Raw genomic sequence first — 55,962 nt, 5'->3', positions numbered from 1 at the left:
TGACAGCAATTCGGAGATCACCATGGGACTGGATGTCTTCTGGCATTCCGAACGGCCCGATCCGACCCGATGGGAATCGTTGGAGAAGACCCTTCTCGGATCCCTTCATGACGGGGACGACGTCCTGATGGACATCGTCACGGAGCTCCCCCGCGTGGAGTTCCCCGTCCTCGCCGGCATCGATCCCTACGGGGACACCGTGCTGGACTCCCGGCAGTGCACCACCGCGCGCGCGGAGGTTCAGGAGATCCCGGCTTGGCGGGAAAACGCACAACTGGTGAGCTTGGAAGCACTGCTGGGCGGATGCAGTGAGGCACCAGGCACCTACGTGTACGTCGCCGGCGACTGAGTCGGCCGAAGTGCGCGGCGGCGGGGCGTCCTCGGACGCCCCGCCGTTCGTCTTCCTGGTTCGTCCTCCGGCCGGACCAGGATCAGCGGCGGAACAGGCCGCGCCGCTTCACCGGCGGTGGGGGTGGCGGGTCGAGGAGGGCCGCGACGGCGTGGGGGAAGGGGCGGGCCTCCGCGGTCATGCCGGTCCGGTGCAGGCGGTGGCGGCCTGCCCCCTCCCACTCGCCCATCGCGCCCCCGGTCACGCCCTGGCGGCCGGTACCGTCCCCGTCCGATACGACTCCACCGGCAGCGGCCGCAGCGCCCGCCCGGCAGGTGTGAGCCGGTACGAGGTCCGCACCGGGAACCCCACCAGCCGTTCCCGCCACAACGACCGGCGGAGGCGGGCGGCTTCGGCCTCAGGCCGGCGCCCCGGCCTTCCGGCCTTCCGGCCGCTGGGCGCCACGATCGTCGCCCGGTCAGGCCGTCGCCGGGAGCGTGATCGTGAAGACGGTACGTCCCGGGCTGCTGGTCAGCTCGACCGAGCCGCGGTGCGCGGTGACGACCGCGTGGACGATCGCCAGGCCGAGGCCGGTGCTGCCGGTGGCGCGGGAGCGGGCCCGGTCGCCGCGGACGAAGCGTTCGAAGACCCGCTGGGCCAGCTCCGGGTCGATGCCCGGCCCGGTGTCGGTGACGGCGAGGCGCACCGCCTGTCCCCCGGCCGGCTCCAGGTGCACGGTCACCTCGGTGCCTTCGGGCGTGTGGGTGGCGGCGTTGGTGAGGAGGTTGGCCACCACCTGGCGCAGCCGGTCGGCGTCGCCCGGCACCAGGACGGGCTGCGCGGGCAGGTCCAGCCGCCAGCGGTGGTCGGGGGCGACGGCTCGGGCGTCGGCCGTGCCGTCCAGGGCCAGGCGGGTCAGGTCGACCTCGTCGGCGGCGAGCGGCCGACCGGCGTCCAGGCGGGCGAGCAGCAGCAGGTCCTCGACGATCGCTCCCATCCGGCGCGACTCGGCCTCGATCCGGCCGAGCGAGTGCCGGACCTCGTCCGGGACCGGTCCTGGGTGGCGCAGCGCCAGCTCGGCGTGGCCGCGGACGGTGGCGACCGGGGTGCGCAGTTCGTGACTGGCGTCGGCAGCGAAGGCGCGCAGGCGCTTCTCGACCAGGTGGCGCCTGGCCAACGACTGCTCGACGTGGCCGAGCATCCGGTTGAGCGCGGAGCCGACCCTGCCGACCTCGGTGCGCGGGTCCTCGTCGGGCACGCGTTCCGACAGGGTCACGACGCCGCGGCCCAACGGCAGCGCGCTGACCCGCTCGGCCGTGGCGGCGACGCGCTCCAGGGGGCGCAGCGACAGCCGCACCCAGAGCGCGCCGGCGACCCCGGTGGCGGTCAGGGCCACGCCGAGCACCAGCAGCTCCAGCATGATCAGCTTGTTCGTGGTCGCCTCGACCGGGCTCATCGGCAGCCCGGTGACGAGCACGTCGCCGTCCCTCCCGGCCACAGCCCGGACGCGGTAGTCGCCGAGTCTGCCGAGTCCGACCTCGCGTGCCGAACCGTCGGGCGGCAGGGCGGCCAGGTGCCGCTGGTCGGCGGCGGAGAGGTCGACGCGGTCGTCGAGGTCGGCAGGCCGGTCGCCGGCCGCCACGTCGGCGTCGTCGGCGTCACCGTCCACCACGCCCGCGCCGGTCACCCGACCGTTGAGCAGGCGGGCGCCGAACGTGCCCGGGGCCTGCGCGCGGGTGTCGGTGACGGCGTTCGGTCCGCCGGCGTGTTCGAGACTGGCGGCGTAGCGAGCGCCCGCGGCGGCGATCTGCTGGTCGAGCCGGCCGACCAGAAAGTGCCGCAGCAACTCGGTGGTCGCGAGGCTCACCCCGCCGCACGTCAGCAGCAACAGGGCGAGCACTCCGGCGATCAGCCGGGCGCGCAGCGTCCGCGGGCCGCCGGGCAGGCCCCTCACCGCGCGGGCTTGATCAGGTAGCCGGCACCCCGGACGGTGTGAATCATCGGAGACCGCCCCGCGTCGAGCTTCTTGCGCAGGTAGCTGATGTAGAGCTCCACCACGTGCGCCTGACCGCCGAAGTCGTACGACCACACCGCGTCCAGGATCTGGGCCTTGCTGAGCACCTGTCGGGGGTGCTCCATCAGGTAGCGCAGCAGCGCGTACTCGGTCGGACTGAGCTCGACCGGCTCGCCGCCCCTCGTGACCTCGCGGGCGCGCTCGTCCAGGACCAGGTCGCCGAGCGTCAGGGCCCCGTCCGGCGGCCCGGCGGGCCCGGCCACGGGGGTGCGGCGCAGCAGGCTGCGTAGCCGGACGACGACCTCCGCCAGGCTGAACGGCTTCGTGACGTAGTCGTCCCCGCCCGCGGCCAGGCCCGTGATCCGGTCCTCGACGGTGTCCCTCGCGGTCAGGAAGAGCACCCGGACCTCGGGGCGGGTGGCGTGGATGCGGCTCAGCACCTCCATGCCGTCGAGGTCCGGCAGCATCATGTCGAGCACCACGGCGTGCGGCTGCCACTCGGTGGCGGCGGCGACCGCCGCGACGCCGTCCGCGGCACCGCGCGCGTCCCAGCCCTCGTACCGGAGGGTGGCGCAGAGCACGTCGACCAGGTCCGGTTCGTCGTCCACGACCAGGATCCGCCAGGAGGGCGGATCGGCGCTGCGGTCCATGCGGCTCCTGGGTCTCGGGCGGGTCGGCCGGTCGCGGTCAGGTCGGCCTCCATTCTGGCGGACGGCCATGAGAAAGCCGTGAGACGCGGTCTGCCCGGTCGGCCCCGACGAGCGGCTCTGAGCTGCGAAAACGCCTCGGGCCTCGGTCGGCGGCGGCTGGACTCAGAGGGAACTGAGAGCTTGCGCTGCCAAGGTGGTCGGGCAGTGATCGAAAAATCGATCGAGAGGGAAGGGGGCCGGTCTTGGCCGCAGTCGCCCAGAGCCGCCGCGCACCGCGCGCGAGGAGCGGGCTCACGGTGCGGTTCCTACCGCCAGCCGTGCTCGCACTGATCGCGGTGGGTGCGCTCGGAGTGCTCGCGCCGTGGTGGCGGGACACCGCCGGGGTCAACGGCGCAGCCGGGTGGCTGACCGGCGCGGGCCGGATCACCGGTCTGCTCGCCGGATACGCGGCGCCGGTGCTGCTGCTCCTGATGGCACGGATCCCGTTGTTGGAGCGCGGGGTGGGCGCCGACCGGCTCGCCCGCTGGCACGCGTTCGGCGGCCGGTACCTGGTCGGCCTGGTGGCGGCGCACGTGACGACCGTCATCTGGGGCTACGCCCTGACCGACGGCCGCGGGGTGGTCGGCGAGGGCGTGCAGATGGTCCTCCACTTCCCCGACATGCTGAAGGCGACCGCCGCGACGCTGCTGGTGTTCGGCACCGGCATCGTCTCGGCCCGTGCCGCTCGCCGCCGGCTGAGCTACGAGGCCTGGTACTACCTGCACCTGGCCACCTACCTCGCCGTCGCCCTCGGCTTCGCCCACCAGCTCAGCGACGGCGCCGACCTCGGCGACGGCCCCGGCCGCGCACTCTGGTACCTGCTGTACGGCGGAACGGCCCTGCTGGTCGGCTGGTGCCGCCTGGCCGTGCCGTACCTGCGCGACCGCAGGCACCGGCTGCGGGTCGCGGAGGTCCGCCGGGAGGCTCCGGGCGTGGTCTCGTTGCTCCTCACGGGCGAGCGGCTGGACGAACTCGGGGCGGAGTCGGGCCAGTTCTTCCGCCTCCAGTTCCAGGCACCGGGCCTGCGCTGGGCCGCCAACCCCTACTCGCTGTCCGCGCCGCCGCACCCGGAGTACCTGCGTTTCACCGTGAAGGACCTGGGCGGGCACAGCGCGGCCGTCGCCCGGCTCCGACCCGGCACCCGGGTGCGGGCCGAGGGCCCCTACGGGGCGTTCACCGGGCGGCTGCAACGCAGGCGGAAGGTGCTGTTGTTCGCGGCCGGTGTCGGGATCACGCCGCTGCGTGCGCTCTTCGAGACGCTGCCGGGCGAGGTGACCTTGGTCCAACGCGTCCGGCGGCCACAGGACTTGCTGTTCCAGGACGAGCTGAGGGCGGTCGCCGCGGCCCGGGGCGCCCGGGTGCACCACCTGGTGGGCTCCCGGGCGCAGGTGGGCGATCTCGGGGTGGCGCTGTCCCGGCTGGTGACCGACCTGGCCCGGCACGAGGTCTACCTGTGCGGACCGGAGGAACTGGCACGGGACGCCGTTCGGGCGCTCCGGGCGGCCGGGGTGCCGCGGTCCCGGATCCACCACGAGTCGTTCGCGTTCTGAGTTCCGCGTTCCGAGTTCTGAGTTCCGAGTGCAGAGGAGATTTCGAGATGCGCAGGGCCGTCGTCACCGCCTCGGCGACCGCAGCCGGGATCGTGCTGCTGCTGTCGCTGGAACCCCACGCAGGGGTGACAACCGCGGGCGTCAAACCGATCAGCTCCGACCCGACCGGGCTCGCGGGCAACGGGCCGACGTCCGCCGCAGGCCCGGCGGCCACTGCGAGTGCCGGCGCCGGCGCGACCCGCAGCATCACCGGCGACGCGGTCGACACCCGCTACGGGCCGGTGCAGGTCCGGGTCACCCTCAGCGGCAGCAAGATCACCCGGATCGACGTGGTGCAGTACCCCTCCGAGAGCGGCCGCGACCGTTCGATCAACTCGTACGCCCTGCCGGTGCTCAACAAGGAGGCCATCGCGGCGCAGAGCGCCGACATCGACGTGGTCTCCGGTGCCAGCTACACCAGCGACGGCTACACCCAGTCCCTGCAGAGCGCGCTGGACAAGGCCCGGAACTGACCGGGCGGGCCGCGGCTGCGGCACCGCCCGGCACGCGGTGCGGAGGCCGGAGGAGCGATCACCCGGTGCCGATCCGGCGGCCGGTCACCTCGCCCGGCCGCACGCGCACCCACAGCGGGCGGGAGCCACCGGCCCACGGGACGGCGCCGGGCAGTGCGGCGAGGCGCCGTTCCTCGTCCGGATCGTCGACCCGGTGCGCCTCGCCGTGGATGAGGACGCTCCAGCCGTGACTGTGGCGGTCGTCGATGTGATCCACCTGGAACGAGACCGGGGTGCCCTCGGGCGGGGCGGCGGCGCCCCTGGGGGACGTGCGGTAGACGATCGTCCGGGCGTCCACCGCGTAGTTGACCGGGAGCACGTCCGGCGACGGTCCGCCGGACAGGCCGATCCGGCCGACGCCGTGGGTGCCGAGGAGCTCCCAGCACTCCGGCCCGGTGAGGCGGCGCAGCAGGGGATGCCCCTGCGGCCCCGCTTGTCCGGGCGGGGCGTCGGGGCGGTCGCCCGCGGCCAGCTCCGGCCAGGTCGTCCCGAGCGCCGTGGCGATCCGGACGAACGCGTCCGGATCGAACTCCGGTCCGGCCCGCATGAGCAGCCGCAGGTAGGACGGCGCCATGGCGGCGCGGCGACACAACACGCCTTCGCTCAGGCCGAGTTGGCGGCAGCGATCGGTGATGCGGCGGGCGATGTCCTCGGCGTCGGGATGGGCGGACATGACTGGTGCTCCTCGGTGGTGCGGATGAGGTCACGCCCGGAAGAGCGCGACCTTGAGGGCACCGGTGTCGGCCGCGTCGGCGAAGACGTCGTACGCGTCCTGCATCTCGTGGAGGCCGAAGCGGTGGGTGACGAGACCGCCGACGTCCAGTCGGCCGGCGGCCAGCAGGTCGAGCAGCATCGGGGTGCTGTGCGTGTCGACGAGACCGGTGGTGATGGTGACGTCACGGATCCAGAGGTCCTCCAGGTGGAGCGTCGCCGCCTTGCCGTGCACGCCGACGTTGGCCACCCGGCCGCCCGGGCGCACCAGGCTCGTGCACAGTTCGAAGGTCCCGGGCACGCCGACCGCCTCGATCGCGACGTCGACGCCGAGACCGTCGCGGCTCAGCGCCCGCACGGCCTCCGGGGTGGCCTCCGCCGCGGTCAGCGCCGTGTCGGCGCCGAAGCGCTCCGCAGCGTCCAGGCGGGTCCGGGCGAGGTCGATCGCGATGACGCGGGCCGGGCTGTAGAGCCGGGCGGTGAGGATCGCGGCGAGTCCGATCGGGCCCGCGCCGACGATCGCGACGGTGTCGCCCGGGGTGACCTGCCCGTTGCGGACCCCGACCTCGTAGGCGGTGGGCAGGATGTCCGCGAGCAGCAGGGCGTCCTCGTCGGTGACGCCGTCGGGGAGTCCGTACAGCGAGGTGTCCGCGAAGGGGGTGCGGACGTACTCGGCCTGGCAGCCGTCGATCAGGTGGCCGAGGATCCAGCCGCCTCCGCCCGTGCACTGGCCGTAGCTCGCGGCGCGGCAGTAGGTGCAGCGGCCGCAGGCGGAGATGCAGGAGATCAGCACGCGGTCGCCGGCCGCGACGGTGCGCACGCCCGGACCTGTCTCGACGACGGTGCCGACGGCCTCGTGGCCGAGGACGCGGCCCTCGGTGACCTCGGGGACGTCGCCTTTGAGGATGTGCAGGTCGGTGCCGCAGATGGTCACCGCGTCCACCCGGACGACGGCGTCCTCCGGGTCGCGGACCACCGGGTCGGGCGCATCGCCCCAGGTACGGCGGCCGGGTCCGTGGTAGGTGAGCGCTTTCATGCCGTGTCCGCTCCTCTCGGGTGACGGAGCCGATGGTTCCGCTCTTCCAGCGTTCTGCCGATCCGTGCGGGGCGCCATGGGTCCGGCGGGGTCCGCGCCCAGGGCCGTTGGGCCCTTCTCGACCCCGCAGCACGGGCCGTGCGCGCCTACGCTGGGCAGTGGCGTGGGGCGAGCCACGGAGGTTTCGTTGGACAGTGCACCGGAGACCGGCGCGACGGAGACGGGCGTCCCCGTGCCGAGGCTGCGGCTGGACGAGCTGCTGGACGAGCTCCAGGCCCGGCTGGACACGGCCCGGGGCACGCGCGACCGCGTGCACAGTCTGCTTGAGGCGGTGCTGTCGGTCGGGCGCGACCTGGAGCTGGCCCAGGCGCTGAAGCACATCGTGGAGGCCGCGGTCACACTGGTGGACGCCGAGTACGGCGCCCTGGGCGTGATCGGCGAGGACCAGCGGCTGTCCCAGTTCATCCCGGTCGGCGTCTCGGACGAGCAGGTCAAGCTGATCGGAGCCCTGCCGTCGGGCCACGGCATCCTCGGCGAGCTGATCCGCCACCCCGAGCCGCTGCGGCTCGCCCGGATCGCCGATCACCCGGCCTCCTACGGTTTCCCGTCCAACCACCCGCCGATGAGCAGCTTCCTGGGCGTGCCCATCCGCATCCGGGGAAAGGTGTTCGGCAACCTCTACCTGACCGAGAAGCGCGGCGGCGGCGACTTCGACGCCGAGGACGAGTCGGTGCTCGCCACCCTCGCCGTCGCCGCCGGCGTGGCGATCGACAACGCCCGGCTCTACGCCCGGGCCCGGCAGCGGGAGCACTGGCTGGAGGCGAGCGCCGAGGTCACCAGCAGCCTGCTGTCGGGAAGTGCCGAACAGGAGGTACTCGACCTGCTGCTCGCCCGGGCCACCGAGATCGTCGGCGCCGACCTCGCCGTGGTCGCCGTGCCGTTGCCGAGGGCCAGGGAGCTGGAGGTCCGGATCGCCGTGGGCCTCGGCGAGGAGCAGCACCGGGGCCTGGTGCTCCCGGTGGACGGTTCGTTCATGGGGGTGGCGGCACGCACCGGCGGGCTCGTGGTGAGCCCGGACGTCCAGAAGGACCCGAGGATCACCGCCGGGCCGCCGCGCTGGGAGGGTCTGGGTCCGGCCGTCGCGGTCCCCATCGGCACCGCCGAACGCGGTAGCGGTATCCGCGGCGTCCTGATGCTGGCCCGGACCGCCGGGGCACCACTGTTCGACGAGGGCCAGTCAGGGCCGCTGCTGGGCTTCGCCAACCAGGCCGCGGTGGCGATGGAGCTCGCCGAGCGCCGCCGCGACTCCGAGCAGGTCGCACTGCTCCAGGACCGCGACCGGATCGCCCGCGACCTGCACGACCTCGCCATCCAGCGCCTCTTCGCCACCGGGATGACCCTCCAGGGCGCCACCCGCTTCATCGAGCACCCCGAGGCGACCGACCGGGTCCTGCGGGCGATCGACGACCTGGACGAGACCGCCAAGACCATCCGGGCCACGATCTTCGGCCTGCGCCTTCGCGAGTCCGGCCCGGCCGCGGTCGGCCTGCGCGCCCGGCTCGTCGAGGTCGTCGAACGCGCCGCCCGCGCCTTCGGCTTCACCCCGGGCCTGCGGATGACGGGCCTGCTGGACGTCGCCGTCCCCGCCGGGATCGCGGACGCGACCGTCGCCGTTCTGGAGGAGGCCCTGTCCAACGCGGCCCGCCACGCGGAGGCGAACGCCGTGGACGCGTCGATCGACGTGGGCACCTCGCTGACGCTCACCGTGACCGACGACGGTGTCGGTCTTCCCGAGGGTGGCCGCCGCAGCGGCCTCGCCAACCTCGCCGACCGGGCCTCCGCCCTGGGCGGGACCTTCACCGCCCGCACGCGTCCCGAGGGCGGCACCGAGCTGGTCTGGCGGGTCCCGCTGCCCACCGGGGAGCGGTGACACCGCATCCGACCGGGTCGTCCGCCTCCACGGGCGCCCCGCGAGGCGCACCCGGACGGACGGCTGCGACAATCCCCCGGTGACCGACGTCGACGAGACCTCCCGCCAGACCCTGCTCCGTCGGGGTTTCGCCCTCGAGTACACGACCCTGGGCTGGAACCTGATCGGGATCGTGGTCCTCGCGATCGCGGCGATCGGTGCCCGCTCCGTCGCCCTGGCCGGTTTCGGCCTGGACTCCCTGATCGAGATCGGTGCCTCCACCGTCGTCGTCTGGGAGCTGTCCGGTAGCGGCGCGGAACGGCAGAAGCCGGCGCTGAAGCTGATCGGTGCCGGCTTCGCGCTGCTCGGCCTCTACCTCCTCGTGCAGTCGACCGCCGTCCTGGTCAGCGGCTTCCGTCCGCACCACTCGCCGCTCGGGATCGCCTGGACCGCCGTCACCGCCGCCGTGATGTTCGCGCTCGCCTACGGCAAGGCCCGCACCGGCGCCGCCCTGGACAACCCCGTGCTGAGGACCGAGGGCCGCGTCACCCTCATCGACGGCCTGCTCGCCGCGGCCGTCCTTCTCGGCCTGGTCCTCAACACCACCCTCGGCTGGTGGTGGGCCGACCCCGCAGCCGGCTACGTGCTGGTCTACTACGCCGCCCGCGAGGTCCGGGAGATCTTCTTCGGCGGGCACTGACCCGGCCGGGCCACCGCCACCGACGCATCCGGATCCTCCCGGCCCCGAACGCACCGACCGCCCCGCCGCTACGGCTCGACGACGTCACGGGCCGCGAGGCGGGGAGTCGGCGCGCCTTCGGGGCCGTAGCCGAGGCGGATCAGCATCTGCACGAAGCCGGGGCGGTCGCGCGGGTCGCGGGCCTCCCAGCGGAGGTTGGGCCACTCCATCACCTGGTGCAGGAGGGAGGCCCGCACGCCGTGGACGGTGGCGGTCAGGAGCACGTGCTCCAGGGCGAGCCCGGCGCGCAGCCAGTCCGCGGGCGTGTCGCGGTCGGTGCCGAGGACGGCGATGCGCGGCTCGTGCTCGAAGAGGGCGGGAACCTGGTGCTCGGCGGCGTGGATGGCGGAGAAGTCGCGCATGGGCAGACGGCCTGCCAGGTCCTGCGGGCCGAGCGCACCGACCGGGATCCCGTACGACGGCACCTCGCCGGACCGGATCCAGCTGCGGCTCTCCGTCCGCTGGGCCTCGTCGGTGGTGTTGCGCCGCTCGGCCTCGGCGGTGAGGCGCAACAGCCGCGCGGTCTCCGTGTGGTCGGGCAGGTGGAGCCCGCCGCCTTCGGCGTGGGCGGCCGTGACGAGCTCGTCCAGGACGCCCGTCGGGACGGCTTCGCCGGTGAACGGTGCGCGGCTGGAGTGCCTGCGCCAGATCGCCTCGTACAGCCGCTCGTTCCCCGGGGCGGGCGCGGCTGCCGCGGCGTCGAGCCCGACGGCCGCGAAGAGGTCCGGCTCGGCCGGGTCGGGCAGCAGGCGCACCTCGGGCGCCCAGCCGAGGTGGCGGGCGGCGACGCGCAGGTTGAGGACGGCCGCGCCGACGGAGATGTGCAGCGCCCGCCCCTGCGGATCGGCGGCCGGGACGGCACGGGTTCGGTCCGCCCGGACCTCCACGGTCGAGGTGGCCGGCTCCAGCCGGAAGCGCCAGGGCTGGCTGTTGTGGATCGACGGTGCGGCGACGGCGGCGGAGACGAGCTTCTCCAGCGCGGCGGCGTCGAGGGTGAGGGTGGTCACGACCGCCTCCAGGAGTCGGCCCGGCGCGGCGGATCACCGCCGCGCAGCGTGTCAAGGCGGGCCCGGTACTCGTCCGGGTCGATCTCGCCTCGGGCGAGCCGTTCGGCGAGCAGTTGTTCCGGAGTCGACCGTTGCGGCGGCGCGGGTGACGGGGGAGCCGCCGGACCGTGCCGGCCGGGCCGGCTCGTCCGCCGGAGCACGGCGACCACGCCGAGCGCCACCAGCGTCCAGAAGATCAGCATGCTCACGGTCATGAAGCCGATGCCCCAGCCGCCCATGCCGTTCCAGTACATCATCGCCGTCCCCTAGGCCGTTCCGGTGGTGGATCACCTCCACCGTGCGGCCGGGCTCCGGCACACCGCTTGGGCCGTTCGGCCCGGACCCCGGGACCATCCGGGCCACGGTGCCTCAGTGCGGGCGCTGGTGCTGCTGCTCGGGATCGGCGTGGGCCGCCAGCACGGCGGCCTGGAGCCGACGCTCGACCCCGAGCTTGGCGAGCAGGCGGGACACGTGGTTCTTCACGGTCTTCTCGGCGAGGTAGAGCTCCTGGCCGATCTGGCGGTTGGTCTTGCCCTCCCCCACCAGCACGAGGATCTCCCGTTCTCGGGGGGTGAGCCCGGCGAGGGCCGCGTCGGTCTCGCTCTCCTCGTGGTGGCGCAGGCTCTCCATGAGCTTGCGGGTGGTGGCCGGGTCGAGCATGGACTGGCCGGAGGCCACCGTGCGGACGGCGCTGACCAGGTCGGCTCCCTTGACCTGCTTCAGGACGTAGCCGGCCGCCCCGGCCATGATCGCGTCGAGCAGTGCGTCGTCGTCGTCGAAGGAGGTCAGCATCAGGCAGACCAGTCCGGGCATCCGGTCGCGGAGCTCCCGGCAGACGGTCACGCCGTCGCCGTCCGGGAGCCGCACGTCGAGCACCGCCACGTCCGGGCGCAGGGCCGGCACCCGGGCGAGGGCCTGGGCGCAGGTTCCCGCTTCGCCGACGACCTCGATGTCCGGCTCGGCCTCCAGGAGGTCGCGGACGCCCCGGCGGACCACCTCGTGGTCGTCCAGCAGGAACACCCGCACGGGCTGGGGCGTGTCCATGGCCTGCTCCCTGCGGTGCGCGGTCGGTGACACCCCCGATTCTGCGCGTCCGGACCGCCGGGCGCACCAGCTCAGCCGTGCGGCACGACGGCGATCGGGCACCAGGTGCGGTGGACGACCGCCCTCGTGACCGCTCCGAGGCGGTGCCCGGTGCGACCGAGCACGAGCAGGCCGGCGGAACGGGAGGCGTCGGCCAGCGCGTCGGCGGCGTCCGCGCGCCGGACGTCCGGGACGACGTCCGCCTCCGTCCCGCGCGCCAGCAGGTCGGTCAGGGCGTCTTCCTCCGCCTCGGTGCGACGGGCCCGCTCCCCCGTCGAGAGGGACCACCACTTCGCGGGTGGCGTCCACGCGTGGACCGCTCGCAGCGGGACGCCGAAGGCCCGTGCGGCCTTCCGGGCGAAGGCCAGGAGGGGCTCGGCCGGGTCGGACACGTCGAGCCCGACGACCACCTCCTCGGGCGGCCCGGCCGACCCCGGTGCCGCCCGGACCAGGACGACGGGGCAGGGAGCGTGGGCCGCGACGGCCAGGCTCACCGAGCCGAACGGGCTGCGGGGTTCGTGCGACCCGAGCACCACCAGCTCGGCGGACGCCGCCGCGGCGGTGATGCCCGCGGGGGCGGGTTCGGCGCCCAGGGTGGTGCCGACGTCCAGGCCGGGATGGTTCGCCCGCACCCAGTCCGCCGTGTCCGCGAGCATCCCGAGCGCGCGTCCGCGCGCCTCCGCGACGCCCGGGAGCCCGGGAGCCGCGTGCAGCGGCCGGGGCCAGGCGTACAGGAGCCGCAGTCCGGCTCCGCGCCGGACCGCCTCGTCGGCGGCCCAGCGGGCGGCGGCCAGGCTCTCGGGAGAGCCGTCGACGGCGGCCAGCACGGACGGAGGCACGTGGGCCACCGCGCTCAGGCCGGCGCGGCGAGCCGGAGCTCGACGCCGACCACACCCGGCACGGACCGCACCAGCCGCTCCAGCACGGGTGCGGTCACGGTGTCCGGCAGCCCGCCGGTCAGGGTGATCCGGCCGTTCTCGGAGCGCACGTCGGTGTCCACCGCGGCGACCGGCCCGAGGGTGGCGGTGAGCTCGAACCGGACCCGGTCGGCCAGCTCGCGGTCGTCCTCCAGGTAGACCTTGAGCAGGTCGCCCCGGCTGACGATCCCCACGAGGTAGTCCTCCTCGTCCACCACCGGGAGCCGCTTGAAGTGCCCGCGCGCCATCGCCCGGGCGGCCTCGTTGAGCGGGCTGGCAGGGTGCACGGTGACCGCGGGGACGGACATCATCCGCCCGGCCGTCAGCGCGTCGGCGCGCTCGCCGTCCCGGTCCCGGGCGGAGAGCAGGTCGGCCTCGGAGACGACGCCGATCACCCGGCCGTCGCCGGTCAGCACGGGGAGCGCGCTGACCCGCCAGCGCTGCAGGGTCTCGGCCACCTCGCGGAAGTCCGCGTCGCGGCCGACTGCGACGACCGCGTGGGTCATGACGTCGGCGACGGTGTTCAGGGTCCGCTTCACGATGACCTCCTACGACTACGGGGGACGACTACGAGGCCGCGCGGTAGGCGCGGGGGTGCTCCCGGTCCGGGGAGGTGTCGTCCTCGGTCCAGTCGAGCGTGTGGTGGACCGCGACGACGCCGTCCACGGCGCGGCACAGCTGCTCCGTGACCGGGATCAGGCTGCGCCGCGGGAGCCTGCCCTTCAGCGTGACGACGCCGTCGTGCACCGCCACCTGGACGTCGCCCGGGGCGAGCCAGAGCGTCTGGCCGAGGACGTCGTGGGTGATCTCGTCGCGGATGGCCGCGTCGTGCCGCAGGAAGACCTGGAGCAGGTCCGCGCGGCTGACGATGCCGACCAGGCGACCGATCTCGTCGACCACGGGCAGCCGCTTGACCTTGCCCCTGTCCATGGCCCGGGCGGCCTCGGCCACCGACCAGCCGGGACGGGCGGTGACGGCGGGGCTGGTCATCAGCCCGCCGGCGGTCTCGGCCTCGGCGCGGGCGCGATCCCCCGCGCTCAGCCAGCGGCCCGGGAAGCGGCCCTCCGGGTCGGGCAGGACGGCCGCCTTGCGGATCAGGTCGGCCTCCGACACCACGCCCAGCGGCCGCTGCTGATCGTCGACGACCGGGATCGCGGTGATGTCGTTGCGCTGGAACAGCTCCGCGATCTCCTTGAACGGCGTGTCGGGCCGGGCGGTGACGACCTCACGGGTCATCACGTCAATGACGCTGCGGTGCTGCATCGTCCTCACTCCTCCTCGGGTGGTCCCGCCTTCACTGTCCGCCCGCCGGGAACCCGGCGCACAGGGCCGGACGGTCCCTGTCGCCAGGGCCTGTCCGGCCCAGGACAGGACGCCCGCACGGCGCGACGATGGGGGGACCCCAGACCCGTCCCGGAGGCGACCATGACCACGGAGACCCCGACGCCCCGCCCGGGCCTGCTGACGTTCCTCGGCGGCGTGGGCACGGTCACCGGCAGCAAGTTCCTGGTCGAGACCGACCACGCCCGCCTGATGGTCGACTGCGGTCTGTTCCAGGGTCTGGCCGAGCTTCGCCGGCGCAATCGGCGCCCGCTGCCGCTCGACCCCGCCGACGTGCAGGCCGTCGTGCTCACCCACGCCCACCTGGACCACTGCGGCTACCTCCCCAGGCTCGTCCGCGACGGCTTCCGCGGCCCGGTGCTCACCACCCCCGACACCGCCAGGATCGCCGAGCTGATCCTTCGCGACAGCGCCCACCTGCTCCAGGAGGAGGCGGACCACGCCAACGAGCACGGCTGGTCCAAACACCGGCCGGCCCAGCCGCTCTACGACGACAAGGACGTCGAGAACGCGCTGCGGATGTTCGACCCGGTCCCCCTGGACACCGACGTCGAGGTGACCGCCGGCACCGTGCTCCGGCTGCACCGCGCCGGCCACATCCTCGGCTCCGCCTGGGCCCACCTGACCCTGGAGGACGGCCACACCATCGCCGCCAGCGGCGACCTCGGCCGGCCGGTCCACCCGCTGCTCCGCCCGCCTGAACCGTTCACCGGCGCCGACGTCCTGCTCATGGAGTCCACGTACGGGCACCGGCACCACGAGGAGACGGCCGCCCGCGCGTGGTTCGCCCGGGCGCTGGAGCGGACCCTGGCGCGCGGCGGCACCGTCGTCATCCCGTCCTTCGCCGTCGACCGCACCGAGGTCGTCCTGCACCAGCTGACCGAACTGCGCAAGGCGGGCCGGCTGCCGGCCCACGTGCCCGTGTACGTGGACAGTCCGATGGCGCTGGCCACCCTCCAGATCTACCGCGAGGCCTTCGCGGCGGCCTCCGACCAGCTGCGCCCCGACGTCCTCGCCGAGGGCCCGGCCGCCCTGGACCCGGAGCCGTTCACCGTCGTCCACTCGCTCCAGGAGTCACTCGCCCTGGACCGCGCCCACGGCCCGGCCGTCATCGTCTCCGCCTCCGGGATGGCCACCGGCGGCCGCGTCGTCCACCACCTGCGCCGCCTCCTGCCGGACGCCCGCAACACCGTGGTCGTGGTCGGCTACGCCGCCGAGGGCACCCGTGCCCGGGACCTGGTCGACGGCGCCCGCACGCTGAAGATGTACGGCACCTACGTCCCGGTGCGCGCGGAGGTCGTCAACGTCCCCGCGTTCTCCGCGCACGCCGACGCCGCCGAGATCATCGAGTGGCTGCGCCCGGCAGCACCGCCGAGCGCCGTCTACCTCGTCCACGGCGAGCCGGAGGGCGCGGAGGCACTGCGCGAGCGCATCGACCGCGAACTCGGGTGGACCGCCGTGGTCCCCCGCTCGGGCGAGCGGGTCCTGATCCGCTGAGCGGACCGCGGCGCCGCGGTCACGCGTCCTCCTCCCGCGACTGCTCCTCAGCTCAGGATCTTGGCCTTGGCCCGCTGGTACTCCTCGTCCGTCAGCTTGCCGGCGTTGTGCAGTTCCGCGATCTTCGCCAGCTCGTCGGTCGTGGACGAGGAGCCGGCCGCGTCGCGCACGTACGAGCGGAACTCCGCCTCCCGCTCCTTCGCCTCACTCATCTCGCGCTGGCCCATGGACCTGCCCCGGGCGATGAGGTAGATGAAGACCCCGAGGAAGGGCAGCACGAGCACGAAGACCGTCCACCCGGCCTTGCTCCAGCCGCTCAGCGAGTCGTCCCGGAAGAGATCGCCGAAGACCCGGAAGAGCAGCATGAACCACAGGATCCAGAGGAAGAGCAGGCAGGTGGTCCAGAAGATGCTGAGCACCGGGTAGTCGGCCGCGAGGTGTGCGGGTGTGTGCATGGGTTCGTCCTGTCGGTGAGTGGGTTTCGGTTGGCGCGGGCGGAGCCGCCGGGCGTCCTTCTCGCCCGGGGCCCGGTCCCGTGGTGATCCGCGCTCAGCGGCCGGCTGCCGCGGCGGGCGTGGCTGGTCGGTGTGGCCGTGCCAGGTGGGCGGGCCGACCAGGCGTGGACGTTCGGTGACCAGGGCGCAGGTGTCGGTGCCGATGGCGAGCCGGTCCCGGGCGGGGGAGCGTGAACCCCTGGGGACGCGGGATCGCGGCCGGCTCCTCGTCGGCGACGATCAGCAGGTTGTTCGGACGACGGGTCATGGGCACCTGCTCTTCGGACACAGAACGTGCACCTTGTGAAAACCTAGGTCCGGTCGGCGGACGGGACGAGCGGGGAGGCCGTCCGCTGGACCGTCCGGGTGGGACGAGCCTTCGGACGGCGGCCCTCACTCCCCCGGCGGACCGGTCGGGTCGAACCTGCGGCGCCGGCGCACGGCCGGCGTCCAGGTGCTCTCCCGCAGCTCCGGGTCACGGGCGGCGGCCCGCTCGTACCAGCGGCCGTAGCCGTCCGAGAGCACCACCGCGGACGCCCCGTGCAGGACGACGCTCAGGCCGACGGTGACCGCGACCACCCGGCCGATCAGTTCCACCCCCGGAACGTGCTGCTCCACGACCAGCAGACCGAGCACGATCGAGGCGAGGCCGCGCGGCCCGAACCATCCGATGTAGGCCACCGTGGGCGCCTTCAGTCCGCTCCCGGCGAGGGAGAGTGCCACCGGGACCATCCGGACCAGGGTGAGGCTGAGCACGGCGTAGACGACGATGCGCCAGCCGAGGTGCTCCAGCGTCGGCCCCAGGACCACGGCGCCGAAGACCAGCAGGCTGAGCAGGGCCAGCAGGCTGCCCAGGTACTCGGCGAGGTCGGCGGTGTGGTCGTCCTCCGGCACCGGTGCCGCGTCACGGCGCTTGGCGAACGCGAAGGCGAAGCCCGCCACCCAGGCCGCGATGAAGCCGCTCCCCTGGATGGCCACCGCCAGGCCGTAGGACGCCGCGGCCACCGTGAGGACGTGGAGCTGGCGCCACTCCCTCGTGATCCAGCCCCGTCCGCTCGACCACCGCAGCAGTCGGCCGCCGCCGCCCCCGACCGCCAGGCCGAGCGCGGTGCTGAGCAGCAGGGCCCGCCAGAACGTGCCGGACTCGCCCTCCTGCGCGTACACGGTGCCGGGGATGGCCGCCAGGAAGACCACGAAGAACGGCAGCACCATGCCGTCGTTCAGGCCGCTCTCCACGTTCAGCCCCTGGCGCACCAGGCCCGGCACCCGCGGGTTGGCGATCGCGCTGCTGCCGAGCGCCGCGTCGGTCGGCGCGAGGACCGTGCCCACCAGCGCGAGCTCCCACGCGGTGAGCCCCGGCAGCAGCGGCCAGGCCAGGAGCCAACCCAGTGCGATGCTGAGCACCAGGCCGATCCCGAGCAGCCGGCCCGGCAGGGCGGCGCCGGTACGCAGTTCCTTCGGCCGCACGGCCATGGCGTCGGTGAAGAGCACCAGCGTCAGGGCGGCCTCCAGGAGCGAGCGGAGCGACCCGCCGTCGGCGTCCAGGCTGATCAGGTCGAGGCAGACGGGCCCGAGCAGGACGCCGGCCGCTGTGAACACGATGGGCCCGGACACCGGCGTGGTCGCCAGACGGCGTGAGGCGAGCGCGTAGGCCCCGGTGACCCCGGCCACCGCCACCCCTGCCCAGGCGGCGTCACTCACCGCAGCCGGGCCTTCCCGGCTGCGGGCCCGCCCTATTCCGCATCAGGGCGGTCCTCCTCCTGGGCGGTGGTACGCCCGGAGGCGGCGAGCAGCGCCAGCACCGCGAGCACCGCGAGGAGGACGGCGACGAGCAGCAGGACGGTCAGCACGGTCGGGTGGTTCCAGAGGGCGAACACCAGGGCCACGACCAGCAGCGCCGCGAGGACGAGCCAACGGCGGTGGCCTTCGGTCCAGGTCCCGGCCCGGCCGGTGTGCACGCCGTGCGCGTCGCCCCAGTGGGCCGCCGAGTCCGCAACCGCGTCCGCCCGGCCGCGGACGGCGCGGGGGAACCGGCCCGCACCGGACAGGTAGGCGCCGAGCGCCACCACCACGCCCAGGACCATCGCGGTGCGCAGGCTGATCCTCAGGAACCGCAGCAGGGCGTCGAAGATCGCCGCCGCAGCCGCCGGCGACTGCACGGCGGGCGGCAGGTGGTCGAGGTAGTAGTGCCGGGCGATCACCAGGGCGATGGCCACCAGCAGGCAGCCACCGGCCGAGCCGAGGGCCGTGGTCACCAGGGCCCGGCGCCTGCGCCGGGCCAGCAGGACGCCGGCCGCGCCGAGCAGCACCGTGAGAACGGGCAGCCAGTTGCCGATCACGTCGAGGGCGTGCGCGGCGCCGCGGATCTTGGCCAGCTTGTCGGACTGGAAGAGCACCATCTGCTTGTTGACGTCCGGGATCTTCGCGGCCGGGGACACCCCCGCGGCCACCAGCTCCTCCTTCAGCCGGTCGACGGCCGTCCCGATGTCGAGGGTGACCGTCCCGTCGCTGACCTCGACCGCGCCCCGGCCCTGGCCGGTGAGGGCGTGGACCACGGCCGTGTGGGCGGCGCGGTTGGCCTGCGTCCACGCCGTCGCGAAGGTGTCGCTGTGCACGACCCCGGTCGCGACCTTGGTGACGACCTGGTTCACCGCGTCATCGAGCTTGGGCCCGAGCGCCTTGACCGCGGAGGCGGCCCTGGGGGGCAGGCCCTGCGACTCCAGCCAGCCGGCCACGTCGGAGGCGACGGCGGAGCCGTCGACCTTCACGTCCACCGCCTCCGTGATCCGGTGGACCGCGGCGTCCTGGACGGCGGGACTGGTCGCCAGTGGAGCGACCGTGGCGACGTACCGGTCGGTGTCCAGGACGATGTCGTGCACCCAGACGGTGAGCAGCGACACCGGCACCAGGATGCAGGTCAGCGTGATCAGGACGGCCGAGACGGTGCTCATGGCGATCCCTCCCGCCTTGGAGCGCCGGCGGGCGCCCGACGGCCGGCCGCTCGGGGGCTCGCCCGTGGCCGGCCGGGCCGCAGGCCCCGGCGGCTCGTTCATCGGTTCTCCCCGCACTCGGTGCGGCCGTGGCGCCGCTTCCCCCATTGCCCCGTAGAGTCCGTCGACCGGCATCCCGGGGTGGTCCGTCCGGACGAGGTGGGTCGGCGGATCGACGACGGCGCCGTGCGGAGGCGCTCCGGTGGAACGTCCCCGGCCCGTTGCGCCGAACGGCCCTCCGCCCGGGATGCCACGGGCCATCCCGTCACCCACTGTTGGAAGGGACTCGGAGTTCTCGTGCCGGCGACGAGGTGCAGCGGCGGCGAGGTGCCGGATGGGTCGGAAGGAGAACGGCGTGGCGGAACAGCGTGGTCGGCCGAGTCGCGCCCGCTGGATCCGCACCCGATCCGCCTGGCTGCAACAACGGACGGCCACGCTGCGCGAAGCCCCGTTCCTGCGCCGGCTCGTCGCACAGTTGGTCCACGTCAACGTCCTGGACAGCGCCACCCGCCTCGCGGCGCAGGCGTTCCTGACCGCCATCCCGGTGCTGTTCGTGCTGGCCGCTTTCATGCCCCAGGCCGTGCGCAACAGCGTGTCCGAGTCCCTGCGTGCCGTCCTGGGGCTCCGGGGCGCCTCGCTCGACGAGGTCCAACAGGTCCTCCACACCAACCCGTCCACCACCACCGACGCCTTCGGCGGCATCGGGATCCTCGTGACGCTGCTCTCGGCCACGAGCTGCAGCCGTGTGCTGCAGCGCCTGTGCGAACGCAGCTGGTACCTGCCCCACCTCGCGGGACGTCTGGCCGCCTGGCGCTGGCTCGCCTGGCTGTTGGTGTGGCTCGCCGCCCTGGTCGTCCAGGGGCACATCCGGACCGGCTTCGGGGCGGGCGACGGTCTCGGGGCCGTGCTCTACCTGGTCACGGCCTCCCTTCTCTGGTGGTGGACGCAGCACCTGCTGCTCGGTGGCCGTGTCCCCTGGCTCCCGCTCCTACCGGGAGCCGTGCTGACCAGCGCCGCGCTGACGGCGCTCGCCTGGGGATCGCAGCTCTACGTCCCCCGCTCGCTGAACCGCAGCGTGACGCAGTTCGGCCCGCTCGGTCTGGTCTTCACCCTGCTCAGCTGGCTCATCGTGGTCTTCACGGCGATCACGCTCGGCATCGGCATCGGGTACGTGGTGGCGAGCCAGGGCCGGCTGGCCCGCCTGTTGGGGACTCCGGAACCGGAGGACGGGTGACGACGGCCCCGCGGTCGGTCGGGCGGGCATGGCGAGGCCCGGCCTCCGGAAGGGTCCGGGAGGCCGGGCCCGCCCTGCCGTCAGGGTCGGGGACGGTCGTCCTCTGGGGCCGTCAGACCTCTTTTCTGGTCGTCCCGACGCACAGCGCCCAGATGACGAAGGCGTCGATCGCGATCAGGACGATCGCCCAGAACGGGTAGTAGGGCAGCCACAGGAAGTTCGCGATCATTCCCAGCGCGGCGACGATGACACCGGCGACGCGGGCCCAGGTCGCGCCGCTGAACAGGGCCACGCCTGCCAGGAGGACGACGATCCCGAGGATCAGGTGGATCACTCCCCACCCGGTGGTGTTCATCGAGTACACGTAATGACGGGTGACGACGATCAGGCTGTCCTTGGTGATGCCGGCGATCCCCTGGAAGATCGCCATGGTGCCGCCGGCGATCAGCATGATGGCTGCGAAGATGGTCCACCCGGTCGCAAAGGGGCGATGTCCGGGGACCTGGGCGGTGCGCCCCGTTTCGGTGGCACTGCTGGTCATGACACGGACTCCTTCGGTGACGGCCGCCTCGCCGGGGCCGGGAGACGGGAGCGAAGAGAGGTTGTTCAGGGGGACTCCGAGGAGAGGACACCCGCCCGGCTCCCGACCGGCGCGGGTTGGGACGACAGGAGCTCGGTGACTCGGAGGAGGGCGAGGACCCGCAGGAACCTCGGCCGGACTCCGACGAGACGGAACTCCGAGTGGTGGGCGCGGCAGACCCGGCGGGCCTGAAGAAGGGCACGCACACCGGCGACGTCGCAGAACGCGAGGGCCGCGACGGAGACGTCCAGCCGAAGCGGACGTTCCTGGAGGGCCCGGGTGACGGCATCCACCACGAGCGGCGCCGTCGCGATGTCGAGTTCTCCGTCCAGCGACACCAAGGCGGTACCCCGGCGCACCACGGTCCTGGTCAGGAGTAGGTCGTCGTCTTCCATCACGACCGCCCGGGAAGCTCGGCTGGCGGAAAGGCCTCCGAACAGAAGCCCACATGTCCACCGTAGGCCCGGCCTTCCAGCCCCTCCTGGGCCGCATGGGCCGCGTCAATGGTCCATACGGCCTCGTTCGGTGCGGGGCACGACTCCGGGCCGGAGCGAGGCAGTGACGCACGGTCCTCCCGACGTCCGGCCCCCGATGTGTGGGCCGGACGGCCCATGGCACCCCGGCCGTGCTCTGTGAACGTCGGAAGGGAGGGAGAGTCCCGTCGCACCCACCGAAGGAGATGAGACGAATGCTCGGCCTCCACCACCTGGCACCACGTCCCACGGCTGTGCCCGGATCCGTCGAACTCGGCCGTGTCGACTGGCTCGTTCTGGGCACCACGGCTCTCGTCGCCGGCGCGGTCGCGCACGCGCTGTCGGGCGTCGTCGGGATCGCCAAGGACATGGTGCACTCCGCTCCGCAAGGTGCACCGGCGCCGGACCGCCCCGCGCCCCCCACCGGCCTGACCGTCAACGAGCGGGACGGATGGATCCTCATCAGCGCCCTGTTCCTCATCACCGCCGCGATGGGGCACGCCGTCCAACGCATCGTCGAGAGCGTGAGGGAGGTCGTGCGCCCGGCACGCCCACGGGTGCGGTCCTGAGACCCGCCGCACCGCCCGGTGCAGGCGGACGGCGCCACGGGACGTCCACCCGATCGGCCGTCCTGGGCGGCCGCCCCGATCGGGGTGCGGCGACACTGGCGGGGTGGAACTCATGACCACCGACTCCGCCGCCGCGGGCCGACAGGCCCGCAAGCGCGTGCCGCGCTCGGCCCACGGACGGTGGGCCCCCGCGCCGGACCGGTCCGACCCCGTCGCCGTCCTGGAGCGGCAGGCCGCGTCCCGCGTCCCGGAGCTGGTCCCGATCCGGTACGGCCGCATGGCCGCGTCCCGGTTCGCCTTCCTGCGCGGCGCGCCCGCGGTCATGGCAGCGGACCTCGCCGCCTCCCCGCACACGGGGCTGTCCGTCCAGCTCTGCGGGGACGCGCACCTCTGCAACTTCGGGCTCTTCGCCTCGCCCGAGCGCGCCCTGCTGTTCGACCTCAACGACTTCGACGAGACCCTCCCGGGCCCGTTCGAATGGGACGTCAAGCGCCTGGCCGCCAGTGTCGCGGTGGCGGCGCGCGAGAACGACGAGCCGGACGCGTCCGCGTGGGCCGCGGCGCTGGCATCCGCCCGGGCGTACCGGATCGCCATGCGGCGGCTCGCCGCCCTCGGCGAACTCGACGTCTGGTACGAGCGCGTGGACACCGCCGACCTGCTGCCACAGGTCGAGGAGCCGAGGTACCGCAAGCGCGTCGAGGGTGCCCTGGCGAAGGCACGCGGGCGCACCAGCCTGCACGCCCTGGCCAGACTCACCGAGCCCGGCCCCGACGGCGAGCCCCGCATCGTCCACGACCCACCGCTGCTCGAACCGGTGGACCCTCAGGACGTGCCCGGCCTCCACCAGGTCCTTCAGGACTACCGCGCCACCCTCCCCGACGAGCGGGCGGCGCTCCTCGACCGCTTCGAGCTGGTCGACGCCGCCCGCAAGGTCGTCGGCGTGGGCAGCGTGGGCACCCGCTGCTACATCGGCCTCTTCCGGGGGCGCCTCACCGGCGAGCCGCTCTTCCTCCAGGTGAAGGAGGCGGAGCGCTCGGTGCTGGAGCCGTACCTCGCGCCCAGTCCCCACCGGCACCAGGGCCGCCGGGTGGTGGGCGGACAACGCAGGCTCCAGGCCGCCAGTGACATCTTCCTGGGCTGGGCCACCGGCCCGGCGGGCCGCGACTTCTACTGGCGGCAGCTGCGGGACATGAAGGGCTCGGCCGTCATCGACGGCATGCCCAGGTCCCTGCTGGAACAGTACGCCGACCTGTGCGGCCGCACTCTCGCCCGCGGCCACGCACGCTCCGGGGACCGCGTCGCCATCGCCGCCTACCTGGGTGCCGGCGACGTCTTCGAACGGGCCGTCGCCGACTTCGCGCTCGCGTACGCCGAGCAGACGCGCGCCGACCACGCCACGCTCACCGCCGCGATCGCCGACGGCCGGATCACCGCACGGGCCGGCGTGTGAACGGGCCCCGCTCCCCCGAAGCGGCCGGACAGCCTTCCGCAGGCGCGGCGGGTCGGTGGAGGCCGCTGTACGTCCTCGGACTGGCGCAGTTCCTCATGGTGCTGGACGCCTCGGTGATGAACGTGTCGATCAGCCAGCTGGTCAGCGACTTCAACACCGATGTCACGGCGATCCAGGCCGTCATCACCCTCTACACCCTGGTCATGGCCGCTTTCATGATCACCGGAGGGAAGATCGGCGACATGTTCGGGCGCCGCCGCGTGTTCGGTGTCGGTCTCGTCATCTACGGCGTCGGATCGGCGCTGACCGCCGTCGCGCCCACGCTGTGGGTGCTGGCGCTCGGCTGGTCCGTGATCGAGGGCTTCGGGGCCGCCCTGGTCCTCCCGGCGCTCGCCGCCCTGGTCGCGGGCACCTACCGGGGGCGGGACCGGGCCGTGGCCTACGGCGTCATCGGCGGCCTCGCCGGCGCGGGGATCGCCGTCGGCCCCCTGCTCGGCGGGTGGGTGACGACCTATCTGACCTGGCGTCTGGTGTTCGCCGGCGAGACCGTGCTCGTCGTGGTCCTCCTGCTCCTGATGCGGTGGATCGAGGCGCAGCCCGCGCCCGAGGAGCGGCCGCGGCTGGACGTCGGCGGCGTGGTCCTGTCGGTCGCGGGGCTGTCCCTGATCGTGCTGGCGGTGCTGCAGAGCAGCACCTGGGGCTGGCTCAATCCCCGCAACCCTCCCTTCACGGTGTTCGGTTTCTCCCCCACGGTCTTCGTCATCGCACTGGGCCTGGCGCTGCTCGTCCTCTTCCACTGGTGGGAGGCACGCCGGACGGAGCCGCTGGTGCGGTTCGGCCTGTTCGGCATCCCGAGCCTGCGCTCGGGTCTGCTCATGCTGTTCAGCCAGAACGTCATCCTGCTGGGACTGTTCTTCGCGATTCCGCTCTACCTCCAGGTGGTCCTGGGTCTGGACGCCTTCGAGACCGGACTGAGGCTGCTGCCCGTGTCGGTCACGATGCTCGTCGCGGCGATGAGCGGTCCCCTGCTGGGCCGGTTCGCGTCCCCGCGCACGGTGGTGCGCACCGGCCTGCTCGTGCTGTTCGCCGCGACCCTGTGGCTGCTCGGCACCATCAAGCCCGAACTCGACGACCTGTCCTTCGCCCTGTCCATGGCCCTCCTCGGACTCGGTATGGGCCTCCTCGCGTCCCAGCTGGGCAACGTCGTGCAGTCGAGCGTCGGCGAGGCGGACCGCAGCGAGGTCGGCGGGCTGCAGTACACCGCCCAGAACCTCGGATCGTCCCTGGGCACCGCGCTGATCGGCGCCATCCTGATCGGTGCCCTGGCGAGCGCCTTCACGGCCGCGCTGGCGAAGGATCCGGCGATCTCGGACGCGGTGCGCCAACAGGCCGGAATCCAAATGGAATCGGGGCTCGAATTCGTGCCGGCCGACCAGGCGGCCGCCGCCCTGGCCCAGACACCGATCCCGCCGGACGAGGCGGACGCGGTGGTCGCCGCCTACCGCAACGCCCAGCTCGACGGCCTGAAGGCCGCGATCCTGGCCGCCGCCGGGATCACCCTGGGCGGCTTCGCCTTCACCGGCCAACTGCCCGCCAACCGAGCGCAAGGCGGCCCACGTACCGGCCGACCTCCCCATCCGACGAAGGAGTTGCCATGAGCAACGACACCAATGGCGAATTCAACGAACTCGGTCCGATCGACTACCTGGTCGTCGAGTTCCCGGGCACCCGTCCGACCGGTGAGGGCATGCCCCTGCTCCTGGACCTGGTCGACCGGAAAATCATCCGGATCCTGGACCTGACCTTCGTCAGGAAGGAGTCGGACGGCTCCCTCACCGCACTGGAAGTCACCGATCTGGACGGCGACGGAAAGCTCGACCTGGCGGTGTTCGAAGGCGCCTCGTCGGGGCTGCTGGGCGACGACGACATCGGTGAGGCCGCGAAGGCCCTGGACCCCGGGAGCTCCGCGGCCGTCCTCGTCTACGAGAACCTGTGGGCCGCCCCCCTGGCCACCGCCCTGCGCCGGGCCGGTGCCCAGTTCGTCGCCGGCGGCCGGATCCCGGTCCAGGCCGTGCTCGCGGCGCTCGAAGCCGTCGACACCGCCGACGACTCGGTCTGAGCGCCCGCTGCCCCGTACCTACAGAAGGAGGAGAGACCCATGCCCGGACTGCTTCGAGGAGTGGCCCGCACCGCCGTGGTCGCCGGAACGGCGACAGCCGTGTCCAACCGCGTCTCACGGCGGCAGGCCGGCCGGTGGGCCCAGCAGGACGCGACGGCCGCGCAGGACGCCGCCCCCCAGGCGCCACCGCCCGCCGCTGCGCCCGGCAGCAGCACCGACGACACGATCACCCAGCTCCAGAAACTCGCCGCCCTCAAGGAGCAGGGGGTGCTGACCGAAGCCGAGTTCGCCACCCAGAAGGCGAAGATCCTCGGTGCCTGACCGCCTCAGGCGGAGCCGACGGCCGGCGCGGGGATCACCGGCCGATGGCACCGCCCGACCGTCCCTCAGCCCCGGCCGCGCTTCCGCGGCCGGGGCGACCTGCGCAGGCCCGACGGGAAGAAGCAGAGCAGGAGCGTGGCCGCGAACTGGAGGCCTTGGCTCATGAAGTCGACCGACTCCAGCCGCTTCCACAGGGCCTCGACCCACGAGCCGGCGTACCGCCGCTCGCCGGCCTCCACCATCCGCTTCAGGTGTCGCACGCCCCGGCGGTCGTCGAACCTCATGTCGCGCGGCTCCTCCAGCCCGAACCCGCGGGAACTCCTCGCACCGGGCGCCGACCGTCGGCCGACAATCGGCCCACGTCCGTCCTCGCCGGGGCCCGTCCGACGGGTCACGTGCCGACCCGTCCTCGGCGCACCGTCAATGCTCCGGCTGCGGTGCGGTGTCGTCGAGGTCCCAGGTGAGGTGGTCGACGACGGCGGCGAGGCCGTCGATGCGGGCGATCTGGAGGCAGAGGGCGGCGGCGTCACCGCGCGTGCGGGTGCGGCCGGTGATGGAGACCCGGCCGCGCTCGCAGCGGACGTGCAGCGAGGTCGGGACCGCGCCGCTCCCGGGGGTGAGCGCGAGGGCCAGTGCTTCGGAGCGGATCGCCTCGTCGTCGCGGCGCAGGGCGTCCAGCAGGTCGTGGGACGACAGCAGGCCGGTCAGGCGACCGTCGGCGTCGACGACGGGCAGGTGGTGCAGGGAGTGCTCGGCGAGCAGGGAAGCCGCCGCGGCGGCGCTCGTCGTGTCGGTGACGGTGACCGCGGGCGAGGTCATGAGGTCGCGGGCGGACAGCTCGGCCTCCGTGTCCTCGCCGGCGTACGCGGTGAGGAGGTCGGACACGGCGACCGCCCCGGCGACCGCCCCGTCCGCCGTGACCACCGGCACGATGCCGCGCCTGGATGCGCTCAGCACGGCGGCCACGGTGGCGAAGTCGGTGCCGGGGGTGACCGCGACACCGGGGTGGCTCATGCAGTCGCGGACCAGCGTCCGGCCCGGCGGACGGGCGGGCTCGGTGTCGGGGAAGGTCAGGGCCGGCGCTCCGTCGAGGATGCTGTGCTTCACGGGGTTCACTTCCCTTCGGCCGCCGCCGGTCGCCGGAGCCGCCGCAGGTAGGGATCGAAGGAGGGCCGGGGTTCGAGACGGACCCGGGCGTCCACGCAGACCGCGCCGTCGGGGTGGACGATCACGGGGTTGAGGTCCGCCTCGACGAGCTCGGGGACGTCGTCGGCGAGCCGGGACAGCCGCGCGAGGACGGACCGGACGGCGGCCAGATCCACGGGCGGCGTCCCGCCGACGCCCGCCAGCAGCGGTGCGCTGCGCAGTTCGGCGGGCATGGTGGTGAGGTCGCGCTCGCTCAGGGGGGCGAGCCGGGCGACCCGGTCGGCCAGGACGTCGGCGGCGGTGCCGCCCAGGCCGAGGACGACGAGCGGGCCGAAGACCCGGTCCTGGACCACCCCGGCCAGCAGCTCGATGCCGGGAGCCGCCATCGGCTGGACCACCGCGCCGGCCAGTTCCGCGCCGAAGCGCCGGGTGAAGTCGCGGTAGGCGGCGCGCACGTCGTCGTCCGTGGCGAGGCCCGTGCGGACCGCGCCCGCCGCGCTCTTGTGGACCTGCCCGGGCCAGTAGGCCTTCAGCGCCACCTCGCCCGCGTGCGCGAGTCGGCGCAGCCCGGCGGCGGTGGCGACCGCCGCCTCCTCGTCGCGCGCCCAGACGGACGTGGTCAGTGGCAGCCCGTAGGCCGTGAGGAGGTCGGCGGTGCTCAGCGGGTCGAGCCAGCCGCCCTCCGGGTGCGCGGTGAGGTAGCCGTCGACCAGGCTGCGGGCGGTGCGCCGGTCGCAGTCCGGGGCGTCCGCGGGGGCGGAAGGGGGTTCGGCGAGCCAGCGCGCGCGCTCCCGGGCGTGGCCGAGGGCGCGGGCGGCCGCGACGGCGTCCGAGTAGACCGGCAGCTCGCCGCCGAAGGCGCAGTCGCGCAGACGGACGGGCACCTGTTGTTCCAGCAGCACGGCGGCGGTCGGGACACGGCGCCGGGCCGGGCCCTCCAGCAGGGCGTGCGCCGGGTCGCCGTCGCGCGTGGTGGAGAGCGCGGTCGGCACCAGGCACACGAGGATGGCGTCGATGGCCGGTTCGCGCTCCAACGCCCTCAGGAAGTAGGTGAGTTCGACCGGGCCGATCGACGCCGTGGTGTCCACCGGATTCCGGACGGAGGCGCCGGCGGGGAGCAGCCCGGCCAGCTCCTGCGGGAGTTCGGGCAGCACGAGGCCGGCTTCCGCGCAGGCGTCGGCGGCCAGGATGCCGATGCCGCCCGCGTTGGACACCACGGCGACCGCTCCGCGCGGGGCGATGAGCGGCTGCGTGTGCAACAGGGCGGCCGTCTGGACGAGTTCGTCGATGCTGTGGACGGCGGTGATGCCGGCCTGCCGGAACAGGGCCTCCCGGGTGACGGTGGGGGTGGCGGCCGCCGCAGTGTGCGAGGCGGCACCGCGGCGGCCTGCGGCGGAGCGTCCGGCGTCGACGGTGAGCACCGGGATCGTGCGGGTGACACGGCGGGCGGTACGGGCGAAGGCGCGCGGGTTGCCGAAGGACTCCAGGTGGAGCAGGGCGAGGTCGGTGCGGCCGTCCGACTCCCACCACTGGAGCAGGTCGTTGCCGCTGACGTCGTACTTGTCGCCGAGCGACACGAAGCTCGAAACCCCGATGCCCAGCCAGGCCAGCCGCTGCAACAGGGCGATCCCCACGCCGCCGCTCTGTACGGCCACCCCGGCCGTACCGGTGCGCGGGAACGCCCCGCCGAATTCGGCGTCCAGCCGGACGGCGGGATCGGCCTGGGCGAGGCCGAGGCTGTTCGGGCCGACGAGGCGCATGCTGTGGCGGCGGCAGGCGGCCATCAACCGACGGGCCTCCTCGGCCCCGAGCCCTGCGGTGAGCACCACCAGCGCCCGGACCCCGGCGGCACCGCACTCCTCCGCCACGCCCGGGACGACGGCGGCCGGAACGGCGATCACCGCGAGGTCGGGCACCGCGGGCAGGGCGGCGACGGACGGGTACGCGGGCACGCCGTCGATCTCCCCGGTGTGCGGGTTGACCGCCCAGAGCGCGCCCGTGAAGCCGCCCCGGCGGACCTTCCCGAGGACGGTGCGACCGACCGATCCCTCCCGTCGGGAGGCTCCGACCACCGCCACCGACGCGGGCCGAAGCAGCGCCGCGAGGCTGGCCACGTCGGCGCGGCGGCCGCGCTCGTCCACCGCCGTCCGGTAGCGCTCGTCCGTCTCGTCCAGCGGCACGCGCAGGCGCACCTCGCCCTGCTGGAACCGCCTCTCGACCGGCAGGCCGAGATCGGCGAAGACCTGGAGGACGGCCCTGTTGCCGAACAGGACGTCGGCCTCGAAGAAGCGGACGCCGTGCGACCGGGCGGCGTGCACGAGGTGTTCGAGGAGCAGCGTGGCCGCACCCCGGTGGTGCCACCGGTCGGCCACCGCGAGGGCCAGCTCGGCCGTCTCCGGCGGGTCCTCCAGCAGCTCGCAGTCCGCCTCGCCGACCAGTTCCTCCCCTGCCCAGGCGCCGATGGCCAGGACACCCGGACGCTCGCCGCAGAGCCGGTCGGCGGCCTGCGCCGGCGCGTTGCGGCTGACCCCGAAGAACCGCATCCGGCGGCTCTCCTCGGACATCCCGTCGGTGTGCAGAGCGAGGACGGCCCGGTGGTCCTGCGGACCGAGCGGCCGGATCGATACCGTGGTGCCGTCGGCCAGCAGGGCCTCGGAGGCGCTCCTCGGCAGGTGGACGGTGGACATGGCTCATCTCCTCGGCGGTCGCCGTTGTTTCCTCCAGCCTGAGCACGCGGCCACCGGGGCGCGAGGGCCGACCGGCCCCGACCGCCGCGCCGTTCGGCGTGGCGGTCGGGCCCGCAGGGCCTCGGGAACCGAACGGCGCGGCGGGCCCCGAGGGGCACCGGCCGCCCGGCGACGAGCGGCCCGGCGGTGGTGTGCGCAGACTGGAGGCAGGCCGGTCGGCACGGAGGTGAGCGGTGGGAGCGGACCAGGCCGCGGGGCATCCCGACATGCCGGACCCGTGGACCCTCCGCTACCGGGGCTTCGACCCGGGAGAGGAGGGACTCCGGGAGGCGCTCTGCGCGGTCGGCAACGGTTACGTGGTCAGCCGCGGCGCCGCGCCGGAGTCGGTCGCCGACGGCATCCACTACCCGGGCACGTACGTGGCGGGCTGCTACGACCGGGCGGCATCGACGGTCCTGGGGAACGTGGTGACCAACGAGGACCTGATCAACTGCCCGAACTGGCTGCCGTTGACCTTCCGCCCGGTCGGCGGGGAGTGGTTCACCGGCCCGCCCGCCGAGCAGACGCTCGAGCTGGACCTGCGCCGGGGCGTGCTGATCCGCGACGCCGTGGTCGAGGACGGGCACGGGCGGCGCACCCGGCTCGTCCAGCGCCGATTCGCCAGCCAGGCCCGGCCGCACCTGCTCGCGCTGGAGAGCACGTTCACACCGGAGAACTGGTCGGGCCTGCTGGAGGTCCGCTCGGCGCTGGACGCCCGCGTCGCCAACACGGGCGTCGCACGCTACCGGGGGCTGGCCGAGCGCCACCTCGTGCCGGTGGGCCAGGGGGTGGACGAGTACGGGCTGCTCTGGGTGGAGGCCGAGGCAGCGGGCTCGCCCCTGCGGATCGCCCTCTCCGCCAGGACGGACACGGACGGGGCCTCGGCGGTGGCGACCGAGCGCCACGAGGGCTGGGCGGCCCATCTCATCACCGTGCCGGCCGAGCGCGGCCGACCGGTCACGGTGGAGAAGACGGCGGCGCTGTACACCTCCCGCGACCTGGCCGTCGAGACCCCGCTGCGCGCCTGCCTCCTGCTCGCCGCCGAGGCCGCGACCTTCGAGGAACTGCTCTCCGAACACGTCCTGCGCTGGACCGAGTTGTGGCGCCGCTGCCGGATCGACGCCGACTTCGACGGCACCGGACCGCTGCACCTGAACCTGTTCCACCTCCTTCAGACGTACACGGAACACTCCGTCGACCTGGACGTCGGCGTCCCGGCGCGGGGGCTGCACGGCGAGGCGTACCGGGGGCACGTCTTCTGGGACGAGCTGTTCGTCCTCCGGCTTCTCAACCTCCGCTTCCCCGAGCTCGCCCGCGCCGTGCTCCGCTACCGCCACCGCCGCCTCGACGCCGCCCGCCGCCTGGCCCGCGGGGCCGGCCTGCGCGGGGCGATGTACCCGTGGCAGAGCGCGAGCGACGGTCGCGAGGAGTCCCAGCAGCTGCACCTCAACCCGTTGTCCGGCCGCTGGCTGCCCGACCACAGCCACCTCCAGCGGCACGTCGGCTCGGCGGTCGCGTACAACGTCTGGCAGTACTACCAGGCCACCGGGGACCGGGACTTCCTCGCCGAGGCCGGCGCCGAGACGCTGCTGGAGATCGCCCGCTTCTGGTCCTCCGCCGCCACCCACGACCGTGACCGCGGGCGCTGGTCGATCCGCGGCGTGCTCGGCCCCGACGAGTACCACGACGCCTACCCGTGGACGGACCGGCCCGGCCTGGACGACAACGCCTACACGAACGTGCTGGCCTCCTGGGTCCTGGCCCGCGCGCAGGACGCCCTCGACGTCCTGCCCGGCTACCGGCGCGACGAGCTGTGCGAGCGGCTCGGGCTCGACGCCCTCGAACTGGACCGCTGGCAGGACGTCGGACGGCACCTCCACGTCCCGTTCCACGAGGGCGTCCTCAGCCAGTTCGACGGGTACGAGCGGCTCGCCGAACTCGACTGGGCGGCCTACCGCGCCCGCTACCCCGACCTGCGCCGCCTCGACCGGATCCTGGAGGCCGAGGGCGACACCGTCAACCGCTACAAGGCGTCCAAACAGGCCGACGCGCTGATGCTCTGGTTCCTCTTCTCCGCCCGGGAGGTCCGCGACCTGCTGCGCCGCCTCGGCTACCCGGCCCATCACGAGCTGCTCCGCCGCACCACCGGCTACTACCTGCGGCGCACCGTCCACGGCTCCACCCTGAGCTCGGTGGTGCACTCCTGGGTCCTCACCCGCTCCGACCGGCGGGCCTCCTGGCGCCACTTCCGCGACACCCTGGCGGCCGACCTTCGGGACAGCCAGCACGGCACCACCGCCGAGGGCGTCCACCTGGGTGCCATGGCCGGCGCCGTCGACCTCCTGCAGCGCTGCTACACCGGTCTGGAGGTCCGCGAGGACGCCCTCTGGCTCGATCCGCGGTTGCCCTCCGCCCTCAGCCGTCTGGAGCTGGACCTGCGCTACCGCGGGCACTGGGGCGTGACGATCTCCGTCGAACGGCGGACGGTCACGGTGAGCCTGCGAGAGGACCGGCAGGACCCGGTCCTGATCCGCCTGCGCGGCACGGAGGCGGCGGTCCGCCCGGGCGAGACCCGCCGCTTCAGGCTGTGACGCGCGCGGCGCTCAGCGGCGCCCGGACCAGCGCGGCTCCACCTGCTCCCAGTCGTGCTCCCAGCCCGTCTCGGCCCGCCGGTCCAGTGCGTGGCGGCGCAGCGCGTAGCCGCCCTCCGCTGCCAGGCCGAGTACGGCGACGGTGGTGAGGCCCGTCAGGACGGAGTCCGAGAGGATCAGATCGGCGCTCCTGGGTGCCGCGACCGGCTGCCCGGCGTCGTTCAGGCCGACCGGGACGGCCGTTCCGGCGAGGGTCCCGTCGGGGACGGGGACGCTTCCGCTGCCGGGGCCGGCCGGGTACGTCCAGCGGGCCGGGGCGTGGGCCCTCGTGCTGCCCGCCCGGGGGTCGTCCGACACCGCCGCGCCGGTGGTCAGGGCGGTGACGACGTGCCGGTGCCGGGCGGCCTGCAGCGCGGTGTGCGTCTCCGCGCGGTACACCGCCAGCGTCGCCACCGTCGCCGCGACGAGGGCCGCGAGCACGGTCAGGACGAACCCGGCGACCAGACGGCTGTAGGCCCGGTCGAGCGGGCGGCAGAGCGGGTTGTGGTCGTGCCCGGCGGCCCGGCGGAGGTGCTGTCGCAGGGACGTGCCCGGGGCCGGGTGCGGTCGCGTGGTGGCTGGGGCGGACATGGCGCGCCTCCTGGACTTCCGGGGTGGCCTACGGGCTCGTACCTCAGCGTTCCTCCGTCGGGGCCGGGGCCCCAGGGCCGTGCGGACCCCACATGCGGGACCGTCCGGCCCCTGCCGCACGCGCCTCGCGGTGGTGCCATGGAGGTACGGACGGCCGGGCCTGCCCGGCCCCGCACCGACCTCGGGAGGATCGTGATGAAAGCCGCGCTGGGAGACCGCATCATCGTCCAGGGCACCCGGCCGGGCGCGACCCGCAGGGACGGCGAGATCGTCGGCCTGCACCACCCGGACGGCAGCCCGCCGTGGGACGTGCGGTGGTCCGAGGACAACCGGGTGACCGAGTACTTCCCGGGCCCGGACGCCCGGATCCACCACTACGAGCACGCGACGGCGGCCACCGTCACGCCCCACCCGCACCTGTTCGCCGACTGACGGACCGCCGCCGTGACCGTCGCCGAGCACGCCACCGCCCGTGGACTGACCGGCGCCGAGGCGGCCCGACTGCTCGACGAGGACGGGCCGAACGAGGTCTCCGCCGGCCGCCGGGTGCCGCTGTGGGCCCGGGTCGCCGCCCAGCTGCGCGATCCGCTGATCGGCGTGCTGCTCGCGGCCGTCGCGCTGACCCTGGCCATCGGCGACCACCCCGACGCGGTCGTCATCGGACTGGTGGTCGTGGTCAACACGGCGGTGGGCGTCGTCCAGGAGGTCCGGGCGGAGAGCGCGGTCGCGGCCCTGTCGCGCCTCTCGGCGCCCAAGGCCCGGGTGCTGCGCGACGGTTCACAACAGGAGGTGCCCGCCGCCGGGGTGGTACCCGGCGACGTGGTGGCGCTCGCCGAGGGGGACATCGTCCCTGCGGACGCCCGACTGGTCGACTCGGCCGCCCTGCTGGTCGACGAGTCGATGCTCACCGGCGAATCCGTCCCGGCCACGAAGGACGCACGGGCCGGGACGGAGGCGGAGGGCCTCGTCTCCGCGGGCACGGTCGTGCTGCGGGGCAGAGCGCTCGCCGTCGTCACCGCCACGGGTGCCGCCAGCGCGCTCGGCCGGATCGCCGCGCTGCTGCGCCCCCGTCCCGAACCCACGCCGCTCCAGCGGCGGTTGGCCGGGCTCGGGCGGGTGCTGGCCGCCGTCGCGATCGGACTGTGCGCGCTGGTCTTCCTGCTCGGGCTGCTCCGCCACCAGGCGCCCGGCGAGATGGCCGTGACGGCGATCAGCCTGGCCGTGGCCGCCGTGCCGGAGTCGCTGCCGGCCGTCGTCACGCTCGCGCTCGCGCTGGGCGCGCGCCGGATGGCGGCCAGGCACGCCGTCGTCCGGCGGCTGCCGGCCGTGGAGACGCTCGGCTCGGTCACCGTCCTGGCGACGGACAAGACCGGCACCCTCACCGAGGGCCGGATGGTGGTCGAACGGCTGTGGACCCCGCGCGCGGAGGCCACCGTCACCGGCCTCGGGTACGCCCCGCACGGCGACGTCCTGATCGACGGCCGCCCGGCCCCGGAGGAATTCGGAGAGCTGCTCCGGACCGCCGCCCTCTGCAACGACGCGGGGCTCCGTGCACCGGAGGAGGAGGACGGCGAGTGGGGCGCGCTCGGCGATCCCACCGAGGCCGCGTTGCTGGCCGCCGCGGCGAAGGCCGGTCAGGGGGACCCGCGGGAGCGGTGTCCGAGGATCGCCGAGACGCCCTTCGACAGCGTCCGCAAGCGCATGAGCACCGTGCACCGGGTGCCCGACGGATCGGTGCTGGTCTGTCTCAAGGGCGCGCCCGAGGCGGTGCTCGACCCGGCCGTCCTGGACGAATCCGCGGAAGTCCTGGAGCTCGCCAGGGGCGCCGCCGCCCGCTTCGCCGCGGAAGGCTTCCGGGTGCTCGCCGTGGCCGGGCGCGTCGCGCGACGGGCCCCGCAGAACGCCGAGACCGGCCTGCGCCTGCTCGGCCTGACCGCGCTCGCCGACCCGCCCAAGCCCTCGGCCGCCCCCACCCTGGCCGCCTGCCGCCGGGCCGGCATCCGCCCGGTCCTGATCACCGGCGACCACCCCGCCACCGCACGGGCACTGGCCGTCCGTGTGGGCCTCCTCGAACCCACCGCCGGGCCCGGGGCCGTGGCGAGCGGGGACACCGCCGACGTCACCCGGACCCGGGTCTTCGCCCGCACCGATCCCCGGCAGAAGCTCGACATCGTCCAGGCCTGGCGCGCCCGCGGCGCCGTCACCGCGATGACCGGCGACGGCGTCAACGACGGCCCCGCCCTGCGCCGCGCGGACATCGGCGTGGCCATGGGCCGGCGCGGCACCGAAGTCGCCCGCCAGGCCGCCGACCTCGTCCTCGCCGACGACGAACTCGCCACGGTGGTCGGAGCGGTGGAGGAGGGCCGCCGGGTCTACGACAACATCCGCCGCTTCCTGGTGTACGGGCTCGCCGGCGGCGCGGCCGAGATCCTGGTGATGCTGGCCGGCCCGCTGTTCGGCCTGGCACTGCCGCTGCGGGCGGGCCAGATCCTCTGGATCAACCTGCTCACCCACGGCCTCACCGGCGTCGCCATGGGCGCGGAGCCGGTCTCCCCCGGTGCGATGTCCCGCCCGCCGCGACCGCCGCAGCAACACGTGCTCGGTTCCGGCCTCTGGCAGCGGGTGCTCCTCCTCGCCGCGGTCGTCACCGCGGCCTCGCTGGGCGCCGCGCTCTGGGCCCGTCACGGTGAACGCCCCTGGCAGAGCATCCTGTTCGTCGCTCTCCTGGCCGCCCAGCTCGGTGTGGTCCTCGGGCTGCGCGAGCGGCTGCTGACCCGCGCGAACCCGTTCCTCCCCGCCGCCGTCCTCGCCTCCGCCGCGCTCGCGGCGGCGGCCCTCTACCTGCCGTTCCTCCGTGACGTCCTCGACACCGTGCCGCTGTCCTGGTCCGACCTCGTCGCACCCGCCCTCGCCGGCCTCGCCGGGTTCGCGGCGGCCCGGCTCCGCAAGCAAGGGATCTGACGCCATGTCCGACACCACCTCCGGCGCCCTGGTCACCGACCTGTACGAGGTGACGATGGCCCTCTCCTACCTGCGGGAGCGCATGACGGCGCCGGCGACGTTCGGCCTCTTCGTCCGCACGCCGCCACCCGAACGCGGCTTCCTCGTCGCGGCGGGGCTGGAACCGGCCCTCGACCACCTGTCCGCCGTCCGGGTGACGGAGGCCGACGTGGCCGCGCTCGCAGCGGTCCTGGACCGCCCGCGCGCCGACCTCGAACCCCTGCTCGACCTGCGCTTCACCGGCGAGGTGCGGGCCGTACCGGAGGGGCGGACCGTGTTGCCCGGCGAGCCGCTGCTGGAGGTCACCGCACCGCTGCCGGAGGCGCAGCTGGTGGAGTCGTACCTGCTCAACCAGGTGTGCCACCAGACCGCGGTGGCGTCCAAGGCCGCCAGGTGCGTGCTGGCGGCGGGCGGTCGGCCCGTGGTGGACTTCGCGCTGCGCCGCACCCACGGCGTCCCGGCGGGCGCGCAGGCGGCACGACTGGGCGCGATGGTCGGATTCGCCGGGACGAGCAACGTCGCGGCGGCCGCCGCCTACGGGCTGCGGGCGGTCGGCACGATGGCGCACTCGTACGTCGAGGCATTCGGCGACGAGGCCGAAGCCTTCCGGGCCTTCGCCCGGGCCCATCCGGGGCCGGTCACCTTCCTCGTCGACACGTACGACACCGCGGGCGGAGTGGCCGTTGCCGCCCGCGTGCTGAGCGAACTGGGGCTGCACGAGGGCTGCGCCGTCCGACTGGACAGCGGAGACCTGGGGGCGCTCGCGGTCACCGCACGACGGATCCTGGACGGGGCCGGGCTGCCCGACGTGCGGATCACCGCGAGCGGCGGCCTGGACGAGTACGGGATCGACCACCTGGTGCGGTCCGGGGCTCCGATCGACGTCTTCGCGGTCGGGACCCTCGTCGGGGTGGCGGCGGACGCGCCGTTCGTGGACGCCGCGTACAAGCTGGTCGCCTACGACGGACGGCCGATGATGAAGCTCTCGACGGGCAAGGTCTCCGCGCCGGGCGCCAAGCAGATCCACCGTGGCCCGGGGCTCACCGACACGATCGCGCTCCGGGACGAGCCCGCACCGCCCGGCACCGAGCCCCTGCTCCGGACGGTCATGACGGACGGCAGGCGGACGGGCCCGCCCGGAACGCTCGCCGGGGCCAAGGCCGCGTTCGAAGCCGACCTCGCCCAGCTTCCGCCCGCCGCACGGAGGATCCGTTCCCCGCGGATGCCCACCGCCGCCGTGTCCGAACGGCTGGCCCGCCTGACCGCCGACGTCCGGCATCGGATCGAGCAGCGGATCGCACGCTAGTGCCCGGTGCGCCGCCGACGCGGCGGCCACCGGTCACGGACGTTTCAGGAACCTCAGGTAGAACGCGACGAACACCAGGACGATCCCGGCGTTCACCATCAGCCGCTCCCGGAACGAACAGGACGTCCACACCGACCACGACTGCCACCATGGCGAGCACGTAGACCACGGCGACCGACTGTCTTCCCATGGTCCCGTTCTACTACCTGCGGTCACCACGGGGGAGCGCCGGGGCGCCACCGTTCCCGAATGGTCTCCGCCGCCTGGGCCGGTCGGCCCTCGCGCCGGGGGCACGGCCTGCCTAGCGTTGGAGCAGGGTTCGATCGCCGGGCCCGAGGAGGAGCCATGACACCCGTGAGTTCGGACGGCCCGCGCCGTCCCGTCGTCCTCGGCGTCGACGCGCTCGACACCGGCCGGATGACCGCTGCCTGGGCCGCCGACGAGGCCGAACGCCGCGGGCTGCCGCTGCGGCTGGTGCACGCCGTCCCGTCCCTGTTCCGCGAGTTCCGGGCCTTCGACGAGGGCCGGTACCACAAGGCCCTGCGCCAGCGCGCCGACGAGGCGCTCGACCGGGCCGCGGGCACGGCGAGGGAACGGCACCCGGGCCTGGAGATCGTCACGGCCGTCGAGGAGGACCTGCCGGCGCTGGTGCTGTGCCGCGAGTCCGCCCACGCGGAGCTGATCGTGCTCGGATCCCGGCGGTTCAACTGGGCCCAGGAGGCGCTGAGCGCGTACTCGGTGACCGTCCCGGTGAGCGCCCAGTCCCATTGCCCGGTCGTGGTCGTCCGCGACCCCGAGCACGTCACCCAGGACCCGCCCTACGTCGTGGTCGGCGTGGACGGCAGCCCTTCCTCGGAGACCGCCGTCGACTTCGCCTTCGACCTCGCCGCCGAACGCCGGGCCGCCCTGCGCGCCGTCTGGGTGTGGCAGCGCCCGCCGGTCGGCAACCTCGACGAGCTCACCACCGAACACACCCTCCGCCGGCTGCTCTTCGAGTCCACCGCCGGGCGGCACGAGCGGTACCCCGACGTGTCGGTGACCCACGAACTGGTGCACGGGCACCCGGTCGAAGAGCTGGCGGCCGTCTCCGAGCACGCCCTCGCGATCGTCGTCGGCCGCCGCGGCCGCGGCGGCTTCACCGGCATGCGGATCGGCTCCGTCCCGCACGGCCTGCTGCACCGCGCGCACTGCCCGATCGTGACGGTGCCCACTCCCCCGCACTGAGCCGGCACGTGTTCCGAGGAGGAAGCCGTGGTCGTGAACCCTCCGGTCGTCGTCGGGTTCGACGGCTCACCCGAAAGCCTCGCCGCCACCGAGTGGGCCCTCCACGAGGCACGGCGCCGCGCGTGCCCCCTCACGCTCCTCCAGGCCTGGCCCTGGCCACGGCGGGACGTGGTGGGGAGCGACGAGACCTACCGCCGCAGCGTGGAACGGCTCTCAGCCCGAGAAGCCGAACTGCACGCCCTGGAGCTCGGCGTGCCGATCAGCTCCTCGCACGTCCGCGCCGAGCCGGCCGAGGCGCTGGAGGAGGCCGCGCGCAGCGCCGCCGTGCTGGTGCTCGGCTCGCGGGGGCTGGGTGCCGTGCACGGCTACCTGACCGGCTCGGTGAGCCAGGAGGTGCTGGGCCGCGCGGCCTGTCCGGTGGCGCTCGTCCGGGCCGGGGAGAGCGGGGGCGAGGGCGCCGTGCTGACGGGCCTCGACCTCGCGCACCCGGCGGACGAGGTGCTGGCCTTCGCCTTCGAGGCCGCCGCCACCCGCGGCGCGCCGCTGCGCGTCATCCACGCCTGGACACCGCCGGCCCTCCGCGACTACCTGACGTTCGACACGATCGGCGGGCTGGAGGAGGGGCTCTCCGAGGCCGAACGGGCCCGGTTCACCGCGATCGTCGAGCCCTGGCGGAGCCGCCATCCGGAGGTGGACGCGACCTGCGAACCGATCCTCGGCAACGCATCCGCCGTCCTCGTGGAGGCGGCCGGGACCGCCCGCCTGCTCGTCCTCGGCCGCCGCACCCGCCACCACCCGCTCGGCTCCCGCCTCGGCCCGGTGGCCCACGCCGCGATCCACCACGCCGGCTGCCCGGTGGCGGTCGTCCCGCACGGCTGACCCGGGACCGTCCGGCATCCGGATCCGGGCCGAACGGCCCGCGCGCGACCGTCCGGCCGGCGCGAACCTGGTGGTGACGAAAGGTGGAGACGATGCACACCGTGATCGTGTACGAGAGCATGTACGGGAACACCCGCGAGATCGCCGAGGCGATCGCCGAGGGCGTCCACCAGGCCGACCCCGCCGCGGACGTCGACTGCCTCCCGGTGGCCGAGGCCGGCCCGGACGTGACGCGCACCGCGGACCTGTTGGTGGTCGGCGGCCCGACCCACATGCGCGGCATGTCCTCCGGGCTCAGCCGCCATCTGGCCGTCTCGGCCGAGAACCGCAAGGAGGGCCACGAGGACGCCGCCGCCGAGGCCCGCGAGACCGCCGAGGGACCGGGCCTGCGCTCGTGGTTCCACAACCTCCCCGAGACCGAGTCCGGCACCCACGCCGCCGCGTTCGACACCCGCGGCGCGACCGCCGGATCCGGCAGTGCCGCCAAGGGCATCGCCCAGCGGCTCTCCCACCACCGCTACGACGTGGTCGCCGAGCCCGAGGGCTTCATCGTCGACGGCGTCGACGGCCCGCTGCACGCCGGCGAGCTCGACCGCGCCCGCGCCTGGGGTGCGGCTCTGGTCTGACCGGCCCCGTGCCGTCCGCGAAGGGGAGAGCATGCAGCACCGCACCGTCCGCGACGTGATGACCCCGGAGGTGGTCGTCGCCCACCGCGAGACCACGTTCAAGGAGATCGCCGTGCTGCTCCGGCACCACCGCATCTCCGCCGTCCCGGTCGTCGACGAGCGGAACCGCCCGGTCGGGCTCGTCTCCGAGGCCGACCTCGTCCGCAAGGAGTCCGCCCTCCTCGGCGAGGACCGCCCACTCGCCCGCGGACTCCACCCGCACCGGCACCACCTCGGGGAGGCGGAGCTGGCCGAGGAGCTGATGAGCAGTCCGGCCGTCACGGCGGATCCGGAGTGGAACCTGGTCGAGACCGCCAAGGTCATGGACCGCCGACACCTCAAGCGGTTGCCCGTGGTGGACGGCGAGGGCCGGCTGATCGGCATCGTCAGCCGCGCCGACCTGCTGAAGCCGTTCCTGCGCGAGGACGCCGAGATCCGCGCGGAGATCACCGGCGACGTCCTGCTCGACGCGCTGTGGCTCCCTGCGGGCGACGTCGAGGTCACCGTCGAGGACGGGGTGGTCACGCTGACCGGCACGGTCGAACGCCGGAGTCTCGTCCCGCTCGTCGAGGAGATGTGCCGCTCGCTCGACGGGGTGGTCGCCGTCCGCCAGTCGCTCGACTACCGGACCGACGACACGGACACCGCCGGCGCACCGCCGAACGTCCGTGCGGCGCCCCGCCCTTGAGTCCCACCACAGGGGGCGGGCCGGAGCCGGGCCCGCCCCGCAGGCGTCGACGCGGGCCCGGCTCCCGTCGTCCGGCGGGCCCGGGGGCCTTGGCGACCGCCCGCCCCGGCCCCCCGCACGTGCCCGTTCGCCTCGGTCGCCCAGGGCCGATCGGCCCCAGCCCCCTTCGCCCCCGCCGGGCCAGGCTGGAGGTGGAGATCCGCTCAGCGGAGGTGGGCGGTCAGCTGTGGACATGAGCCACCGGGCCACCGGCCCGGACCGAGGAGGCGACATCATGGCCGGAGGAACGATCGTCGTGGGCGTGGACGGTTCCGAACAGTCCCGGCGGGCCCTGCGCTGGGCCGTACGCCAGGCCTGGCTGACCGGCGCCCGGCTGGAGGCGGTCCTCGCCTGGGAACCGCCGTTCTCCGGAACGGGCGCAAGCGTGGCGGCCGATGGTCCCCGCAACCTCCAGGACATCGCGGAGAAGGTCCTGGCCGAGAGCGTCGACAAGGCCGTGGGGCCGGAACCCCCGGTCGCGATCAACGCCCGGGCCGAGGAGGGCACCCCGGCCCAGGTGCTCCTGAAGGCGGCCGGTGACGAGAGCGTGACCCTCCTGGTCGTCGGCAGCCGCGGGCTGGGAGGCTTCACGGGCGCCCTCCTGGGATCCGTCAGCGAGTACTGCGCCCAGCACGCGCCGTGCCCGGTGACGATCGTGCGCGGTCGCTAGGCCCCTCCGTCCGGCGGCGGCCTCGGTACCCCGGGGAACGCTCGGCCGGCCGGATGCCTCGGAAGGTCCCGTGCCCGAACCCCGCACGCAACCGCTGAGGGTCCCGGGCGAGCCGCGTCCACGGCCCTAGCCGTACCGGCCGTCGCCCGTGCCCCCCGTCCGGTCCGCGGCCCAGCGGCGACGGACCGCGTCCTCGTGCTCGGTCTGCTCGACGGCCTGCTCCACGGCCGCGAGCTCGGCGGTCAGGCGCGGGATCCAGTGCCGGCGCAGGGCCCGGACCCGGCGGCGGGTCCGGGCCGCCTCCTCCTCGACCATCCGGGCCGCCGTCCGGTGCGCGGCGTAGGCGGCGGCCGCCCGGACCGCCTCGCGGTAGGCCCCCTCGGCGTGCGCGAGCGCGGTGTTGCCCGGGGCCGGCTCGTACGGGGCACGGATCGCGTCCGTGCACGAGGCACCGGACGGATGGCGCACGCCCATGGACACGGTCCACTCGACGACCACGTCCGCGCGTCCGGCCACGGCCGCCGCAGCCGGCCCGCCCTCGCCGCTCACCAACAGGCCGCGCAGGAGCCACGTCTGCGCTTCGGTCCACCGCTCCCGCCACTGCGCCTCGGCCCTCTCCGCGTCCTGCTGGAGCCTCCCGTGCCGTTCGAGCAGCACCTGGAGCTTGCGGTCGAGCAGGTCCGCCCCGCGACGGGCGACGTGCAGCCCGTGCCGCAGCCGCAGCCGGGCGGCACGACCCTGCGGGGTGGGCCGGCGCCCGGTCATGACGCGCCGTGCGCGTCGAGCTGCTCGGGCGGCAGCATCGTGAGCTGGCTGCGGGGCAGGGTGAGCAGGACGTCCCAGGCCCGGTCCAGTGCCTCCGCCAACGGCCGGTTCTCGTCCGGCCGCTGGGCGAGGAACCGCACCGGGAAGGCCTCGTCCAGGTCGAGGTGGCGCAGGTCGGCCGGGCTCAGCGCCGAACGGCCGACGAGGTCGGCGAGTTCACGCACCTGCCGGGCCCGTGCGAGCGCGGCCAGCAGCTGCGCGGCCACGTCGAGGTGGTCGGACCTGGTCCGGCCCGGCCCGGCGCCCTTGCGCATCAGCCTGGAAAGTGACGAGAGCGGGTCCACCGGCGGGTACACGCCGCGCGCGTGCGCCTCCCGGGAGAGCACGATCTGCCCCTCCGTGATGTAGCCGGTCAGGTCGGGCACCGGGTGGGTGATGTCCCCGGCGGGCATGGTGAGCACCGGCAGGAGGGTCACCGAACCGGGCCGCCCCCGGATCCGGCCGCAGCGCTCGTAGAGCGAGGCCAGGTCGCTGTAGAGGTACCCCGGGTAGGCACGCCGGGCGGGCACCTCACCGCGCGCCGCGGACACCTCGCGGAGGGCCTCGGCGTACGCGGTCATGTCGGTCATCACCACCAGGACGTGCCGTCCGCCCTCGAAGGCCAGGTGCTCGGCCACGGTGAGGGCGATGCGCGGGGTGAGCACCCTTTCGATCACCGGATCGTCCGCGGTGTTCAGCAGGAGCGTCAGCTCCCCGGCGCCGGAACGCCCGGCGAGTCCGTCGCGGACGAACGCCCCGTCCGCGTGCGTGAGGCCCATGGCGGCGAACACCACGCTGAAGGCCTCGCCGCCGCTGACGGCCTGGGCGGCCACCTGCACCGCGAGTTCGAGGTGGGGCAGTCCGGCGGCCGAGAACACCGGCAGCTTCTGCCCCCGCACCAGCGTGGTGAGCACGTCGATCGCTCCGACCCCGGTCAGCACCGGTTCGGCGGGCGGCTCGCGCCGGACCGGGTTGACGGGGGCGCCGCCGACCGGCGCCGACACGGGGCCGAGGACCGGCGGACCGCCGTCGATCGGCTCGCCCCTGCCGTTGCACACCCGGCCGAGCCAGGCGGGACCGACCGGTACGCGCAGGGGCTCGCCGGTGAAGGCGGCCCGGGTGGCGGCCGGGTCCATGCCCGCGGTGCCCTCCAGCACCTGCACCACCGCGAGGTCCCGGTCGACCTCCAGGACGAGGCCGTGGCGCCGCTCGCCCGAGCCGAGGGTGATCCCCACGAACTCGTCCCACCCCACGCCGGTCACGCCGCCCAGCACGAGGAGCGGTCCGCGCAGCTCCCGCACGTCCGTGAACTCGACCTCGCCGGGGCCCGTCACCGCGGCTCCCGCGGCGGCCGCGGCTCGCCGAGCGCACTCAGCACCGCCGCGAGGCCGGCGGCCACGGCGTCGGTGTCCCGAGGCCCGGCGGCCTCGCGGGCCCGCAGGAGCGGGGTGTAGTCGGTCTCCTCGACCGTCTCCGCGGGCGTGCCGGCGCCGACCAGCTCGCGGCACCGCTCGACCGCGGTGAGCACGGCGTCGGCGAGGGCCGCCGTCTTCTCCGGGGAGCAGTAGGCGTCGTGCGCCGACAGCGCGCTCTGCTGGAGCAGTCCTTCGCGGACCAGCCGCCCGGCGAGCACGCTGACCCGCTCCGGCCCGGGGAGCGCGGTGATGCCGACCAGGTCGACCAGGTCGGACAGCCGGTCCGCCTCGGCGAGCAGCGCGGCGACGCGGGCGCGGCGCCCGGCCCAGGCCGGGTCGTCCGCCCGTGCGTGCGCCGCGCCGAGTGCGGCGGCGTCGCGGGAGAAGGAGCCGGACCACGACAGCGCCGGATAGTGCCGCGCGTAGGCGAGTTCGCGGTCGAGCGTCCACAGTCCGCGGACGAAGCGCTCGGTGTGGGCGGTGACGGGCTCGGTCAGGTCCCCGCCGGGCGGGGAGACCGCGCCGAGCACGGTGACGGACCCGTGGAGGCCGCCGAGCGTCCGCACCGCCCCGGCGCGTTCGTAGAACGCCGCGAGCTCGGAGGCGAGTCCGGCCGGATACCCCTCCTCGGCCGGCAACTCCCCCATCCTGGAGGAGAATTCGCGCAGCGCCTCGGCCCAGCGGGAGGTCGAGTCGGCGATCAGGACGACATCCAGGCCCATGTCGCGGAAGTACTCGGCGACCGTCGCGCCGGTGTGCACGCTCGCCTCCCGGGCCATCATCGGCATGTTGGAGGTGTTGGCGATCACCACCGTGCGCTCGACCAGTCGGCCACCGGTCCTCGGGTCGTCCAGTTCCGCGAACTCCGCCATGACGTCCGCCAGTTCGTTGCCCCGCTCGCCGCAGCCGACGTAGACGATGACGTCGGCGTCGCACCACTTGGCGATCTGCTGGAGCAGGACGGTCTTCCCGGTGCCGAAGCCGCCGGGCACCGCGACCGTCCCGCCACGGGCCACCGGGAAGAGCAGGTCGATCACCCGCTGGCCGGTGTGCAGCGGTTCGGCGGCGTCCAGCCGTTCCCGTACCGGCCGGGGCGTGCGGATCGGCCAGTCGGCGACGGCCGGGACCGGCGAGCCGCCCACCACGGCGAGCACCTCGTCCGCGCGGTACGGGGCCCGGGGAGCGATCCACTCCACGCGTCCGGACGCGTCCGGCGGCACCAGGAGCCGCAACGGCACCGATCCGCCCGTCCACTCGCCGAGCGCCCCGCCCGGCGCCGCTTCCTCGCCGGGCGCTGCCGTGGGGACGAAGTGCCGGGTGCCGGCGTCGGCGCCGGTCCCGCCGCCGGGGAGCAGCCAGTCCCCGGCCCCGGCGAGCGGCCTCAGCAAGCCGTCGAACACGCCCCCGAGCAGCCAGGGACCGAGCCGCACCCGCAGCGGCCGGCCGGTCGGGCGCGCCGGATGCCCCGGGGCCAGCCCGCCGGTGTACTCGTACGCCTGCACGCTCGCGGTGCCCCCGGCGATGGCCACCACCTCGCCGGGCAGGCCCTCGCGACCGAGGAGCACCACGTCGTGCATGGCGACGCCGCCGTCGCACACCACCTCGACGAGGGGGCCGGCGACCCGCCGGATCCTCGCCGCGTTCGGGTCAGTCATCCGACCGCCCTGCTTCCCGGCCGGGCGGTACCGCGGCACCGGCCACCGCGGCCGGTTGACCGACCGGCGGCACCGTGTCAGCCATCGGGCCTCCCCTCGGCGTCGTCGGGCTGCCAGAGCGTGCCGGCGTCCGGTCCGAGCCGTTCGAGCGCGCGGCGCACGAGCGCGGGCAGTCCGAAGTCCACCAGGCGCCCGGGCGCGGTGGCGATCAGCCCGCCGGCCGGGTGGGCGGTGATCCGGGCGTCCGCTCCGAGCAGGTCCCGGACCCGCCCGGCCAGTGCCCGTGCCACGCCGGGATCGGCGTCGAACCGCTCACGGAGACGCTCGGCGACCCGACGGGACAGTTCGGCGTAGGCCTCCCCCTGGGCCGCCAGCTCGCGCGTCCGGGCTTCGCGGGCGGCCCGGGCGACCTCCGCCGCGGCCGCGGCCTCCCCCTCCTCCGTCCCCGCCCGGACGGCCATGGCCAGCACGGCAGTCGCCTCGACGCGCGCGGCGGCGAGGGCGCCTTCCGCGTCGCGACGGGCTGCGGCGACGACTCCCTCCGCGTCGGCCCGCGCGGCGCGCAGCAGTTCGGCCCGGACGGGGGCGAGCGCGTCGCTCCCGCCGGGACTTCCGGTGTCGGCGGCAGGTCCGTCGGCGGCAGGTCGGTCGCCTCCGGTCGCGCGGAGCCCGTCGGCGGCTCGGGTCCCGCGCCCGGGACGGCCGCGGCCGCCACCTGCCGGTCCGCCGTCGAGGGTTCCACGGCGTCCGTTCCCGCCCACGCCGTCGCCCCGGGCCGGGTGTCCCGACCGGCCGCCGACGTCCGGCCCCTTCACGGCAGCACCACGGTCAGGGGCTCGGTCGTGTCCAGCCTGGCCGCGCCGAGCGCCCGCGCGGCCGCCCGGCCGACCAGGACCAGCGCCGTCCCTCCGGGCAGGGCTTCCCAGGCGGCCACGGCGTCCTCCGGCCGCTCGGCGACGAGCACGGTGACGCCGGCCATGACCAGCCCGGCCACCTCGGTCCGCGCCCCGATGGCGACCACGCCGCCCATGCTCAGGCCTTCCCGATCAGCAGGACGGCCACCACCAGCCCGTACACCGCGATGCCCTCGGCCAGGCCGACGATCACCATCGCCCGGCCGAAGAGCTCGGGCCGTTCGCTGATCGCGGCGATCGCCGCCGCCCCGGTGTACGCGACGGCGATCGCCGCGCCGATCGAGGCGCCGGCCACCGCGATGCTCGCCCCGATCAGCGCCGCCGAGCCCGACCCCGAGCCGCTCGCGGCGGCCGGCCCGGCCGCGTCGGCGGGACCGGTGAGCACGGTCACCAGCAGGACGAGTGCGCCGGCCAGGACCGCCGCGTTGACGCCCAGCAGCCAGCGCAGCGCCGCCCGGCCGCGTCGGCGCGCCAGCAGCCGAGCCGCACCCAACGCCGCCACGAGGACGGGCAACGCAACCAACCACGCGATCACCGGGACACCTCCGCACACAGAACCCGCATCCACCAGGACACCCCGAGCGGTCGGCACGGCGGGGCCCGGTACACCGACGGGGCCGCCCCCGGGGCGGCCGGCCACGACCTCACTGCGGCACCTCCGAACGCAGAACGGGTACGTGCCAGGGGCGGAAAGGGCGTCCCAGGCCTTGGAAGACGCGGGAGAACAACTCGTAGTACTCCAGGCGCAGCGCCTGGATCCCGGCGACGAGCGCCTCCAGCGCGAACGTCAGGACGGTGCCGACCGCGAAGAGCAGCGCCGCCGCGGGCGGGCCCCAGACGCCGTGCCCCGCCAGCGCGACGGTGCCGCGCCAGACCACCTGGCCGAGCGCCGCGTGGGTGAGGCCGAAGGCCGCCAGCCGGGAGAACGAGACCGTGTTCGCGAAGAGCCGCAGGACGGCGTCGAACAGCTCGACGGCCGTCTGCAGGGCCCCACCGGCCCCGCCGGCGCTCGTGGCGAACAGGCCCGCGGCGGCGAGCCCCAGTCCGGTCAGGAACAGCACCGCGCCACCGGCCGCGAGTCCGGGCGACCGCAGGAACGTCCCGCCGCCCGCGGCCACGAGGCCCAGGAAGACCGCCAGGCCCGCCACGCCCGACGTGGCGCAGAGGGCCGCCGCCGGGCCGCCCTCGCGCCACCGGTTCAACGCACCGGCCACGAGGGCGAGGGCGAGCAGCACTGCACCGAGGCCGACGGCCACCGCCAGCAGGCGCTCCGGCTGGTCCAGCGGCGACAGCCAGAGCACCGGCAGGACCCCGGTCGGTCCGAAGAACTCGCCGAACACCACGCCCGTCAGCGTGCTGCACAGTCCGGCCCCGGCCAGGAACGGCCACAGGTGGCGCAGCCGGGCGAGCCGCCGGGGCCGGCCGGTCCGCAGAACCAGCGCGAGCGCCATCAGCAGCAGGCCGTGCCCGGCGTCTCCGAACATGAGACCGAACATCGCGACGTACGCGATCCCGGCCGGCCAGGTCGGGTCGAGGTCGCGGTAGGGCGCCGCGCCGTAGGTGCGCACGAGCGGCGAGAAGGCGCGGCGCAGGAGGCCGCGGTCGCTCAGGAGCGTGGGCGGATCGACGCCGCGCGGTGCGCGCAGCGGGACGAGGGCGCCCCCGGTGGCGGCCAGCGCCTCCGCGAGCCGGTCGACCCGGTCCACCGGGCACCACCCGGCGAGCGCGGCCGCCTCACCCCTGCGGACGGCGCTCGCGGCCCGCTCCTCCACCTGGGCCTCACCCGCGAGGAGGTCGTGCCGCGCGCCCTGCTCCAGCCGGTCGAGGTCCGGCGGGGTGTCGGACAGGGCCGCCGGGCTGCGCCCTCCGGCGGGCAGTCGGCGCAGCCGTCGGGCGGCCGGGCCGGGGACGGCGTCCTCGATCCGGTCGACCTCGACGCAGCCCGCGTCCGCGACCAGCAGGAGGGTTTCGCGCAGCGCGGCGGCCGGGGCGACGATCGCCACCCGCTGCATCCGCGTCGGCGTCATCGCCTCAGCCCAGCGCATCGGCCGCCTCCGGTGCCGCTCCGCCGTGCGCGGCCAGTTCCAGCGCGGCGCGGACGCGCCAGGCGTCCGCGGACAGGACGGCGACGGCGCCGACGACGGGTGCGAGCCCGTACCGCGCTCCGCGCAGGAGGTCGTGGCCCTCCCGGTCGAGGACCGCCCACCACCGGGTCTCGGCCCGCCACAGGTCTGCGGGGGCCACGATCCCGTCCAGCGCCCATCGCGCGTCCGCCGGCAGTGCGCGGCGGTACTCGTCGAACGACGCGGCGGCCACGGCTCGGGGCCCGAGCAGGCCCGAGGCGCGCCGACCGGCGCTCGCGGGCAGCGGGCGGCCGGTGACGAACAGGGTGCGCGCCGTCAGGAGGGCGGCCCGGCCCTGCGCCCACCGCCGCGCGGGCGGCACGGTCCCCGCCGTCCGGTGGGCCGCCGACATGCGGAGGGCCACCGCCACGGTCGCCGGGTCGGCGCCCCCGGGGTCGCCCCACGCCGAGGCTGCCAGGGCCAGGCGCAGTTCCTCGGGCGTGCGCGCGAGGGCGGCCCGGTGCCAGGCGGTGGCCAGTGCGCCGAGGGCGTACGGGGGGTTCGGCGGCGTCCCGGTGAAGGAGCGCAGCAGGTCTTCGACGTTGGCGGCCTCGAAACCGGCGGCGAGGGCCCGTAGGGCCTGCGCCCCGCTGCGGGGCAACCAGCCGGCGAGCACCCGCAGGTGCCACAGCAGCGTGGCGGAGACCGCCCGCTGGGCCTCCGTCAGGTCCGGATCGGGCGGGAGGAAGCGCCGGTAGGGCGTCGCGGCCAACAGCCGCAGCGCTTCGGCGGGTCCGGCGGCGGCCGCGAGTGCCCTCGCGCCGTCCCGGCCGAGGCCGCGCGAGAGCAGCCCCCGGGCCCTGGTCACTCCGCCGACCCAGCCTGCTGCCACGGATGCCTCCCCGGTCCCTCGGACGGCTCCAGCTCCAGCGCCAGCGCCACCGCCCGCTCGACCAGCGCCGGCATCCGCTCACCGGTCCTGGCCCGGACCAGTGACACGGCCTGCTCCCCCGCCGCGGACAGTTCGGCTGCCCGGACCTTCGCCGCGTTCCCGGCCGCGGCGGCCGCTTCCGCCCGGACCTTCGGCGCCCGGGCGTGGGCGAGCTCGACGATCCGTGCCGCGTTGCGGGCGGCCTCCTGCCGGACGCGTTCGGCCTCCTGTGCGCCCTCGGCCCGGACGGCCTCCGCTTCGACCTGGGTCCCCGTCAGTCCACCGAGCGGCTTCTCCAGCTCGGCGGCGAGTTCTGCGGCCCGGTCGGCGGGCACTCCGACGGTCGGCGCCCCGGGCGTGCCGGTCGGGCGGAACCGCGCGAGGAAGTCCCGGAACCGCACCATTCGAGCCCTCCAGCCGATCCGGCCCCTCCTCCAGCATCCGGCCGAAGCGGCCGGATGTCGCCCCGGACTGGACCGACCGCCGGGCACGCGGGCGGAAGCGGCCCGGGGCGGCCTGCGGTGCCCGGAAGCCGAGGACGGTGCCCTCGCCCTGGCGGCAGAGGCCGAGTGCGCCCGGTGCTCGCTGCGGCCACGGCTGTGAGCGCGGGGGGCCGGGGTGACACTGGTCGGGGGGCCGCAGACGGGAGTGGACGGATGCCTGGTGGCGGAGACGACGCGTACCGCGTCCTGATCACCGAGCTGGCCGGCCTGGTCAGGCTCGCGCACGGCGCCCTCCTGGGCGCCACGGCCGTGCTCACGGACCCGACGGGTGACACCGGCGGGATCCCGGCGGCGGAGAAGGCCCTCGCGGAGCTGCACGACCGGATCGAGGAGGACGCCGCCGGCACGTTCGGCGGACGGGCCGAGGTCGTCGTCGGTGTCCACGTGGGCACCGGGGCGGAGGCCCTGGGACAGCTGGCGCAGCGGTTGCTGGAAGTGGCTTGGGCGCGGCAGGAGCGGGCGCCCTTCGACGAGCGGCTGCGCACCCCGCTGGGCGGGATCGCCGACACGGCACTGGACGTGGTCGCCCGGGCGGCCGACGCCCTGGAGTCCGGCACGCCCGAGGATGTCGCGGACGTGCTGGCGGGGCTGCACGAGGCCGGGCAGCGCCAGCGGCTGCTCTACGAGCTGCTGGGCGGGGACGTGAGCCTCGACCCGGCCGACGCCGCCGACCTCGTGCTGCTGTCCTGCTGCTACCAGCAGTGCGCCGAGCACGCCGGGTCGATCGCGCGTCACGCCGTGCTGTTCGCACGCCGGGTTTCACGGGAGGCCGGCGAGGGCGGTCGCCTGCAGTAGCAGCCGTCGCGTCGGCTCGTGCACGACCACCCCTCGACGGGTGACCAGCATCGGGCCGAGGACCGGGTCCGTCCCGGGGTCCGCGCCCCGCAGGAGCCGGGCGAGCAGTGCGAGGACGTTGTGGGCGTACGCGCGCGAGGCGGTCGCGGGCACCTGGGCCGCGAGTTCCCCGGCGCCGATCACCGTCACCCCGTCGCCGACCAGCGTGGTCGTGTCCGGCAGAACGCTCTCGACGTTTCCGCCCCCGGGGCCTGCGGCGAGGTCCACCAGCACCGAGCCCGGCCGCATGGCCGCCACCGCCGCCGTGGTCAGCAGGACCGGGGGCCGCGTCCGGCCGGGGAGCCCGAGCTCGGTGACCACGAGGTCGTGGTGACGGGCGGCCTCCGCGAGCCCGGCCCTCCAGGCGGAGAGCCCGTGGTCCAGGGCCGCCCTCAGTTCCCGGTCGTCCGGTACCGGGTGCAGGCCGGGCAGGTCGAGCAGCTCGACCCCCAGGGCGGCCACCGCGGCCCGCTCGCGGCGGCGCAGTTCGACGACGCGCACCGGAGCGCCGAGACGGCGGGCCGTGTCGGCCGCCTGGAGGCCCGCGTGGCCCGCGCCGGCCACGAGGACCCGGACCGGGTCGAACAGCCCGCCCGCCGCGCCCCAGGGCGGCAGGCAGCGGTCCAGGCGGGCGGCGGCGAGCAGCACCGCCCGGTAGCCCGCCACCCTGGCCTGAGAGGCCTCGGCGTCCAGCGGGTAGGCGTCGGCCCGGTCGGGCGGCGCCAGGTCGAGACCGATCGCCGTGACGTCGCGCGCCGCCCAGTCCCGGACGGCGTACGGGATCCGCTGCGGGCGCAGCATCGCGGCCATCACGGTTCCCGGGCGCAGGTCGCGGGCCCGGGCGCCGGTCGGCGGGTGGACACCGAGGAGCACGTCCGCCCGGCGCAGCAGTTCGGCCCGGCCGGCGACGGCGGCACCCGCGGCACGGTAGTCGGCGTCGTGGTGCCCGGCACGGGCGCCGGCGCCGGGCTCGACCAGGACCGCCGCGCCGAGGCGGCCGACGTCCGGTACGAGGCCGGGGACGAGGGCCACCCGGCGCTCACCCGGGACGGTCTCCCTGAGCACTCCCACCAGCGTGACCATCGCGTCCTCCCGGGGTCGGCCCGCACGGCCAGTATGTCCCGTTTGCCCGCCCCCTTCGCGTGGTCGGATACTCGTGCACGGACGACCGCCCGAAGCACGGCGGAAGGAGCCGGGCATGGCCGGATCCAGGGGCTGGCAGTTCTGGGTGGACCGGGGCGGGACCTTCACCGATGTCGTCGCGCTGGCCCCGGACGGCCGCCTGCTGACCCACAAACTGCTCTCGCACGATCCGATCCGCCACCGCGATCCGGCCGTGGCCGGGATCCGGGCCCTGCTGCCTCCGGGCGCCCGGATCGACTCGGTGCGGATGGGCACCACCGTGGCCACCAACGCCCTGCTGGAACGCACCGGCGAACCGACCGTACTGGTCGTCACGCGCGGCTTCGCGGACGCGCTGCGGATCGGTTACCAGAACCGCCCGCACATCTTCGCCCGCGAGATCGTCCTGCCCGATCCGTTGTACGCGCGGGTGGTCGAGGTGGACGAGCGGATCACCGCGGACGGCACGGTGCTGCGCCCGCCGGACCTGGAGCGCCTCGCCGCGGACCTGCGCGACTGCCTCGGCGCCGGCGTCCGCGCCGTCGCCGTGGCGTGTCTGCACAGCTACCTGTACCCCGCGCACGAGCAGGCGATCGGTCGGCTCGCCGACCGGCTCGGCTTCGCCCAGGTGTCCCTCTCCAGCGAGGTGAGCCCGCTCATGAAACTGGTGCCGCGCGGGGACACCACCGTGGTGGACGCGTACCTCTCCCCCGGGCTGCGCCGCTACGTGCGCCGGGTGGCGAACGAACTGGCCGGTGTACGGCTGATGTTCATGCAGTCCAACGGGGGCCTGGCCGAGGCCGGGCACTTCCGGGGCAAGGACGCGATCCTCTCCGGCCCGGCGGGTGGCATCGTCGGCATGGTGCGGATGTCCCGGCTCGCGGGATTCGAGCAGGTGATCGGCTTCGACATGGGCGGCACGTCCACCGACGTGTCGCACTACGCGGGCGAGTACGAGCGGGTGGTGACCACCCGGGTAGCGGGGGTGCGGTTGCGGGCGCCGATGCTCGCGATCCACACCGTGGCGGCGGGCGGCGGCTCGGTGCTGCGCTACGACGGCGAACGCCTGCGGGTCGGGCCCGACTCGGCCGGCGCCCACCCCGGCCCGGCCTGTTACCGCAACGGCGGGCCGCTCACCGTCACCGACGCCAACCTGATGCTCGGCCGCATCCAGGCCGGGCACTTCCCGCACGTCTTCGGGCCGGACGGCGACCAGCCGCTCGACGCCGGTCTGACGAGCCGTCTCTTCACCGCGCTGGCCGAAGAGCTAGGCGACCGGTCGGCGGAGGAGGCCGCCGAGGGCTTCCTGCGGATCGCGGTCGGGAACATCGCCAACGCCGTCAAGCGCATCTCCGTGCAACAGGGTCACGACGTCACCCGCTACGCCCTCACCACCTTCGGCGGCGCGGGCGGCCAGCACGCCTGCGCGGTCGCCGAGGCGCTGGGCATCCGCACCGTGCTGGTCCCGCCGATGGCCGGAGTGCTGTCCGCCCTCGGCATCGGCCTGGCCGACACCACCGTCCTGCGCGAACAGGCCGTCGAACGCGCCCTGGCGGCCGAGGAGATGACCGCCGTGCACGCGCTCGCCGACGAACTCGCCGCAGCGGCCACCAGCGAACTGCTCGACCAGGGCACCCCGCACGCGCGCATCCGGCTGACCCACCGGGCCAGACTGCGCTACGAGGGCACCGACACGGCGATCGGTGTCGCACTGGGCGAACCCGCCGGCATGCAGGCCGAGTTCGAGGAACGGCACCGGGCCACCTACTCCTTCCTCATGGAGCGTCCGCTCGTGATCGAGGCCCTCGTCGTCGAGGGCAACGGACTCACCGAGCAGCCCGAGCTGGACACGCTGCCGCCCGCGTCCGGGGCCGGGTCCACCACCGTGCCGCTCTACACCGGCGGCTCATGGCGCCGGGTCCCGCTGGTGGAAAGGGAGTCCATGCGGCCGGAGGACACCGTCGTCGGCCCCGCGATCATCGCCGAGGCCAACGCCACCACCGTCGTGGACGACGGCTGGCGGGCCACCGTGACGGCCGCCGGGCACCTCCTGGTCGAACGGGTCCGGGCCCCCGCGGACGAGTCCGTCCCGACCACCGCGGACCCCGTCCTCCTGGAGGTCTTCAACAACCTCTTCACCGCGATCGCCCAGCAGATGGGCGCCCGGCTGGAATCCACCGCCCAATCGGTCAACATCAAGGAGCGGCTCGACTTCTCCTGCGCCCTCTTCGACCCGGACGGCAACCTCGTCGCCAACGCCCCGCACATCCCCGTCCACCTCGGCTCGATGGGCGCCACCGTCAAGGAGGTGATCCGCCGCCGGGGCCCGGAGCTGCGCCCGGGTGACAGCTACGCCGTCAACGACCCGTACCACGGGGGCACGCACCTGCCCGACATCACCGTCGTGACACCGGTCTTCGACCCCTCCGGGCACGACATCCTCTTCTTCGTGGCCTCGCGCGGTCACCACGCCGAGATCGGCGGAATCACCCCGGGATCGATGCCCGCCACCAGCCGGGAGATCCACGAGGAGGGCGTTCTCCTCGACGACTGGCCGCTGGTCGTCGACGGACGGCTGCGCGAGGAGGAGACCGTGCGGCTGCTCACCGGGGCCCCGTACCCCTCGCGCGACCCGGCCACCAACCTCGCCGACCTGCGCGCCCAGATCGCCGCCAACCGCAAGGGCGTCGACGAGGTCGGCGCGATGATCGACCACTTCGGCCTCGACGTCGTCCAGGCCTACATGCGGCACGTCCAGGACAACGCCGAGCAGGCCGTGCGCCGGGCGATCGACGGCCTCTCCGACGGCGTCCACCGCTACGAGACGGACTCCGGCGCGGTGATCGCCGTCGAGGTGCGGGTGGACCGTGAACGGCGCAGCGCGACCATCGACTTCACCGGTACCTCGCCCCAGCTCGACACCAACCTCAACGCCCCCTCCGCCGTCGTCACCGCCGCCGTCCTCTACGTCTTCCGCACCCTCGTCGACGACGACATCCCGCTGAACGACGGCTGCCTGCGCCCGCTGCGGATCGTCGTGCCGCCCGGCTCGATGCTGGCACCGGAGTACCCGGCCGCCGTCGCCGCCGGCAACGTGGAGACCTCACAGGCCATCACCGGCGCGCTCTACGCCGCGCTCGGCGTCCAGGCGGAGGGCTCCGGCACCATGAACAACCTCAGCTTCGGCAACGATCACCACCAGTACTACGAGACCATCGCCTCCGGCTCCGGTGCCGGCCCCGGGTTCCACGGAGCCGACGCGGTCCAGACGCACATGACCAACTCCCGCCTCACCGACCCCGAGGTCCTGGAGTGGCGCCTGCCCGTCCTCGTCGAGGAGTTCGCCGTACGCTCCGGCAGCGGCGGCGGAGGCCGCCACCACGGCGGCAACGGCGCCCTGCGCAGGCTCCGCTTCCGCGAACCGATGACGGTGAGCATCCTCTCCGGCCACCGCCGCGTCCCCCCGTACGGCCTGGCCGGCGGCTCCCCCGGTGCCCTCGGCGCCAACCGGATCCTGCGCGTCGACGGCATCGTGGAGGTGCTCCCCGGCTGCGGCAGCGCCGACGTCGCGGCCGGCGACGCCCTGGAGATCCGGACCCCCGGTGGCGGTGGCTACGGGCGGCAGGACCCGGGCGGTCCGTCAACCGGATGACGCACCCACGGCGACCACCTGCGCCCCGGCGGGCCGGCTTGGTCGAACTCCCGCGTCCCGGAACCGGTCCGGAGCGCCGAGGTCAGTGCCGTACCGGGACGGTGGCGGCGAGCGAGGCGGCGAAGGCGGCGGCGTCGGTCTCGGCGCCGAAGTGGTGGATCACGTGTTCGCGGACGTGGTCCTGCTGGGCCTGGGTGAAGGCCGCACAGGCGTCGTGGACGACGTGGACGGTGTAGCCGCGGTCATGGGCCTCGCGCAGGGTCGACTCGACGCACACGTGGGTCGCGAAGCCGGCCAGGTACAGCTCGGTGACGCCGAGACGGCGCAGGATCTGGTCGAGGTCGGAGAACCCGGCGAAGGCGCTGGCACCGGCGCGCCCGCGCACGACCGCCTCGCCGGGAGCGGGCCGGAACGCCTCCGCGAACTCGGTCCCCGCCTCGCCCTCGATCCAGGTGCCGGCCTTCGGGATCGCGGCACGGAGGCCCAGGCGGGCCGGGGCCCAGCCCACGAGCTCCGGTGCGCCGGGGGTGAGGACGAGCGGCACGTGCACGACGGGCACGCCGTGCGCACGGGCGGCGGCCAGGGCGGCGGCCGCACCGCGCACGGCGGTGTCGAGGAGGTCCCGGTCCTCGACGAGGTGGTTGAGGCGGCCGTGCTCGGCATCGAGCCATTCGCGCTGGAACTCGATCAGGACGAGGGCGGCGTGGCGGCGTGCGGAGGGGGATGTCATGACCGGGCTCCTTGCTCGGAGAATTTCCAACTGGCGAGTTGGACTCTAGTGCCCGTACACCAGCGCGCCCGACCACCTGCCCCGGCTGGAGGACTACCACCGCGCACTCGACCGGATCGACGCCGACCTGCGGG

At 74.7% G+C, this 55,962-nt stretch carries 55 protein-coding genes (1 of these 55 only partly in view); 24 read left to right on the top strand and 31 right to left on the bottom strand.

Annotated elements, in window-relative coordinates; translation table 11 throughout:
• Together AB0C76_RS24275 and AB0C76_RS24270 are read left to right on the top strand one after the other, a co-directional pair.
• A protein-coding gene (locus AB0C76_RS24275; RefSeq protein WP_359969155.1) for a ricin-type beta-trefoil lectin domain protein crosses the window boundary here: on the top strand, positions 1-3 show its end. Its footprint begins 8,271 nt before the window's first position; only the last 3 of its 8,274 coding nucleotides appear in the window; its start codon lies off the left edge, out of view; it ends in the stop codon at positions 1-3.
• A 19-nt stretch (positions 4-22) separates the two neighbouring features.
• Positions 23-349, top strand: coding sequence for a hypothetical protein (locus tag AB0C76_RS24270; RefSeq protein ID WP_359969152.1), 327 nt, complete (start codon positions 23-25; stop codon positions 347-349).
• Positions 350-431: 82 nt separating this feature from the next.
• Here the strand turns inward: AB0C76_RS24270 and AB0C76_RS24265 are convergent, their stop codons facing one another.
• The 3 genes from AB0C76_RS24265 to AB0C76_RS24255 form a co-directional block, all read right to left on the bottom strand.
• Positions 432-578 (bottom strand): hypothetical protein, encoded by a 147-nt coding sequence (locus tag AB0C76_RS24265; protein WP_359969150.1) that lies wholly within the window; start codon positions 576-578, stop codon positions 432-434.
• A gap of 228 nt (positions 579-806) precedes the next feature.
• Complete coding sequence (locus AB0C76_RS24260) at positions 807-2,282, bottom strand: ATP-binding protein (RefSeq protein ID WP_359969147.1); 1,476 nt, start codon at positions 2,280-2,282, stop codon at positions 807-809.
• On the bottom strand, positions 2,279-2,992 hold the full coding sequence (locus AB0C76_RS24255) for a response regulator transcription factor (RefSeq protein WP_359969144.1): 714 nt from the start codon (positions 2,990-2,992) through the stop codon (positions 2,279-2,281). Before AB0C76_RS24255 ends, AB0C76_RS24260 begins: the two co-directional genes overlap by 4 nt.
• 296 nt (positions 2,993-3,288) lie before the next feature.
• On the opposite strand from AB0C76_RS24255, the gene AB0C76_RS24250 reads away from it, so the two are divergent.
• Both AB0C76_RS24250 and AB0C76_RS24245 read left to right on the top strand, forming a co-directional pair.
• Positions 3,289-4,581: a ferredoxin reductase family protein gene (locus AB0C76_RS24250; RefSeq protein WP_359969141.1), complete on the top strand. Its 1,293-nt coding sequence runs from the start codon at positions 3,289-3,291 to the stop codon at positions 4,579-4,581.
• A 47-nt stretch (positions 4,582-4,628) separates the two neighbouring features.
• A complete protein-coding gene (locus AB0C76_RS24245; protein WP_359969138.1) occupies positions 4,629-5,093 on the top strand; it encodes an FMN-binding protein in 465 nt (154 codons plus the stop codon).
• 58 nt (positions 5,094-5,151) lie between these two features.
• On the opposite strand, the gene AB0C76_RS24240 is transcribed toward AB0C76_RS24245, so the two are convergent.
• Together AB0C76_RS24240 and AB0C76_RS24235 are read right to left on the bottom strand one after the other, a co-directional pair.
• Positions 5,152-5,805: a pyridoxamine 5'-phosphate oxidase family protein gene (locus tag AB0C76_RS24240; RefSeq protein WP_359969135.1), complete on the bottom strand. Its 654-nt coding sequence runs from the start codon at positions 5,803-5,805 to the stop codon at positions 5,152-5,154.
• Between the two features lie 30 nt (positions 5,806-5,835).
• Positions 5,836-6,879, bottom strand: a complete 1,044-nt coding sequence (locus AB0C76_RS24235; protein ID WP_359969132.1) for a zinc-dependent alcohol dehydrogenase family protein — start codon at positions 6,877-6,879, stop codon at positions 5,836-5,838.
• Between the two features lie 187 nt (positions 6,880-7,066).
• On the opposite strand from AB0C76_RS24235, the gene AB0C76_RS24230 reads away from it, so the two are divergent.
• Complete coding sequence (locus AB0C76_RS24230; RefSeq protein WP_359969129.1) at positions 7,067-8,809, top strand: GAF domain-containing protein; 1,743 nt, start codon at positions 7,067-7,069, stop codon at positions 8,807-8,809.
• 79 nt (positions 8,810-8,888) lie between these two features.
• Positions 8,889-9,488 carry a cation transporter gene (locus AB0C76_RS24225; RefSeq protein WP_359969126.1) on the top strand — a complete coding sequence of 200 codons (600 nt, stop codon included), beginning with the start codon at positions 8,889-8,891 and terminating at the stop codon, positions 9,486-9,488.
• 68 nt (positions 9,489-9,556) lie between these two features.
• Here AB0C76_RS24225 and AB0C76_RS24220 read toward each other — a convergent pair whose 3' ends face one another.
• The 6 genes from AB0C76_RS24220 to AB0C76_RS24195 form a co-directional block, all read right to left on the bottom strand.
• Positions 9,557-10,534 (bottom strand): nitroreductase family protein, encoded by a 978-nt coding sequence (locus AB0C76_RS24220; RefSeq protein ID WP_359969123.1) that lies wholly within the window; start codon positions 10,532-10,534, stop codon positions 9,557-9,559.
• Positions 10,531-10,830, bottom strand: coding sequence for an SHOCT domain-containing protein (locus tag AB0C76_RS24215; RefSeq protein WP_359969120.1), 300 nt, complete (start codon positions 10,828-10,830; stop codon positions 10,531-10,533). Before AB0C76_RS24215 ends, AB0C76_RS24220 begins: the two co-directional genes overlap by 4 nt.
• A gap of 112 nt (positions 10,831-10,942) precedes the next feature.
• Entirely contained in the window at positions 10,943-11,617 is a 675-nt protein-coding gene (locus AB0C76_RS24210; protein ID WP_359969118.1) for a response regulator transcription factor, read from the bottom strand.
• Positions 11,618-11,688: 71 nt separating this feature from the next.
• Positions 11,689-12,495: a universal stress protein gene (locus tag AB0C76_RS24205; RefSeq protein ID WP_359969115.1), complete on the bottom strand. Its 807-nt coding sequence runs from the start codon at positions 12,493-12,495 to the stop codon at positions 11,689-11,691.
• 14 nt (positions 12,496-12,509) lie between these two features.
• Positions 12,510-13,112 carry a CBS domain-containing protein gene (locus AB0C76_RS24200; protein WP_359969112.1) on the bottom strand — a complete coding sequence of 201 codons (603 nt, stop codon included), beginning with the start codon at positions 13,110-13,112 and terminating at the stop codon, positions 12,510-12,512.
• 28 nt (positions 13,113-13,140) lie between these two features.
• A complete protein-coding gene (locus tag AB0C76_RS24195) occupies positions 13,141-13,836 on the bottom strand; it encodes a CBS domain-containing protein (RefSeq protein WP_359969109.1) in 696 nt (231 codons plus the stop codon).
• Between the two features lie 162 nt (positions 13,837-13,998).
• On the opposite strand from AB0C76_RS24195, the gene AB0C76_RS24190 reads away from it, so the two are divergent.
• Positions 13,999-15,411: an MBL fold metallo-hydrolase gene (locus AB0C76_RS24190; protein ID WP_359969106.1), complete on the top strand. Its 1,413-nt coding sequence runs from the start codon at positions 13,999-14,001 to the stop codon at positions 15,409-15,411.
• A 47-nt stretch (positions 15,412-15,458) separates the two neighbouring features.
• On the opposite strand, the gene AB0C76_RS24185 is transcribed toward AB0C76_RS24190, so the two are convergent.
• The 3 genes from AB0C76_RS24185 to AB0C76_RS24175 form a co-directional block, all read right to left on the bottom strand.
• The gene (locus tag AB0C76_RS24185) at positions 15,459-15,866 is read right to left on the bottom strand and encodes an SHOCT domain-containing protein (protein WP_359969103.1); all 408 of its coding nucleotides are present in this window, start codon (positions 15,864-15,866) and stop codon (positions 15,459-15,461) included.
• 432 nt (positions 15,867-16,298) lie between these two features.
• Positions 16,299-17,606: a cation:proton antiporter gene (locus AB0C76_RS24180; protein WP_359969100.1), complete on the bottom strand. Its 1,308-nt coding sequence runs from the start codon at positions 17,604-17,606 to the stop codon at positions 16,299-16,301.
• Positions 17,607-17,638: 32 nt separating this feature from the next.
• Positions 17,639-18,856, bottom strand: a complete 1,218-nt coding sequence (locus AB0C76_RS24175; protein WP_359969098.1) for a hypothetical protein — start codon at positions 18,854-18,856, stop codon at positions 17,639-17,641.
• A 394-nt stretch (positions 18,857-19,250) separates the two neighbouring features.
• On the opposite strand from AB0C76_RS24175, the gene AB0C76_RS24170 reads away from it, so the two are divergent.
• Positions 19,251-20,129, top strand: a complete 879-nt coding sequence (locus AB0C76_RS24170) for a YhjD/YihY/BrkB family envelope integrity protein (RefSeq protein WP_359969095.1) — start codon at positions 19,251-19,253, stop codon at positions 20,127-20,129.
• Positions 20,130-20,241: 112 nt separating this feature from the next.
• On the opposite strand, the gene AB0C76_RS24165 is transcribed toward AB0C76_RS24170, so the two are convergent.
• Together AB0C76_RS24165 and AB0C76_RS24160 are read right to left on the bottom strand one after the other, a co-directional pair.
• Positions 20,242-20,670, bottom strand: a complete 429-nt coding sequence (locus AB0C76_RS24165) for a hypothetical protein (protein ID WP_359969092.1) — start codon at positions 20,668-20,670, stop codon at positions 20,242-20,244.
• Positions 20,671-20,735: 65 nt separating this feature from the next.
• The gene (locus AB0C76_RS24160) at positions 20,736-21,104 is read right to left on the bottom strand and encodes an STAS domain-containing protein (RefSeq protein WP_359969089.1); all 369 of its coding nucleotides are present in this window, start codon (positions 21,102-21,104) and stop codon (positions 20,736-20,738) included.
• Between the two features lie 293 nt (positions 21,105-21,397).
• Here AB0C76_RS24160 and AB0C76_RS24155 point away from each other — a divergent pair, with 293 nt between their 5' ends.
• The 5 genes from AB0C76_RS24155 (at position 21,398) to AB0C76_RS24135 (ending at position 25,641) form a co-directional block, all read left to right on the top strand.
• Positions 21,398-21,751: a hypothetical protein gene (locus AB0C76_RS24155; RefSeq protein WP_359969087.1), complete on the top strand. Its 354-nt coding sequence runs from the start codon at positions 21,398-21,400 to the stop codon at positions 21,749-21,751.
• A 112-nt stretch (positions 21,752-21,863) separates the two neighbouring features.
• Complete coding sequence (locus tag AB0C76_RS24150) at positions 21,864-23,201, top strand: DUF2252 domain-containing protein (protein ID WP_359969085.1); 1,338 nt, start codon at positions 21,864-21,866, stop codon at positions 23,199-23,201.
• Positions 23,198-24,859 (top strand): MFS transporter, encoded by a 1,662-nt coding sequence (locus AB0C76_RS24145; RefSeq protein WP_359969082.1) that lies wholly within the window; start codon positions 23,198-23,200, stop codon positions 24,857-24,859. The genes AB0C76_RS24150 and AB0C76_RS24145 overlap by 4 nt, the downstream gene beginning before the upstream one ends.
• Positions 24,856-25,320 carry a DUF6325 family protein gene (locus tag AB0C76_RS24140; protein WP_359969079.1) on the top strand — a complete coding sequence of 155 codons (465 nt, stop codon included), beginning with the start codon at positions 24,856-24,858 and terminating at the stop codon, positions 25,318-25,320. Before AB0C76_RS24145 ends, AB0C76_RS24140 begins: the two co-directional genes overlap by 4 nt.
• Positions 25,321-25,359: 39 nt before the next feature.
• On the top strand, positions 25,360-25,641 hold the full coding sequence (locus tag AB0C76_RS24135; RefSeq protein ID WP_359969076.1) for an SHOCT domain-containing protein: 282 nt from the start codon (positions 25,360-25,362) through the stop codon (positions 25,639-25,641).
• 65 nt (positions 25,642-25,706) lie between these two features.
• Here AB0C76_RS24135 and AB0C76_RS24130 read toward each other — a convergent pair whose 3' ends face one another.
• The 3 genes from AB0C76_RS24130 to AB0C76_RS24120 all read right to left on the bottom strand — a co-directional run bounded on the left by AB0C76_RS24130 (position 25,707) and on the right by AB0C76_RS24120 (position 29,474).
• Complete coding sequence (locus tag AB0C76_RS24130; protein ID WP_359969073.1) at positions 25,707-25,925, bottom strand: hypothetical protein; 219 nt, start codon at positions 25,923-25,925, stop codon at positions 25,707-25,709.
• Positions 25,926-26,061: 136 nt separating this feature from the next.
• Entirely contained in the window at positions 26,062-26,748 is a 687-nt protein-coding gene (locus AB0C76_RS24125; RefSeq protein ID WP_359969070.1) for a CBS domain-containing protein, read from the bottom strand.
• 5 nt (positions 26,749-26,753) lie between these two features.
• Entirely contained in the window at positions 26,754-29,474 is a 2,721-nt protein-coding gene (locus tag AB0C76_RS24120) for a GNAT family N-acetyltransferase (RefSeq protein ID WP_359969067.1), read from the bottom strand.
• 233 nt (positions 29,475-29,707) lie between these two features.
• On the opposite strand from AB0C76_RS24120, the gene AB0C76_RS24115 reads away from it, so the two are divergent.
• Complete coding sequence (locus AB0C76_RS24115) at positions 29,708-32,104, top strand: glycosyl hydrolase family 65 protein (RefSeq protein WP_359969064.1); 2,397 nt, start codon at positions 29,708-29,710, stop codon at positions 32,102-32,104.
• Positions 32,105-32,116: 12 nt separating this feature from the next.
• Here AB0C76_RS24115 and AB0C76_RS24110 read toward each other — a convergent pair whose 3' ends face one another.
• A complete protein-coding gene (locus AB0C76_RS24110) occupies positions 32,117-32,734 on the bottom strand; it encodes a hypothetical protein (protein ID WP_359969061.1) in 618 nt (205 codons plus the stop codon).
• 195 nt (positions 32,735-32,929) lie between these two features.
• Here AB0C76_RS24110 and AB0C76_RS24105 point away from each other — a divergent pair, with 195 nt between their 5' ends.
• The 8 genes from AB0C76_RS24105 (at position 32,930) to AB0C76_RS24070 (ending at position 41,205) form a co-directional block, all read left to right on the top strand.
• A complete protein-coding gene (locus AB0C76_RS24105) occupies positions 32,930-33,166 on the top strand; it encodes a DUF1918 domain-containing protein (protein WP_359969058.1) in 237 nt (78 codons plus the stop codon).
• Positions 33,167-33,178: 12 nt separating this feature from the next.
• On the top strand, positions 33,179-35,695 hold the full coding sequence (locus AB0C76_RS24100; protein ID WP_359969055.1) for a cation-translocating P-type ATPase: 2,517 nt from the start codon (positions 33,179-33,181) through the stop codon (positions 35,693-35,695).
• 4 nt (positions 35,696-35,699) lie between these two features.
• Positions 35,700-37,040 carry a nicotinate phosphoribosyltransferase gene (locus AB0C76_RS24095; RefSeq protein ID WP_359969052.1) on the top strand — a complete coding sequence of 447 codons (1,341 nt, stop codon included), beginning with the start codon at positions 35,700-35,702 and terminating at the stop codon, positions 37,038-37,040.
• 345 nt (positions 37,041-37,385) lie between these two features.
• Positions 37,386-38,264, top strand: coding sequence for a universal stress protein (locus tag AB0C76_RS24090; protein ID WP_359969049.1), 879 nt, complete (start codon positions 37,386-37,388; stop codon positions 38,262-38,264).
• A gap of 27 nt (positions 38,265-38,291) precedes the next feature.
• Complete coding sequence (locus AB0C76_RS24085; protein WP_359969047.1) at positions 38,292-39,143, top strand: universal stress protein; 852 nt, start codon at positions 38,292-38,294, stop codon at positions 39,141-39,143.
• A gap of 92 nt (positions 39,144-39,235) precedes the next feature.
• Positions 39,236-39,769 carry a flavodoxin domain-containing protein gene (locus AB0C76_RS24080; protein ID WP_359969044.1) on the top strand — a complete coding sequence of 178 codons (534 nt, stop codon included), beginning with the start codon at positions 39,236-39,238 and terminating at the stop codon, positions 39,767-39,769.
• 31 nt (positions 39,770-39,800) lie between these two features.
• A complete protein-coding gene (locus AB0C76_RS24075; protein WP_359969041.1) occupies positions 39,801-40,496 on the top strand; it encodes a CBS domain-containing protein in 696 nt (231 codons plus the stop codon).
• Between the two features lie 274 nt (positions 40,497-40,770).
• Positions 40,771-41,205, top strand: a complete 435-nt coding sequence (locus tag AB0C76_RS24070; protein ID WP_359969038.1) for a universal stress protein — start codon at positions 40,771-40,773, stop codon at positions 41,203-41,205.
• Positions 41,206-41,331: 126 nt separating this feature from the next.
• On the opposite strand, the gene AB0C76_RS24065 is transcribed toward AB0C76_RS24070, so the two are convergent.
• The 9 genes from AB0C76_RS24065 to AB0C76_RS24025 all read right to left on the bottom strand — a co-directional run bounded on the left by AB0C76_RS24065 (position 41,332) and on the right by AB0C76_RS24025 (position 49,391).
• Positions 41,332-41,970, bottom strand: a complete 639-nt coding sequence (locus AB0C76_RS24065; RefSeq protein WP_359969035.1) for a V-type ATP synthase subunit D — start codon at positions 41,968-41,970, stop codon at positions 41,332-41,334.
• Positions 41,967-43,343, bottom strand: a complete 1,377-nt coding sequence (locus AB0C76_RS24060) for a V-type ATP synthase subunit B (RefSeq protein WP_359969032.1) — start codon at positions 43,341-43,343, stop codon at positions 41,967-41,969. Before AB0C76_RS24060 ends, AB0C76_RS24065 begins: the two co-directional genes overlap by 4 nt.
• A complete protein-coding gene (locus AB0C76_RS24055; protein WP_359969030.1) occupies positions 43,340-45,079 on the bottom strand; it encodes a V-type ATP synthase subunit A in 1,740 nt (579 codons plus the stop codon). The genes AB0C76_RS24060 and AB0C76_RS24055 overlap by 4 nt, the downstream gene beginning before the upstream one ends.
• Before the next feature lie 77 nt (positions 45,080-45,156).
• On the bottom strand, positions 45,157-45,894 hold the full coding sequence (locus AB0C76_RS24050) for a hypothetical protein (protein WP_359969027.1): 738 nt from the start codon (positions 45,892-45,894) through the stop codon (positions 45,157-45,159).
• On the bottom strand, positions 45,891-46,109 hold the full coding sequence (locus AB0C76_RS24045; protein ID WP_359969025.1) for a hypothetical protein: 219 nt from the start codon (positions 46,107-46,109) through the stop codon (positions 45,891-45,893). Before AB0C76_RS24045 ends, AB0C76_RS24050 begins: the two co-directional genes overlap by 4 nt.
• Before the next feature lie 2 nt (positions 46,110-46,111).
• Positions 46,112-46,528 (bottom strand): ATP synthase subunit C, encoded by a 417-nt coding sequence (locus tag AB0C76_RS24040; protein ID WP_359969022.1) that lies wholly within the window; start codon positions 46,526-46,528, stop codon positions 46,112-46,114.
• Between the two features lie 109 nt (positions 46,529-46,637).
• Positions 46,638-48,038, bottom strand: a complete 1,401-nt coding sequence (locus tag AB0C76_RS24035; protein WP_359969019.1) for a V-type ATPase 116kDa subunit family protein — start codon at positions 48,036-48,038, stop codon at positions 46,638-46,640.
• A complete protein-coding gene (locus tag AB0C76_RS24030) occupies positions 48,025-48,948 on the bottom strand; it encodes a hypothetical protein (protein ID WP_359969016.1) in 924 nt (307 codons plus the stop codon). Before AB0C76_RS24030 ends, AB0C76_RS24035 begins: the two co-directional genes overlap by 14 nt.
• Positions 48,921-49,391 carry a hypothetical protein gene (locus tag AB0C76_RS24025; RefSeq protein ID WP_359969013.1) on the bottom strand — a complete coding sequence of 157 codons (471 nt, stop codon included), beginning with the start codon at positions 49,389-49,391 and terminating at the stop codon, positions 48,921-48,923. Before AB0C76_RS24025 ends, AB0C76_RS24030 begins: the two co-directional genes overlap by 28 nt.
• A gap of 252 nt (positions 49,392-49,643) precedes the next feature.
• On the opposite strand from AB0C76_RS24025, the gene AB0C76_RS24020 reads away from it, so the two are divergent.
• Complete coding sequence (locus tag AB0C76_RS24020; RefSeq protein WP_359969010.1) at positions 49,644-50,285, top strand: hypothetical protein; 642 nt, start codon at positions 49,644-49,646, stop codon at positions 50,283-50,285.
• On the opposite strand, the gene AB0C76_RS24015 is transcribed toward AB0C76_RS24020, so the two are convergent.
• Positions 50,250-51,407: an NAD(P) transhydrogenase subunit alpha gene (locus AB0C76_RS24015; protein WP_359969007.1), complete on the bottom strand. Its 1,158-nt coding sequence runs from the start codon at positions 51,405-51,407 to the stop codon at positions 50,250-50,252. The genes AB0C76_RS24020 and AB0C76_RS24015 overlap by 36 nt on opposite strands.
• Before the next feature lie 115 nt (positions 51,408-51,522).
• Here AB0C76_RS24015 and AB0C76_RS24010 point away from each other — a divergent pair, with 115 nt between their 5' ends.
• Positions 51,523-55,098 (top strand): hydantoinase B/oxoprolinase family protein, encoded by a 3,576-nt coding sequence (locus AB0C76_RS24010; protein ID WP_359969005.1) that lies wholly within the window; start codon positions 51,523-51,525, stop codon positions 55,096-55,098.
• 82 nt (positions 55,099-55,180) lie between these two features.
• Here AB0C76_RS24010 and AB0C76_RS24005 read toward each other — a convergent pair whose 3' ends face one another.
• Complete coding sequence (locus tag AB0C76_RS24005) at positions 55,181-55,828, bottom strand: isochorismatase family cysteine hydrolase (protein ID WP_359969002.1); 648 nt, start codon at positions 55,826-55,828, stop codon at positions 55,181-55,183.
• Positions 55,829-55,962: the final 134 nt, after the last annotated feature.

It is taken from the genome of Kitasatospora sp. NPDC048722 (assembly GCF_040650235.1).
Classification (GTDB): domain Bacteria; phylum Actinomycetota; class Actinomycetes; order Streptomycetales; family Streptomycetaceae; genus Kitasatospora.
The sequence above is the reverse complement of the archived record's forward strand: the minus strand, read 5'-3'. Positions and strand labels throughout refer to the sequence as shown.

Coding starts and splice junctions, on each gene's coding strand:
- AB0C76_RS24270 (WP_359969152.1), top strand. CDS start 23: ATGGGACTGGATGTCTTCTGGCATTCCGAACGGCCCGATCCGACCCGA.
- AB0C76_RS24265 (WP_359969150.1), bottom strand. CDS start 578: ATGGGCGAGTGGGAGGGGGCAGGCCGCCACCGCCTGCACCGGACCGGC.
- AB0C76_RS24255 (WP_359969144.1), bottom strand. CDS start 2,992: ATGGACCGCAGCGCCGATCCGCCCTCCTGGCGGATCCTGGTCGTGGAC.
- AB0C76_RS24245 (WP_359969138.1), top strand. CDS start 4,629: ATGCGCAGGGCCGTCGTCACCGCCTCGGCGACCGCAGCCGGGATCGTG.
- AB0C76_RS24240 (WP_359969135.1), bottom strand. CDS start 5,805: ATGTCCGCCCATCCCGACGCCGAGGACATCGCCCGCCGCATCACCGAT.
- AB0C76_RS24235 (WP_359969132.1), bottom strand. CDS start 6,879: ATGAAAGCGCTCACCTACCACGGACCCGGCCGCCGTACCTGGGGCGAT.
- AB0C76_RS24215 (WP_359969120.1), bottom strand. CDS start 10,830: ATGATGTACTGGAACGGCATGGGCGGCTGGGGCATCGGCTTCATGACC.
- AB0C76_RS24210 (WP_359969118.1), bottom strand. CDS start 11,617: ATGGACACGCCCCAGCCCGTGCGGGTGTTCCTGCTGGACGACCACGAG.
- AB0C76_RS24195 (WP_359969109.1), bottom strand. CDS start 13,836: ATGCAGCACCGCAGCGTCATTGACGTGATGACCCGTGAGGTCGTCACC.
- AB0C76_RS24190 (WP_359969106.1), top strand. CDS start 13,999: ATGACCACGGAGACCCCGACGCCCCGCCCGGGCCTGCTGACGTTCCTC.
- AB0C76_RS24185 (WP_359969103.1), bottom strand. CDS start 15,866: ATGCACACACCCGCACACCTCGCGGCCGACTACCCGGTGCTCAGCATC.
- AB0C76_RS24175 (WP_359969098.1), bottom strand. CDS start 18,856: ATGAGCACCGTCTCGGCCGTCCTGATCACGCTGACCTGCATCCTGGTG.
- AB0C76_RS24165 (WP_359969092.1), bottom strand. CDS start 20,670: ATGACCAGCAGTGCCACCGAAACGGGGCGCACCGCCCAGGTCCCCGGA.
- AB0C76_RS24160 (WP_359969089.1), bottom strand. CDS start 21,104: ATGGAAGACGACGACCTACTCCTGACCAGGACCGTGGTGCGCCGGGGT.
- AB0C76_RS24155 (WP_359969087.1), top strand. CDS start 21,398: ATGCTCGGCCTCCACCACCTGGCACCACGTCCCACGGCTGTGCCCGGA.
- AB0C76_RS24150 (WP_359969085.1), top strand. CDS start 21,864: ATGACCACCGACTCCGCCGCCGCGGGCCGACAGGCCCGCAAGCGCGTG.
- AB0C76_RS24140 (WP_359969079.1), top strand. CDS start 24,856: ATGAGCAACGACACCAATGGCGAATTCAACGAACTCGGTCCGATCGAC.
- AB0C76_RS24135 (WP_359969076.1), top strand. CDS start 25,360: ATGCCCGGACTGCTTCGAGGAGTGGCCCGCACCGCCGTGGTCGCCGGA.
- AB0C76_RS24130 (WP_359969073.1), bottom strand. CDS start 25,925: ATGAGGTTCGACGACCGCCGGGGCGTGCGACACCTGAAGCGGATGGTG.
- AB0C76_RS24120 (WP_359969067.1), bottom strand. CDS start 29,474: ATGTCCACCGTCCACCTGCCGAGGAGCGCCTCCGAGGCCCTGCTGGCC.
- AB0C76_RS24110 (WP_359969061.1), bottom strand. CDS start 32,734: ATGTCCGCCCCAGCCACCACGCGACCGCACCCGGCCCCGGGCACGTCC.
- AB0C76_RS24105 (WP_359969058.1), top strand. CDS start 32,930: ATGAAAGCCGCGCTGGGAGACCGCATCATCGTCCAGGGCACCCGGCCG.
- AB0C76_RS24095 (WP_359969052.1), top strand. CDS start 35,700: ATGTCCGACACCACCTCCGGCGCCCTGGTCACCGACCTGTACGAGGTG.
- AB0C76_RS24090 (WP_359969049.1), top strand. CDS start 37,386: ATGACACCCGTGAGTTCGGACGGCCCGCGCCGTCCCGTCGTCCTCGGC.
- AB0C76_RS24080 (WP_359969044.1), top strand. CDS start 39,236: ATGCACACCGTGATCGTGTACGAGAGCATGTACGGGAACACCCGCGAG.
- AB0C76_RS24075 (WP_359969041.1), top strand. CDS start 39,801: ATGCAGCACCGCACCGTCCGCGACGTGATGACCCCGGAGGTGGTCGTC.
- AB0C76_RS24070 (WP_359969038.1), top strand. CDS start 40,771: ATGGCCGGAGGAACGATCGTCGTGGGCGTGGACGGTTCCGAACAGTCC.
- AB0C76_RS24065 (WP_359969035.1), bottom strand. CDS start 41,970: ATGACCGGGCGCCGGCCCACCCCGCAGGGTCGTGCCGCCCGGCTGCGG.
- AB0C76_RS24055 (WP_359969030.1), bottom strand. CDS start 45,079: ATGACTGACCCGAACGCGGCGAGGATCCGGCGGGTCGCCGGCCCCCTC.
- AB0C76_RS24045 (WP_359969025.1), bottom strand. CDS start 46,109: ATGGGCGGCGTGGTCGCCATCGGGGCGCGGACCGAGGTGGCCGGGCTG.
- AB0C76_RS24035 (WP_359969019.1), bottom strand. CDS start 48,038: ATGCGCTGGGCTGAGGCGATGACGCCGACGCGGATGCAGCGGGTGGCG.
- AB0C76_RS24025 (WP_359969013.1), bottom strand. CDS start 49,391: ATGGTGCGGTTCCGGGACTTCCTCGCGCGGTTCCGCCCGACCGGCACG.
- AB0C76_RS24020 (WP_359969010.1), top strand. CDS start 49,644: ATGCCTGGTGGCGGAGACGACGCGTACCGCGTCCTGATCACCGAGCTG.
- AB0C76_RS24015 (WP_359969007.1), bottom strand. CDS start 51,407: ATGGTCACGCTGGTGGGAGTGCTCAGGGAGACCGTCCCGGGTGAGCGC.
- AB0C76_RS24010 (WP_359969005.1), top strand. CDS start 51,523: ATGGCCGGATCCAGGGGCTGGCAGTTCTGGGTGGACCGGGGCGGGACC.
- AB0C76_RS24005 (WP_359969002.1), bottom strand. CDS start 55,828: ATGACATCCCCCTCCGCACGCCGCCACGCCGCCCTCGTCCTGATCGAG.